Origin of the sequence: Micromonospora sp. LOL_021, from assembly GCF_048060215.1 — a bacterium.
Taxonomy (GTDB): Bacteria; Actinomycetota; Actinomycetes; order Mycobacteriales; family Micromonosporaceae; genus Micromonospora_E.
Genome location: NZ_JBHMIN010000016.1, coordinates 57,672 through 114,158, shown reverse-complemented (window position 1 = coordinate 114,158; position 56,487 = coordinate 57,672). Strand labels below are relative to the sequence as shown.

Genomic DNA, 56,487 nt, shown 5'->3' with positions numbered 1-56,487 from the left:
CGACCACCGGCAGCGCCACACACGCGCGTCGCCGTCCCAACAGGTCAGACGAGCGCATTGCCCACACTTGACGAAGGATACCGCTTCGCAGTGTGGGCAACCCGGGAAGCCTTCATCGAGACACAGAAGCGCGTTGATCACTGCGTTGCCATATTTCTCCCGACCGGCGCGATGCTGGTCGAGCGCGAAGGCCCATGTCGCATACCAGGCGTCGGACCGCTCTTCAATCCGGAGGCCATACAGATTCGCGCTGCGTTCGCAGCGGGCGAGCAACACATCGGCGTTCATAGGAGTTAGCGTACTTGAGGAAAGCTGACGGCCTCGTGACGTCTGTGGACGGATTGTCAGTCTTAGCTGAATGGTGAACAACCTTGACGAGATGATTTGTCACTTGTGTGCTGCGAAGCCGGCGTGCTGGAGCTGCAGATTGCTTACCGATGGCTGCGTTTGGGAGTGGGCGCGCGTTACGCTTGAAATCGTGCGTCGGGGATACGGGCAGGGTCATTGCGTAGTGGGGTAACTGCTGGTCACGGTCGTGATGAGGTCGTGGGGGCGGCGGTCGGCGCGGCGGGTGGCTCTGGCGATGTTGGTCTCGCCGTTGCCTCGGTGGAACCCGATCGCGGTGTTGCGCAGGACCGCCGCGACAGCGGGCCCGTTGCCGGTACGAGCCCGGTGGGCGTCCTCGCGGAAGGTCACGTCTCGGACCCAGTGCAGCCGGTTCTCGATGTGCCATTCCATTCGGGCCCATTGCCGCAGTTCAGCAGGTCGGGCGTCGGCTGCGGGCAGTGACGCCACCAGATAGACGGTCTCTCGTGTGCGTTTACCGGCGGTTGTGCGGGTACGGGTGATCCGGACGGCCTGCTGGGCATGCGGGAAGCCGATGCCACCGGGAGTCTGGAGGGTCAACGCTTTGACGGTACGGGTCTCCCGGCGGCCGTGCCCGACGTCGCGGTGTTGGTCCCCGACCGGCACCCGCGCCCACGGAAGGCGTTTGAGCTGGGCGAACAACGTCGGCTGGTTGGCCTTGACCGACACGTACAGGTGTCCGCCGGCAGCGGCGACGGCACGAGCGTGGGCCACCTGGGCGGGCAACGCGTCCGCGACGATCACCACACCCGCCAGGCTCCCCAGTCGAGCCTTGACCTGCTCCAGCAGCGGGGCGAACGCCGGGATCTCGTTCGACTTCGCCGCGACCTGGACCTGCGCCAGGACCACACCGGTCGACGTGTCGTAGGCCGACAGCAGATGGACCCGTCCTTCGGGCAGGACAACACCCCGCACCACCTTGCCGTCGACAGCGATGACACGCCGCGCCGGCGCGGGCGCTGGTAGTCGGGAGCACAGCCAGTCGGCCAGGACCGACGTCAACGTCTCGGCGTCGACGCGGACCAGCAACCGCCACACCGTGGTCAGGACCGGTACCCGGCCGGTGAACCCGAGCCGGCCCCACGCCGACGCGTCGAGATCATCGACCCAGTCGCCGATCGCCGCGAACGTGGATGCCCCGGCCACCACCGCACACACCGCAGCCGCGAGCACGCTCGCCAAGGGGTAGCGGACTCCTCGCGGGTCACGAGGATCGGGAACTCGGGCCAAGGCTTCCAACAGGCCATACGCCTCCCGGTCGGCGGGAATCGTGCCGGATGGGGCGGGGGCGTGCTGACGGATCACGTCGATCAGCGATGATGACATGCGCGGGTGTAGTCCTTGTCGGTGTCATGTTGTCTCAGCAACTCCATGATCACCTACGGGCCGCACCCGCCCTTTGTCACCCTCCAACCAGGTCGATGACAGCGCGTTCACGCAGGCCAGAAGGGCTTCCAGGCGACTACGCAAAGCCCCTGGGGATACGTGGCACCGGGGACGAACGACACTGCGGCCTCCTCGATGGCGCGGTTCGCCTCGGACACCATCCCAGCGTCCGCGACCACGGTGACGTCGGACAGCCGGTACGCGTGCAGGAACGCGCGCAGGAACGGCAGCATGGTGGTGGTCTCGGCCCGGTTGCCGTCGAACGCGTGCACCATCAACGGGAACCCGGCCCCGTCGGTGAGCAGGCCGACGGTAATTTGCCGCTCCAGACGGCGTTCCTTGGAGAAGCCGGGTTCGCGGAACCCGTCGCCTTCGTCGGCTTCGAAGGACAGCGTGGTGACGTCGTAGAGCAGCAGGGTCGCCGGCCCCAGCCGCACGTGCTCGGCGCAGGCGCGTGCCAACCGGGCCCGCCACGGGCCACCCGCCGCATCAGCTCCGGCCTCGGCGCCGGCCGGGTAGTGCGGCGTCGGAGGCACTGTCACCGCCGGCGTAGACCCGCAGCCGCTGTTTGATCGTCGCGTACGACGGCGCCCACGCGCCGGCCTCGTCCAGCACCCGCACCGAATCGAGCTTGCTGGTCGGCTCGATGATCCTGGCCAGCACCAACGCCTTGAACACCTCATCGCGGCCGCCGGCCCCGGCGAGTAGACGTTCGCACCGTCAGTGCTGAACGGCTAGCGCCGAATTCCGGTGGCGGGTCGGCGCTGGGGTCGGCAGGATCGGGGGAATGACCACCGAACCAGACCGGCAGGCGGTCGGCTCACTGCGGGCCGTGGCGATCGACGCGCCGGACATCGACCGCCTGGCCACCTTCTACGAACAGCTCGCCGGCTGGCGACGCCGGCCCACCGGCGACGATGACGACGACTGGATCACCCTTGTCACCGACGACGGCTGGCAGATCGGGCTGCAACAGGCCGTCGACCACGTACCGCCGGACTGGCCCGGCCAGGACCGGCCGCAGCAGGCCCACCTCGACTTCCAGGTCTCGGACATCGACGCGGCGGCCGACCACGCCCAGCAGCTCGGTGCCAGCCTGTTGCAACGCAACGAACGGTGGCACACCCTCGCCGACCCGGCCGGCCACCCGTTCTGCCTGTGTCTGAAAGCTGACGAGCCGCAGACCGCTCTGGCGGGCGTCATGCTCGACTGCCCCGACGCCAAGGAGCTGAGCCACTTCTACGCCGGACTGCTCGGCAAAGCGGTGACCTACGAGGGGGACGGAATCGCGATGATCGACGAACAGGGTGCACAGCCCGTCCTGTTTCAGCAGGTCGAGCAGTACGCCGCGCCCCGCTGGCCGGATCCGGCGTACCCGCAGCAGATCCACCTCGACGTGCAGGTCCAGGACGTGGACGCCGCCGAACGGGCCGCCCTCGCCATCGGCGCCACCCGGCTGGACGGTGCCGGCCCCGACTGGCGCGTCTACGCCGACCCGGCCGGCCACCCGTTCTGCCTAGTCTGGGCGGCCTGATCAGCCATGATCCGACGGTGGGCACAGCGCCGGTAATCACGCGAGGGAGCCTCTCCTCTGGCCAGACCTGGCCAGGCGGTCAGCGGAGCGCTGGCCTGGGCGCGAGAACCTGCACCGGGATCAGTTCAATACCGAAAGTGCCGTTGCCGATCTGGCCGAACTCGTTCCAGCCCCAGGCTGCCACGGTGTAGTCCGGCTGTAGCGCCAGGTTATGTTGGTAGCTGGCGGAGACAGCTCTGATCAAGGACAGGTACTTCGTGCAGGGTGCCACCTGCCCCACCGCACACACCCGTGCCGGAGTCAGCCGAGTGGTCCTGGTGCCATCACCGAGTTGGCCGACCTCGTTGTAGCCCCAGGCCACGACACCACCGCTACTGAGCTGCGCAATGCTGTAGAACTCGCCGCTCGCGATGTGGCGGATCCCGTACAGAAACCGGGCGCAGGGTGCGACCTCTCCCACGGCGCACACCCGCACCGGAGTCAGACGATTGGTCCTGGTGCCATCACCAAGTTGGCCGTACTCGTTGTAGCCCCAGGCCACCGGACTGCCGTTGCCCAGCAGGGCCATGCTGTTGCGTCCTCCAGCCCCCAATTCCTTCACCGCGTTCAGGAACCGAGAGCAGGGCGCGACCTCCCCAATCGCACACACCCGCACCGGAATGACGCGGGAGACGGTCGTGCCATCACCAAGCTGACCGTAGAAGTTGTTACCCCAGGCGATGGCCTGTGCGCTGTCCACCGCCGCCAAGGTGTGGTAATCGCCGGCATCGAGGGCTCTGACTCCGGTCAAGAACCGGGCGCAGGGCGCAACCTCCCCCACCGCACACACCCGCACCGGAATTACCCGGTCCACGGTCGTGCCATCACCCAGCTGACCGTAGGAGTTGCTACCCCAGGAAACGACGGTGCCGTCGGTCAACTGCGCAAGGCTGTGCAGACCACCTGCGGTCAGGGTCCGGACCCCGCGCAGCAACTCGAAACAGGGAAAGTTGATGCTCTCCACCGCGCACACCCGCCGCGGACTATATTCGTCGACATTGGAGCGGTTACCGACCTGGCCGTACCTGTTGTAGCCCCAGCCAACGACCGTACGATCCCTCAGCAGAGCGAGGCTGTGAAACGCGCCCGCAGCGATGGCGATCACGCCGGTAAGGAACTCGGTGCAGGGCGCCCGCTGGCCGACGGCGCACACCGGTGTCGGGGTCAAGCTCCCTCTTGTTGTGCCGATACCGAGCTGGCCCCAATCGTTCCGGGCACCCCAAGCGACGACGGTGCCATCCGAACGCAGGGCGATACTGTGCATGGTGCCGGCAGCGACAGCGGTCACGGAACCCAGCTCGGCCGAGACCTGTCGATTACCCGCGTCGCCAGCAGACACGGCGGCGATCGCACTCTCGACCTGTCCACTGTTCGCGTAGCCGGCAGAGGCGTCACCGATCACCAAGGCCATGGCCGTAGCCAGCACCGCCGCCACATAGCCGACCACCGACCACCGACGACGACCAGCCGTCACGGCAGAAGAAACGACTGACAATTCTTGAGGGGAGTGGCAACTCATCATTCTCCTAGCCTGTGATCGTGATCGACACTTGGTCGCCAATTTCACCTCCCCGCCCCATAGATAGGGCGTCAGGGATTTAGATAAGACCATAAGCCAAAACACCATGGTCAAGAAATAGGTTTCCCGAACGAGTACTTTACTCACAAGTAGGCGAGGACTGTTCTCATGTCGCCCCCAGCCCGCCGGGCTCGTCTGAGCCGCGTGGGGCGGCCGGACGAGGAGAAATGATCACGACAAGCTGGCGTACCGCTGTCACCATCGGGCCATGGCCCGGCATCGCCGACGCCAACATCCGTCGATCAGCGAGGAAGTCATGACCGACATGTCCGGCGACCGCAGCGACGCTGCCGGTCCGCGTACCGACGACACAGGTCAGCCCCGGCGTGGCCGGCAGCCGGTCACCCTGCCGGACTGGATCCGTGACCCGGAGCCGGTCCGGGGCACCTGGCGGCAGCGGGCGATGCTGGCCGCGTTGCGCCTGCCCGGCGGACCTGGGGTCCGCCGGGCCTGGTGGCGCTGGCAGCGGCGGCAACGGCTGCACCGCCGGTTTCCGATCCTGACCGCGTTGATCGCGGTGCCGCTGGCCTTCGTCGCGATCATGGCGCTGGTGTCGCTGGTCTACTGGCTGTGGGCCCGGATCTGGGTGGTCCCGTAGGCCGACCGGCCGGCGCTACTCGCAGGCAACGCCGTCGCCGTCGCGGTCCAGGCCGTAGACGTCCTGTCCGACGACCCGCACCGGCCCGCTGACGTACGCCGGACCGTTGCCGCTGCCGCCGGCACAGTCGACATCGCTGACGAACGGCACGCACGCACCGGTGTAGCTGGGGTGGCACTGCTGGGCGACCTTGGTGCCGACCAGCACCACTTTGGTGACCGGCTTCTTGGTCACCTTTTCGCTGACCAGCTCCTTGGCCGTCGGCACCCCGTCGGTGTAGGTCACCCGGTAGGTCAGCGTCTTCACCCCGGTGACGCCGGCGGTCTTCACCTTCGTCTTGCCCTTGGCGAGGTTCGGGTCGTCGACCCGCTTCTCCTTGAAGGGAATCTCGCGCGTCTCGGTCACCGTCTTCGTCTCCACCTTCGGCTGCGCAACGGTCGGAGACGGGCTTGGAGACGTGCTCGGGGACGGGGAGGCGGTCGGGCTGGCCGAGGTCGAACCGCGCGCCACGGCGGAGGTGGGCGGTGCCGACCGGTCACCGTCGGCACCGCCTCCGCTGAGCGCGGTGAGGCCGTCCCCGGTGGTCTGCGGCTCCGAGGAGACCAGACCCGCCAGGAACGAGCTGCCGCCACAGGCCAGGACGAAGACCGCCAGACCGGCGCCGAGATAGGCCGCTGCCTTCTGGCCGGGGCCGAGCCGCCCGGTACCGGTGGTGGGCAGCGGACGCTGGTTGATGTCGTGCGCTGGATAGGTCACCGGCGAAGTGTGCCGGCCGGCATCGATGGCTTACAGCAGTCGAAGAGGGACAGTTTCCTGCGGCTAGGGCAATCGGGGATGTCCGATCATCTTATCTCGGCGACCCTTTCGCTCGGTCCAGCTCGGATCCAACGGCGGCGGCGAATGTCTAGAACGGCTAGGTACCGGTTGGACAATCAGCCATCCTTCATGTTCAGGCCGGGACGGGCAGCGCGCCCAGGGCACGACCGGCCTCTCGGGCGGCCTGCAGCGCTCCGGCGTGCAACTGCGCGGCCTCGTCGGTGAAGGCGTCAAGCGCGGGGTTGACCCCGACCAGGGTGAACTCACGTTCGACCAAGGTGAGCTCGGCACCCCAGCAGTCGGCGATGACCCGCCGCAGGTACGGCGTGGAGTGGTCCCAGCCCTCCCGTGGGGTGCCCGGTCCGTACGCGCCGCCACGGACCGTGGCGAGCACGACCGGCTTCCCCGCTAGGAACGGGACCCCGGTCGCCCGTGGATCGGCCAGGACCACATCGAGGTACGTCTTGAAATGCTGGGAGACGCCGTAGTTGTACAGCGGTACGGCGAACAGGATCGCGTCGGCTGCGATCAGTTCGTCCACGAGTGTCGCGGCGAGGGCGACGGCGTCGCGCTGCTCGGCGGTCTGCTCCTGGGCCGGAGTCATGCCGGCAGTCACCGCGGCCGCCCAGACGGTGGACGGCAGGGTGTCGACGCCGATGTGGCGGGTCACCACCGAATCGCCGGAGTGGGCAACGCGCCACTCCTGTTCGACGATGTCGGCGATCTCGCGGCTTGCGGAACCGTGCGTACGGATGCTGGCGTCCAGCCGGAACAGGGTCACCACTACTCCAGTTGCTCGTAGGTTCAAGCTTGAAGCTCAACGGTAGCTGGTATTGGTTCAAGCTTGAACCGGTTGAGACATCCGTCACTTCAACGGTGAACCGCAGACGTACGCTTGGCCTTGTGCCAGACGAACCCCGGTGGCTGACCGACCGCGAGCGCGAAGCGTGGTTGGCCCTGGCCAAGCTCATGTTCAACCTGCCCAGCGCGCTCGACGCCCAACTGCTGCGGGACAACGACCTCACGCTGTTCGACTACTTCGTGCTCAGCGTCCTGTCCATGACACCCGGCCGCACCCTGCGCCTGAGCGACCTGGCCGGTCAGCTCTCCAGCTCGCTGTCCCGGCTGTCGAACGTCGTCAAACGCCTGGAACGACGCGGTCTGCTGCGCCGCGAGCCCGACGCCGACAATCCCCGCTACACCAACGCCGTCCTCACCGACGCCGGCTGGGAGCTGGTCGTCGCCGCCGCCCCCGGGCACGTCGCCGCCGTGCGCCGGTACGTCATCGACGGCCTCACCGACCACCAGATCGACGTGCTCCGCGCAGTCGCCTGCCACGTCACCCGCAACCTCGCCGTGGACTAGTCCCGGTCGACGAAACGGAACAGCGTCTCGTCGAGGCGCAGACGCAACGCCGCAGGCACCCCGGCGAAGCGGTGCACGCCGACCCCGTACCCCTCGGATTTGTCGGAAAGCCAGACCTGGACGAAGCCGGCGACGGCGAACCACTCCAGGATGCTGGGCACCAGGTCCGGCTCCCGACGGTGCCGGGTCCAGATCACCGTGCCGCCGGCAGCGGTCAGCTGCGGCGCGGCCGCGACCACCCGGGCGACGTCGACGTCAGTGATGTTGCCGAACACCCCGCAGAGCAGGACCAGATCGGCGGGTACGGCACCCGCGTAGTGGGCGGATCGGGCCGCATCGCCGGTGACCACTTCAAGGTCGATGCCGATCGCGGCCGCCCGGCGGCGGGCCCGGTCGGCAAGCTGCGGGTCCAGTTCGACGAGCCGGCCGTGCACGTCCGCCCGGCGCGGATGCCCATCCAGTACGCCGAGCACGTCCCGGCCCTCGCCGGCGCACATGCTCACCACCCGGACCGGGCCCGCCGCTGCCGCGTCCAACGTCTCCCGGATCCGAGCCTGCACCACCGCCAACCGCCGGGACAGCGCTGAGTTCGGATCCGCGTACGCCTCGTGCCAGGCACTCCAGTCCCGCCGACTCATATTTGCCGACTGTAGCCAGGTCGGTACCGGCTGCCGCCCCTGATGCCCGAGTCGGCTGACCCCCGGATCAATCCCCCACTCTGGAGCATCGCCATTCCGCCTGCGCCACCATGACGGAGCAGCAGGCTGCCCTTTGCAGCAACGCACAGACCCTCATTGCTCGATGCCGGATCATCGATCAAGGCGGCTATCCCGTTACCGTCAAGAGTGGAGATATCGCTGAAGCCCATCTGACGCCGACGCGCCGGATGACGCTGACACGTAGCCGACACGACCAGCGAGACCGGCGGCACCGGGGGGACGAAGTGAGACCGGTTCAGCACTCATGAACACGCCCACTGACTGGCGTGTTCGCGCTGGTCAGGGGACGTTCTTGCTGGCCGGTGAGCGGAGGGCGTGGGATTCGAACCCACGAAGACATTGCTGCCTTACCGGTTTTCAAGACCAGCGCCATCGGCCACTAGGCGAGCCCTCCCGGTGCGAGGCGAGCCGGAGACGGTCGGCCGCCGCGCCGCTGTGCCCTAGTGTGCCACGGGTTCGGAACCGGTGCCCGGCCCCGTGGTTAACGCGGCGGTAGCCGCCCGGCAACCGGCCCGACCGGGTAAGACTTATCCCATGTACGCGATCACCGTGCCGCAGCCCGGCGGACCCGACGCCCTGGTCTGGGCCGAGGTGCCCGACCCCACCCCCTGCCCGGACGAGGTGATCGTCGACGTCGCCGCGACCGCCGTCAACCGCGCCGACCTGCTACAACGGCAGGGGCACTATCCGCCGCCGCCGGGCGCGTCGCCGTACCCCGGGTTGGAATGCTCCGGGGTGATCAGCGCGGTCGGCGCGGACGTCTCCCACCACAAGGTCGGCGACCAGGTCTGCGCGCTGCTGGCCGGCGGCGGGTACGCCGAGCGGGTCGCCGTGCCCGCCGGGCAGCTGCTGCCGGTGCCGGCCGGGCTGAGCCTGGTCGACGCCGCCGCGCTGCCCGAGGTGTCCTGCACCGTCTGGTCGAACGTGGTCAAGCTCGCCGGGCTGCGGGCCGGCGAGTCGCTGCTGGTGCACGGCGGTGGCAGCGGCATCGGTACGTTCGCGATCCAGCTCGGTGCGGCGCTCGGCGCGACCGTGCTGACCACCGCCCGCGCGGCCAAGCACGAACAACTGCGGGCGCTCGGCGCCCACCACACGATCGACTACACCACGGAGGATTTCGTCGCCCGCGCCCGCGAGCTGACCGGCGACGGTGACGGCGGGGTCGACGTGATCCTCGACATCATCGGCGGCGCCTACCTGGAGCGCAACGTACGGACACTGGCCACTGGCGGCCGGTTGACGATCATCGGGTTGCAGGGTGGGCGCACCGCCGAGCTGAACCTGGGTGCGCTGCTGGCCAAGCGGGCCACGATCTTCGCGACCGCGTTGCGGTCCCGGCCGCTCGCCGAGAAAGCGGAGATCGTCCGCCGGGTGCACGACCAGGTCTGGCCGCTGGTCGCCTCGGGCGCGATCCGGCCGGTCATCGACCGCCGGATACCGATGGCGCAGGCGGCGCAGGCGCACGGCGTCGTCGAGAGCAGCGACCACCTGGGCAAGGTGCTGCTGGTGACCGGGGAGCGCTAGCCGCCGTCGAGCAGGATGCGCGGGCCGGGGCCGGCGGCGGCCAACTGGTCGGCCGGGTTGTACAGCGAGCACGACCGCAGCGACAGGCAGCCGCAGCCGATGCAGCCGGTCAGGTCGTCGCGCAGCCGGGTGAGCAGCGCGATCCGCTCGTCGAGCCGGGCCTGCCAGCGCTGGGACAGCCGTGCCCAGTCGGCCTTTGTCGGGGTACGCGACTCGGGCAGCTCGTCCAGCGCCTGGCGGATCTCGTCCAGCGGCACACCGATCTGCTGGGCAATCCGGATGAACGCCACCCGGCGCAGCTCGGTGCGGTCGTACCTGCGCTGGTTGCCGCCGGTACGACCGGCCCGGATCAGCCCGATCCGCTCGTAGTACCGCAGCGCGGACGGTGCCACCCCGGACCGGGCGGCCAGATCGCCGATGGTCAGTGTCCGCTCCATCACAACACCCTTGAGTTGAAGTCAACTTCAACTTACAGGGTAGGGGCATGTCAGCCTTCATAGCCAGCCCGGTCGCAGCGCCGCACCCGCCGCCGGCCCCCACCGGGTCCGCACCCCTTCCGCCGCAGACCGCCACCGGGTACGCGGCACTTCCGCCGCTGCTGCGCCGGATCACCGGCGACGAGAAGCATGAGCCGAGCGCCAACTCGACGTTGGACGTGCTGTGGGTCCTCTACGACCGGATCCTGCGGATCAGCCCGCAGACCGTCGACGCCGCCAACCGGGACCGGTTCCTGCTGTCCAAGGGGCACGGGCCGGCCGCCTACTACGCCGTACTCGCCGCGAAGGGGTTCATCCCCGACGCCTGGCTCGACGACCTGGCCGGGCCGGACAGCCCGCTCGGACACCACCCGGACCGGCTGCTGGTACCCGGGGTGGAGATCGGCTCCGGCTCGCTCGGGCACGGCCTCGGCCTCGGCGTCGGCATGCTGCTCGGCCTGCGCGCCCAGGGCCTGGCCTACCGGGCCGGCGGTGCCGGCGAAACCCGGGCCGGCGGGGCCGGTCGGGCCGGCGGAGCGCGGGTCTACGTCCTGGTCGGCGACGCCGAGCTCGACGAGGGGTCGAACCACGAGGCGATCGCGTACGCCGGCAGCCGGCAACTCGCCGAGCTGACCGCGATCGTCGTCGACAACGATTCGGCCACCCACGGCTGGCCGGGCGGACTGGCCAGCCGGTTCAGCGTCAACGGCTGGACCACGACCACCGTCGACGGCCGGGACCACGAGGCACTGACCGCAACGCTGACCGGGCACGACGGGGTACGCCCACATCTGGTGGTCGCCCGGACGCCGGCCAAGTACACCACCTCGGACGGCAAGGAGGACGGTCATGCGTGACGCCTTCACCCGCGCCACCACCGGCCTGCTGGACGACGACCCACGTACCGCGTTGGTGCTGGCCGACATCTCGGCCGAGGCGTTCGCCCCGGCCGCCCGCCGACACCCCGACCGGGTGCTCAATGTCGGCATCCGCGAGCAGTTGATGATCGGCGTGGCCGGCGGGCTGGCGATGACCGGGCTGCGGGCCATCGCCCACTCCTACGCGCCGTTCCTGGTCGACCGGGCGTACGAGCAGATCAAGCTCGACCTCGACCACCAGGGCGTCGGCGCGGTGCTGGTCAGCGTCGGCGGTTCGTACGACGCGGCGGCGGAGGGCCGCACCCACATGTCCCCCGGTGACGTGGCGCTACTCGACACGGCCGGGCCGTGGACGGTGCACGTACCAGGCCATCCGGACGAGGTCGCGCCGTTGCTGCGCGCGGCGGCCGGTCACGACGATGCCGTCTACCTGCGGCTGGCCGCACGCGGTAACCGCAGCCCGCACGGTGACGGGGTGTCGGGCCGGCTGGTGACGGTGCGTCGGGGCAGCGGGGGAGCCCCGGTCGTCGTCGCGGTCGGCCCGATGCTCGACCCGACGTTGGACGCGGTCACCGGGTTGGACGTGACGGTGGCGTACACGAACACGCCGCGCCCGTTCGACGTCACCGGCCTACGGATGCTCGTCGACTATGTCGATCCGGTGGTGGTGCTGGTCGAGCCGTACCTGGCCGGCACGTCCAGCCACCTGGTCGGCGCCGCGCTGGCGGACCGGCCGTACCGGCTGCTGTCGTTGGGGGTCGGCCGGGAGGACCTGCATCGGTACGGCAGCGCGGCGGACCACGACCGCTGGCACGGGCTGGACCCGGCCGGCCTGCGGCGCTCGGTCACCCGGTTCGTCACCGGCTGACCGGCATTCGTCAGCGGTTTATCGACAGAGACGGCAGGGCTCAGGCGCCGGGGAGGGCACGACCCTGGCGCCGGGTCCGCTCCCGACCCAGGATCCACAGTGCCTCGACCCCGTCCTTCCAGGTGATCTTCTTGCCTTCCTCGCGGCCCCGGGCCCGGTAGGAGATCGGCACCTCGTACGGGCGGATCCGGCGGCGCAGCAGCTTGCCGGTGACCTCCGCCTCCATGCCGAACCCGCGCGAGCGCACGTCGAGTGAGCGGTACAGCGACAGCGGCAGCAGCTTGAAGCAGGTCTCCAGGTCGCCGATGTAGGAGTTGAACATCACGTTCGCCGCCGTGGTCACGGCCTTGTTGCCCATCACGTACCAGAAGCTGTAGGCGCTGTGGCTACCGAAGGTCCGGTTGCCGTAGACCACCGTGGCACGGCCGTCCAGCACCGGCTCGAGCAGCTTCGGGATGTCCTGCGGGTCGTACTCGAGGTCCGCGTCGAGGATCACCATGTAGTCACCCTCGGCGGAATCCACTGCGGTCTTGATCGCCGCGCCCTTGCCGGCGTTGCGCGGATGGGTGATCACCCGCAGCCGTGCGTCGTCGACGCTCTCCAGGATCGCACCGGTGCCGTCCCGGCTGCCGTCGTCGACGACCAGGAACTCGATCTCGCAGGGATAGTCGACGGCGAGCGCCTGCTTGAGGGCATCGCCGACCCGCGCCTCCTCGTTGTAGACCGGCATGAGGATCGAGAGCTTCACGGTGGTCTCCGAATGCATACGGTGGCAGTGGACCTAGACTAGCCCAACCAGTCGGGGCGTACGGGCCCGGCGAGCCGCAGGTGCGCGCCTGGGTCGCCCGAAAGATTTTCGGCGGCGGTCGACTTCCACTCGGAGTATTGGGGGACGGTAATCTCGCCCCCATGGGCGAGAAAGATGATCTGCCGGGACCGAGGAGACGGCGGCCGAAGATCTGCCCGAAATGCCTCGGTGCCGGCAAGGCCTTTACCTTCGCCCTGATCAGTGGCCGCACCCGCGAGGTGTGGTTGAAGTGCTCCGCTTGTTCCGGGTCGATCCAGTCGCCGATCGCCGGTCCGTGACCGGCTGGCCGCCGGCCGCTACGACCAGGCCGCGTGCCGGCGGCCGGTTACCACCAGTCAGGCGGCGGCACCGCTGCGGGCGTCCAACGGGCGGGCCAGGAACGCGTAGCCGAACAGGGCTTCGATGTGGCTGGCCCGGGCCGGGTCGCCGGCCTTGATGAGGAACCGTTCCCGGATGCCGTCGACGGCGGTGACTGCCAGTTCGACGATGCCGGCCCGCGCATCGGTGGTCCAGGTGACGTGGTCGAGGTGACGCAGTTCGCTGTTGAGGTGCAGCCGTAGCCGGCGCCACAGCAGCGTCTCCTGGGTCACCACCAGTCGCCGCCGGGTCAACAGAAGCAGGTAGTCACCCTGCATCGGCTGGTCGGGGCGTTGGCACCGGGTGACGAGCACGGTGCGTTCGTTGGGCGAGACACAGCGGCGGAACACCGGCATGTGCCGGCTGGTGGTCGAGATCGGGACGGCGGTCTCAGCCGCCGCCGGCAGGAACGTGCGGGAGAAGACGTCCATGTCGTGTTAACGACACGTCAATGCACAATGACTCGGGGTAACGGCGAAATTTCAGCTACAGAATTTCCACGATGGTTGCGTTGGCCATCCCGCCGCCCTCACACATCGTCTGCAGCCCGTACCGGATGCCGTTGGAGCGCATGTGGTGCAGCATCGTGGTCATGATCCGGGCACCGCTGGCCCCGAGCGGATGGCCCAGCGCGATCGCGCCGCCACGCGGGTTCAGCCGGGCCGGGTCCGCACCGGTCTCAGCCAGCCAGGCGAGCGGAACCGGCGCGAACGCCTCGTTGACCTCGTACACCCCGATGTCGGTCAGGTCGAGCCCGGACCGGCGCAACGCCTTCGCCGTCGCCGGGATCGGAGCGGTCAGCATCATCACCGGATCGTCACCGGCCACCACCGCGGTGTGCACCCGGGCCAACGGCCGTACGCCGTGCGCCCGGGCCCACTCCGACGTGGTCACCGCGAGTGCCGCCGCGCCGTCGGAGATCTGTGAGGCGGATCCGGCGGTCACCACCCCGTCGGCCCGGAACGGAGTGGCCAGCTCACCGAGCTTCGCCAGTGAGGTGTCGCGGCGGATGCCCTCGTCAGCACCGAACTTGTCGGCGCCGAACTTGTCGCCGTCGGGCCCGGCGGCGTCGGTGACCGGCACCGGCGCGATCTCGGCGTCGAACTCGCCGGCGTCCTGGGCGGCCGCCGCCCGCTGATGGCTGGTCAGCGCGAACTCGTCCAACGCGGTACGCGACAACCCCCAGCGCCGGGCGATCAGCTCGGCGCCGACCCCCTGGTTGAACGGAACGGGATCGTCCGCGACGACGCCGTCGACCCCCCGGTACCGGTCCCGCACCTGGTCGCCGAACGGCCGCCCGGCACCGGTGCTGGCCCCCATCGGCACCCGGGTCATCGACTCCACGCCACCGGCCACCACCAGGTCGGCCTGCCCGGAGATCACCGTGGCGGCCGCGAAGTGCAGCGCCTGCTGGCTCGACCCGCACTGCCGGTCGACGGTGGTGCCGGGCACCGACTCCGGCCAACCCGCCGCGAGTACGGCGTTACGCCCGATGTTCCAGCTCTGGTCGCCCTCCTGGAACACGCAGCCCCAGACGACGTCGTCGACGTCGGCCGGTTCGAGACCGGTCCGCTCGGCGAGCGCCCGCAGCACGTGGCTGGACAGTTCGACCGGGTGCACCGACGCCAGGGCGCCCTTGCGCCGCCCGATCGGGGTCCGGACCGCTCCGACGATGACCGCGTCCCTCATGCCTACCTACTCCCGGGTAACCTCGTTTCCCGAATCGTACGCCGCGACCCGCGCGACTGGCAGCCTCGACCCGCGCGACTGGCAGCCTCGACCCGCGCGACTGGCGGCCTCGACCGGCGCACAGCCATCCTTGACCGGTGCACAGCGAACCCAGCGAACCCACGGAGCTGTCCTGGCGGGTCGCCGGCAAGGTCCCGGCCGGCAAGATCGCGGTCGCCGTACTGATCGGCACCGCCGGCCTGCTCCTCGGCGACGGGGATCCGGTCCGGCTGGTCCTCGCGCTGCTGGCCGCGACCGGCCTGGTCGGCTGGGCGGTACGCGACCTGGTGGTGCCGGTACGGCTGACCGCCGGGCCGGCCGGGGTCGGCGTCGTCACCGGTTTCGCCCGCCGGCACACCGTCGCCTGGGACCGGATCGAGTCGATCAGCGTGGACCGCCGCGGCCACCGGGGCATCCGCAGCGAGTTGTTGGAGATCGACGCGGGCGACTCGCTCCACCTGATCGGCGGCAACGAGCTGGGCGCCGCACCGGACGAGGTCGCGGCGGCACTGCAGCGGGCGGCGCCGCAGAGCCTGTGCCCGGCCGCGACCGGACCGTCGTCAACCGGCGTGCACCAGGGCTATCCGGGCCACCGTGACCAGGATCAGGAACAGCAGCACGGCACCGGCACCGACCGCCTGCACCACGGTTCGGTTCGTACGCGGAGCGTAGGCCAGGATCGCCCCGATCAACCCGCCGGTGATCAGACCGCCGAGGTGACCGGCGATCGACAGGCTGGACACGGTGAAGGTGAGGATCAGGTTGATCACCAGGATGCCGACCACCGCTGAGGTGTCCCGCTTCAGCCGGCGCAGCACGATGAAGAACGCGGCGAACAGGCCGAAGACCGCGGTGGACGCGCCGGCGGACAGCGCACCCGGGTCGACCAGGTAGGCCGCGACGTTGCCGCCGAGCCCGGCGATCAGGTACAGCGCCAGGAACCGGGCCGGCCCGAGCACCGCCTCCAGGTTGCGGCCGAGCACCCATAGTGCCCACATGTTGAACAGCAGGTGCAGCAGCCCGTAGTGGATGAACATCGCGGTGATCAGCCGGTAGACGCCGCCGCCGTCGATGCCGATGAAGACGTCGCCGTACCCGGGCAGCGCCCCGGAAAGGACAGTGCCGTTGGGCCGGACGGTGACATCCGGGCCGATCACTCCGCCGAACGCGTGCAGCCGCCCGGCGGCCGAGAAGAGCCCGGCACCGAGCAGTGAGCCACCGCCGGAGATCGCCACCCCGATCAGGGCGACGACCGCGTTGACGCCGATCAGGACCTTGGTGACGATGCCCTGTTGGCCGGCGGCACTGCCACCGAAGGCAGTGCGCGCCGACCGCTGGGTCCGTCGCCCCTCGGCGACGCACTCCGGGCACTGGTGCCCGACCGCGGCGTCCCGCATGCAGTCCGGGCAGATCGGCCGCTCGCACCGGGCGCACCGGACCCAGGTCTCCCGGGACGTGTGCCGGTAGCAGACCGGCACCGTCGGGGCCGGATCACTCATCACGCCACCTCACTGCGCCGGTGCCGACGACCCGCGCCGAGAGTCGGCAACCCCGGTGCTCGCTCATGAGCGCCAAGGTTACCCGGCGGGCTTTGCGGCGGCCGCCTCGTGACCGACCGGCTTCAGCCGACCCGCTCGATCTCCACGCGGTTGATCACCACGTCGCTCAGCGGACGGTCCGCCGGGTTGGTCGGCGTGGTCGCGATCGAGTCGACGACCTTCGCCGAGTCCTGGTCCGCCACCTGGCCGAAGATCGTGTGCCGGTTGTTCAGGTGGGTGGTCGCGCTGACCGTGATGAAGAACTGCGAACCGTTGGTGCCCGGCCCGGCGTTCGCCATCGCCAGCAGGTACGGTCGGTCGAAGCGCAGCTCCGGGTGGAACTCGTCGGCGAACGTGTAGCCGGGGCCACCCCGACCGGTGCCGGTCGGGTCGCCCATCTGGATCATGAACCCGCTGATCACGCGGTGCGAGATGGTGCCGTCGAAGTACGGACCGCTGCCCGGCTGACCGGTACGCGGGTCGGTGTATTCGCGGGTGCCCTCGGCGAGCTCGACGAAGTTGCGGACCGTCTTCGGTGCGTGGTTGGCGAACAGCTCCAACCGGATCGGTCCGTGATTGGTGTGCAAGGTGGCGTAGACAGCCTCAGCCACGGGTACTCCTCAGTTGTTGGTCAGTTCCATGCGGATCCTCCCATGTGCCCGATCCGGTCACACGGAGGCACCCGAAGGTGGAGGATGACGGCGTAACGACGGCACAGGAGGTAGGCAGCGGTGTTGAGGATCTCGAGGCGCGCCAGGCGGCGGGATCTCGTCCGAGCGGAGCTCGGCGAGAGCCTAGATCATTTCATGCAGGCGGCGACGCATGCGGCCGGGGGCGTGGGGGCCACCGTCGGACCCCGGTTCCACGCCGCCCGGGACGCGGTGGCACCCACCGCCGACCGGGTACGCGGCTCCGCGTCCCAGGGCATGACCGCGACCATGGCCACGCTGGCACCGCTGGCGGTGGCCGCCGCCGACGGGGCCCGCCAGGCCCGCCGGGCAACCAGAAAGGCGAAGACGAAGAACATGAAGAACATGAAGGCAGCGAAACGGACCGCGATGCCGGCGATGAAGGCGAAGCTCACCCCGTCGAAGCGTGCCAAGCACAGCCGACGCCGCTGGCCGATGATCGTCGGCGTGCTCGCGGCGGGAGCCGCGATCGGCACCATCGCGGCACGGCGTCGCCAGGCCGCGCAGTGGGAGGAGTACGACCCGGGTCAGGCGCTGGACACGATGCGGGCGGCCGGCATTGCCACCCACGAGTCGGTCATGCCGATGCCAGCCGACGGCGGCAAGCCGCACGGCGACCCGGTCTCGGCGATGGACAGCGACCCGACGACGACCGCCCGCAACGGGCGTGCCTGAGTACCGGCGGTCGGACCTGCCGCTGCGGGCGTCGGCGGACGCCCGCAGCGGCACGACGGCGTTCAGAGCCAGCCGTTGCGCCGGAACGACCGGTACAGCACCAGCGAGATACTCAGCATCAGGGCGAGCACGACCGGGTAGCCGAACTCCCAACCGGTCTCCGGCATGAACTCGAAGTTCATCCCGTAGATGCCGGCCAACGCGGTCCACACCGCGGCGATACCGGCCCAGGCGGCGATCTTGCGCATGTCGTTGTTCTGCGCCACGGTCACCTGCGCCAGCCGGGCCTGCAGAATCGAGTTCAGCAGATCGTCGTACGCGTTGACCTGCTCCACCACCCGGCTGAGGTGGTCCTGCACGTCCCGGAAGTAACGGCGGATCTCGGCCGGCACGTCCTCGTTGATCTCGGCGGTCAGGGTCATCATCGGCCGCTGCAGCGGGGCGACGGTGCGCTTGAACTCCACCAGCTCCCGCTTCAGCTGGTAGATCTCGTGCACCTTGTCGCTGGCCTCGGGCGAGAAGACGTCCGCCTCGACGGTGTCCAGATCGGTCTCCACCCGGTCCACCACCTCCAGGTAGAGGTCCACCACCCGGTCGGTGATCGCGTACGCCACCGCCCACGGCCCCTGCACCATCAGGTCCCGGTTGCGTTCCAGGTCGGCCCGCACCGGTGCCAGCCGGCAGGCGTCGCCGTGCCGGACGCTGATCACAAAGCCCTCGCCGATGAACAGCATCACCTGGCCGGTCTCCACCACCTCCGAGTCACCGGTCAGCTTCTCGTGGTCGACGTACCGGGCGGTCCGCAGCACCAGGAAGTTGACCTCGCCGAACTGCTCCAGCTTGGGCCGCTGCTCGGCCTTGACCGCGTCCTCCACAGCCAGCTCGTGCAGCCCGTACGTGTCGGCGATGCCGGCCATCTCGGCCAGGCTCGGCTCGTGCAGCCCCAGCCAGACGAACGCGTTGCGCTCCCGGCGGGCGGTGGCCAGCGCCTCGGGATGCTGCCACGAGCCCGGCTGGCGGATGCCGTCGATGTAGAGCGCGCAGTCGACCACCCCGCTGCGTTCCTCGACCGGCGCCGGGTCCGGCGCGAGCGGGGTCTCGGTCGAGGTGAGCATCCGGCTGACCGCCCGGACCGGGGCCGTCCAGGCCCGCGACAACGCCCGGCTGCTCCCGCCGTCCGGCCACCGCTGCTGCCCACGGTCCTGGTCCGCCATTCGCCCGTCTCCTTCCCGGCACCCTGGCACCACGGCACCCGTCCGGCCGAAGCCGGCAGAGACGCCGGCCGCTAGCCCGCGCGTACCTCGTCGATCGCGGCCGCCAACCGGCGGACGCCTTCGTCGATCTGATCGACGGTGACCGCCGAGTAGGCCAGCCGCAGCGCGTGTTCGCCGCCGTCGAGCAGGAAGTCACTGCCCTTGACCACCGCGACACCGCGCTGCGCGGCCACCGGCACCAGCGCGTCCACCGCCACGTCGTCCGGCAGGTCGACCCAGAGGAAGTACCCGCCGTCCGGCTCGGTGAACCGTACCCCTGGGATGTGCTTGCGCAACGACTCGGCTAGCAGTTGCGCGCGCTCGGCCAGCGCGGTGCGCACCGTGGTGATCGACCGGTCCAGGTCGCCGGAGACGCAGAACTGGTGCACGATCGCCTGGGCCACCATGCCCGGCGAGATGTACAGGTTGGTGGCGCGCGCCGCGATCGTCTTGATCAGCCCGGCCTCGGCGACCAGGTAGCCGACCCGGACCCCCGGGCAGACGGTCTTGGTGAAGCTGGAGGCGTGCACCACCACACCGTCGGTGTCCAGCGACAGCATCGACGGCAGCGCCTCGCCCCGGAACCGGATGTCGGCGTACGGGTCGTCCTCGAAGACGGTGAACCCGAACTCGGCCGCGAGCTCCAGCAACGCCCGCCGCTTCGGCAGCGACAGCGTCACCCCGGCCGGGTTCTGGTAGTTCGGGATGACGTGCGCCAGCCGCGGCCGGACCCCGGACTCCAGTAGCTTGCGCAACTCGTCGGTGTCCAGCCCGTCCGGCTGCAGCGTCACCGGGTGCACCTCGGCACCGAGCTGGCGCAGGTTGAGCAGCGTCCGGTCGTACGTCGGCCGCTCCACCACCACCGCGTCGCCCGGCTTCACCAGATGGTCGAAGAGAAACGCGTCGGCCTGCAGCGACCCGTTCGTCACCAGCACCTGCTCCGGCGCGACCCGGTGCTTGTCGGCGATCCAACGGCGCAACGGAAGGTAGCCGACGGAGGTGCCGTAGGCGGTCGCCCCGGCCGGGTCGGCGTCGAAGGCCCGCCCGGCGGCGGCCTTCAGCCCGTCGATGTCGACGATGTCCAGCGAGGGCGCCCCACGGGCGAACGAGATCAGCTGCTCGGCGCTCATGGGTGCCAGCGTACGACCTGCCCGACCGATCACCGCCGGCCGGTGCGCCAGCACACATGCTGGTCCTGGTTCTTCCCCCGGGGTGCTCGCTAGGGTCACAGGCGTGTCCGCCCCACCCCCCGACCGTGCGGCAGCCAGCGAACCGCTGCGCTGCGTCGCGGCGCTGATCGTCGACGACGACGGCCGGATCTTCTTCCAGCGCCGCTCGCCGCAGCGTCGACTGTTCCCCGACACCTGGGACATCGCCGGCGGCCACCTCGAAGCGGGCGAGACGCCGATCGAAGCCCTGCACCGGGAGGTACTCGAGGAGACCGGGTGGACCGTCTCGCACATTCTCGCCGAGGTGGGCGAGTACGCCTACGTCGGCAACGACGGCATCGCCCGGGTCGAGCTCGACTATCTGGTACGGGTCGACGGTGACCTGGCCAATCCGCAGCTCGAAGCCGGCAAGCACACCGAGTTCCGCTGGCTCACCGCCGACGCGCTCGACGTGCTCGACGAATCGGCTCACGTCAACGACGGGCTGATCCGGCGGATCGCCGAGAACGGCTTCGCCGTACTGCGTTCCCTGGGCCTGTGAGCGCCGGCGACCAGCTGTGGCTGCCCGGTCACCGGTGCGCGGCGCTGACCGCCCCCGTCGTCGACCGGGTGCACCGGGCCGCGATGGCCGCCGCCGACACCGCCGGGACCGAGCTGCGTCAGCGGTACGGCGGTCCGGCCGCGATCGGCTACCTGGTCGATCTGCGGACCAGGCTGGCCGCGCCGGCTGGCCTGGTCGACGCCGCCGGGTTCGCCGCCGTCACCCGCTACCAGGACCCGGCGAGCTGTCAGCGGGTGCTGGACAAGCAGGTCGCGTACGGGATGCTGGTGCGCCATCCGGACGGGGCGCTGCGGGCCACCGAACGCGGCGCCGCCTTCCTCACCGACCTGTACGGGCTGCACGCCACGGTCACCGGCCAGATCTGGGGTGCCGAACACGCGGCCCGGCTGGTCCGGCTGGTCGAACTGACCGGCCGGCTGCTGGCCGCCGCGCTGGCCGGTGGTGAGACCGGCGGGCAGGACGCGTTTCGCGCGGTCGCCCCGCCGTACGAGCCGGAGGGCACCCCGGCCGGGGTGCTGCTGCTCAACCGGCTCACCGTGCTGCGCAACCTCCGGGCCGACGCGCACGCCGCTGCCTGGGCCGCCGCCGGGCACACCGCCCGCAGCATCGTCGACCTGCCGCCCGGCCCGGCCCGGCTGGCCATCGAGCAGGAGACCGACCGTCGGGCGGCCGGCCCGTACCAGGCGCTGGAACCGGAGCAGCGGTTGACGCTGCTCGCCGACCTCGGCGCGCTTCCCGGCTGATGCCGCTATCCTCCACCGGTACCCCACCCACCCCTCACCAGGAGGACCGTCTGATGATCGGTCTCGTGCTCGCTGCCGGAGCGGGACGGCGACTACGGCCGTACACCGACACTCTGCCGAAAGCGCTGGTACCGGTCGACGGGGAGACCACGATCCTGGACATCGGGCTGCGCAACCTCGCCGCCGCCGGGCTCACCGACGTGGTCGTCGTCGTCGGCTACGCCGCGGACGCGGTCCGGACCCGGCAGGCCGACCTGCAGGACCGCCACGGCGTGAAACTGACCCTGGTCGACAACGACCGCGCCGAGGAATGGAACAACGCGTACTCGCTGTGGCTGGCGCGGGACCACTTCGCCGCCGGTGCGCTGCTGGTCAACGGCGACACCGTGCACCCGGCCAGCGTCGAGCAGACGCTGCTGGCCGGGCGCGGGCCGGGCATCCTGCTCGCGGTCGACACGGTCAAGAAGCTCGCCGACGAGGAGATGAAGGTCGTCTTCGACGACGCCGGGCAGCTGACCCGGATCACCAAGCTGATGGATCCGGCGCAGGCGCACGGCGAGTACATCGGCGCGACGCTGATCGAGGCGTCGGCCGCCGCCGGGCTCACCGAGGCGCTGGAGGCGACCTGGCGGCGCGACCCCAACCTCTACTACGAGGACGGCTACCAGGAGTACGCCGACCGTGGCGGTGAGGTACGGGCAGCGCCGATCGGCGACGTCGACTGGGTCGAGGTGGACAACCACGACGACCTGATCAAGGCTCGGGACATCGCATGCCGCTACTAGCCCGTACCGTGCACACCCCGCTCGCCATCGATGTGCGCCGGGGTGCCGTCGCCGGCCTGGGCGCGCTGCTCGCCGACCGCCGGATCTCCGCCGGCGGCGAGGTCGCCGTGGTGGTCGGCCCCGGCCAGGGCGAGCGGATCGCCGAGCTGATCGCTCCCGGGCTCGGCCGGGCCGACGTCTTCACCGTCGCCGGCGGCACCCTGGACGCCGCCCACGAGCTGGGCGAGAAGCTGCGGCAACGCTCCTACGACGCGGTTGTCGGCATCGGCGGCGGCAAGACCATCGACACCGCCAAGTACGCCGCCTCCCGGTACGCCGTACCGATGGTGAGCGTGGCGACCAGCCTGGCCAACGACGGGATCGCCTCCCCGGTGGCGTCGCTGGACCACGACGGCGGGCGCGGGTCGTACGGTGTGCACATCCCACTGGCGATCGTGGTCGACCTGGACTTCGTCTCCGACGGCCCGGACCGGCAGACCCGGGCCGGTGTCGGCGACGCGTTGAGCAACCTCAACGCGGTCGCCGACTGGGAGCTGGCGCACGCGGTCCGCGACGAGCCGATCGACGGTCTCGCCGTGACGCTGGCCCGCACCGGGGCGGAGGCGCTGATCAGCCATCCGGGAGGGCTCGGCGACGACGCGTTCATGACCACCCTCGCGGAGGCGTTGATCCTGGGCGGGATCGCGATGGCGGTGTGCGGGTCGAGCCGGCCGGCCAGCGGCGGCTGCCACGAGATCTCGCACGCCCTCGACCTGCTGCACCCCGGTGCCGGTTCGCACGGCGAGCAGGTCGGGCTGGGTGCGCTGTTCTGCACCTTCCTGCGCGGGGACCAGCTGCGGTTCGGGCAGTTGGCGGCGGCGCTGCGCCGGCACGGCCTGCCGGTGCGCCCGGCTGACCTGGGGCTGACCGACGACGACTTCGTCTCCGCCGTACTGCACGCCCCGCACACCCGGCCGGACCGGTACACCATCCTGGAGCACCTGCACCTCGGTGCGGATGCCGTCCAGGAGCGGCTGGCAGAATACCTCGGTGCCCTCAGCATGCCCTCAAGGTGAACAAACGGTGGCCTTTCCGTTCCTGAAAGACTTCTTTCAGGCGAACAGGGGGGGTGGGCTGTTCAGCGAGGCGGTCAGCCAGCGGCTGGGGGCGGTGTTCGCGTACGCCGCCGCCCGGCTGCGGTTGGCTCCGACCGTGCTGACCGTGGCGAACCTGCTGCTCGGGCTGGCCGCGTCGGTGGTAGTGATCGCGACCGCCGACGCGGTGGCCGACGGCTCCGTCCCGGCCTGGCTGATCGGGCTGGTCGCGCTGGTCGGCTGGCAGATCGCGTACGCGCTGGACTGCGCCGACGGGCAGTTGGCCCGGGTGACCGGGCAGACCAGCCCGGCCGGTGCCCGGGTCGACGTGCTCTGCGACGTGGCCGCGCAGATCGCGTTGGTCACGGCGCTGTCCGCGGTGGCGGTGGCGCAGCTGCCGGAGACCCCGGTGTGGCTGCTCGCGGCGTTCGCCGGCACCTGGATGGTGAACCTGGTGACCTCGGTGATGCAGGCCGGCCCGAACGCGGCCAGCATGGTCACCTCGACCTCGCTGCCGGTACGGCTGGTGAAGCTGATCCGCGACTACGGAGCGGTGGTCACCGTCGCCGGGCTGGTGCTGACCGCCGCCCCGGTGCTGACGGTCTGGCTGATCGCCGCGTTCACCGTAGTCAACGGCGGCTTCCTGCTGGCCAGCATCACCTTCTCGGCCCGCTCCGCCCTCCGCTGACCGACCCTCGCGGGCCGGAAGATCACATGATGGAAATTCGGGATGGCACCGGCGTGTCGGCCGGTTTTTCGTCAACTGATCTTGGTGGCGGTCAACTGATCTTGGTGGCGACCGCGTCGTAGACGGCCAGGTGCTGCTTCATCACCACGTCGGGGTGGAAGGTGGTCTCGTAGCGGGTACGGGCGACGCCGGCCAGTGCGGCGGCGCCGTCGCGGGCGACCGGCAGGGCGGCGGCGAGTGCGGCGGCCTCCGGCGGTACCACCCAGCCGGCAGCAGTGCCGGTGCCAGCATGGCCAGCGGTGTCGGCGCCGACCAGGTACGGGATGCCGCCGAGGGCGGTGCCGAGCACCGGCCGGCCGCTGGCCAACGCCTCGATCACCACGGTCGGCAGAACGTCGTGCCAGGTGGAGACGGCCAGCACCACGGCGCTGGCGCGCAGCGCGTCGCGTACCCCTGATCTGTCCAGCGGGCCGAGGAAGTCGATGTCGGAGCGTCCGGCGGCGGCGGTCTCGACCAGCGGCCGCAGCTCCCCGTCGCCACCGATACGCAGCGCGCCGAGCGATCTGTCCGGGTGCCGCTGCCAGGCGTCGAGCAGCAGACCGATGCCCTTCTCGGGAGTGAGCCGACCCAGGAACAGGAAACCGTCGCCGAGCGGAGCGGGCGGGCCGGGATCGGCGATCGCGTTCGGCTTGACCACGATCCGCTCGTCGGGGACGCCGTAGTCCCGCAGGTGCCCGGCGACCGCCGAGGTGAGCGCGATGAACCGGTCGACCGAGCGCCAAGTGGGCCGGTGCAGGGCCAGGGTCGCGGCCATCACCGCGCTCTGCGCGCGGGAGCCGCGGTAGCAGCGGTGCACCACTGCGGGCAGGCCGATCGCCCGGCCCCGGCAGTCGGTGCAGATTCGGCCGTCGCGGAAGTACAGCCCGGCAGAGCAGACCTGCCGGTAGTTGTGCACGGTGTGCACCACCGGCACCCGGTGCCGGTGCGCGGTGCGGATCACCCAGGGCGAGATGAGCGGGTACGGATTGTGCAGGTGCAGCACGTCAGGCCGGTGCTCGGTGAGCAACCGGTCCAGGTCGCGTTGGGCGGCCGGGGCGTAGCTGGGCGAGATCGGCAGCAGCGCCTTGCCGGTGGCCGGCAGCGCCGGGATGTCGTCGGAACTGCGCAGGAACGGGATCACCTCGACACCGGCGGCGGCCAACTGGTCGATCTCGCTGTCGACGATGACGTTCTCGCCGGACGGCTGGGCCTGCCGGTATCGGTTGTGCGCCACGACGACTCTCACCCGGTCAACCCCTCCTGCTCGACGCCGTCAGACGCTACCGTCTCCAGATGTGCCCGAGTTGCCGGAGGTACAGGCGCTCGCGGCCTACCTGCGCCAGCGCGCGGTCGGCCGCCGGGTCGAGCGTGTCGAGGTGTCGGCGATCAACGCGCTCAAGACGTACGATCCGCCGCCGTCGGCGGTCGCCGGCGGGACGGTGACCGGTGCCGGCCGGCACGGCAAGTTCCTCGATGTCGAGCTGGACGGCACCCTTCATCTGCTGGTGCATCTGGCGCGGGCCGGCTGGCTGCACTACCGGGAGTCGTTTCCCTCCGCCGCGCCGTTGAAGCCGGGCAAGGGGCCGATCGCCGTACGGGTCCGCCTCGACGACGGCTCGGGCTTCGACCTGACCGAGGCCGGTACGCAGAAGAAGCTGGCCGCGTACCTGGTGACCGATCCGGCGCAGGTGCCCGGGGTGGCCCGGCTGGGTCCGGACGCGCTCGCGGTGGACCTGGAAGCCTTCGTGCAGCGGCTGCGCGCTCGGCGGGGTCAGGTCAAGGGGGTGCTGACCGAGCAGGAGGTGCTGGCCGGCATCGGTAACGCGTACTCGGACGAGATCCTGCACACCGCGCGGTTGTCGCCGTTCGCGTTGACCAACCGGCTCACCGACGATCAGCTGGCGGGGTTGTACGAGGCGGTACGGCGGGTGCTGGCCGACGCGGTGGACCGGTCGGTGGGTCAGCGGGCGGCTGAGTTGAAGGGTGAGAAGCGCTCGGGGATGCGGGTGCACGGTCGAACCGGCCTGCCCTGCCCTGTTTGTGGCGATCTGGTGCGAGAAGTCTCTTTTGCAGATTCGAGCCTGCAGTACTGCCCCACCTGCCAGACCGGCGGCCGCCCACTCGCTGACCGACGGTTGTCCCGTCTTGTGCGTTAGGTGACCAAATAGGGCGCAGAAGCCCGTACGTCCCGCGCCACGGCGATCTGCACCACAACGGAGACTTCCTCAGAGACGATCCATCGGTATAGTGGCCCGGTCCCAATGCTTCAACACCGCCGGAACCGCCGGTCCCCACCGTTCGGCCGGGGGGCGTAAAGTCTTTCGGGTTACCGTCCGTGTACGGGCACCGTGAGAGACTGAGCTGGTGGGCGAGCCAAGCCTTCACGGAGAGTGGGCGGCACGTGTCACGCGGGAGGACGTGGGTGAGGTGACGACAAGCCTCCAGCGCCCGGTAACCAACACCAGCCGGAGCAACAGGGTGCGCCACGTCGACAGCTTCGAGATCCAACCGCCGACGCCGACACCGACCAACGGCGTACCCCGGTCCGCCTGGGCCCGGGCACGGCGTCGCGCGTCGCGCTGGCACCGTCCGTACACGGCGATCCTGCTCGCGCTGGACTTCGCGGCGGCGGTGCTGGCCAGCTACCTGTCGATCTCGTTGTTCGAGAAGGCCACCTCCGGGTTCTCCGACGCCGATGTGGACGCCACCTGGTTCCACACCGTCACCTACCTGCTGCTGCCGCTCGGCTGGGTGGTGGTGCTCTGGGGCACCGGCGCCTACGACCGGCGTTACCTCGGCCTCGGCACCGACGAGTTCAAGCGGGTACTGCGCGGTGGGGTGACGGTCGCCGCCAGCGTCTCCTTCCTCGCCTTCGCCACCAAGACCGACCTGTCCCGGCTCTCGGTGGCCACCGCGCTGCTCGGCGCGCTGGCGTTCATCCTGATGTTCCGCTTTCTCGCCCGGTACGCCCTGCACGTGCTGCGTCGGCGGATCGGGCAGGCCACGCATCGGATGGTGCTGGTCGGCACCCTGCCGGAAACCCTGGAGGTCTTCACGGCGGTGACCCGCAGTCCCGCCGCCGGGCTGATGCCGGTCGCGATCCACCTCACCGACGGCTACGCGGCGGCCCGGGGCCTCGAGACCCCGGTACCGGTGTACGCCGGCCGCAACGTCCTCGCCCTGGTCCGGGAGGTCGGCGCGGACACCATCGCGGTCTGCGGCTCGGCCAGCTCCGAGCCGGGCGAGCTGCGTCGGCTGGCCTGGCAGCTGGAGGGCAGCGGGATCGACCTGGTGGTCGCACCACAGCTGACCGACATCGCCGGTCCCCGGGTGCACATCCGGCCGATCGAAGGTCTGCCGCTGCTGCATGTCGAGGAGCCCACCCTCTCCGGCCTGGGCTGGCTGGCCAAGAACCTGCTGGACCGGTTGGCCGCCGGGCTGGGTCTGATCATGCTGGCACCACTGTTCCTGGCGGTGGCGATCGCGATCCGGTTCTCCGACCGGGGCCCGGTCTTCTTCCGGCAGCCCCGGGTCGGCCATGAGGGCCGGGTGTTCCGGGTCTGGAAGTTCCGGACCATGTACGTCGACGCCGAGGAGCGGCTCGCGTCGCTGGTCGACCAGAACGAGACCGACGGCATGCTGTTCAAGATCCGCAACGATCCGCGGGTCTTCCCGATCGGTCGGTTCCTGCGGGCCAGCTCGATCGACGAACTGCCCCAGCTGATCAACGTACTCAAGGGCGAGATGTCGCTGGTCGGGCCGCGGCCGTTGCCCGCCGACGACGGTGACTTCCTCGGCGACGTCCGGCGGCGGCTGCTGGTCCGGCCCGGGATGACCGGGCTGTGGCAGGTCTCCGGCCGGTCCGACCTGTCCTGGGACGAAGCGGTCCGGCTGGACCTCTACTACGTCGACAACTGGTCGCTGACCTACGACCTGAGCATCCTGTGGCGCACCATCGGCGTGGTGCTGGCCCGCAAGGGTGCCTACTGATCACCGGAAGTCCGTCGAAAGCGGGCAGCCGACCGCTGACCGACCGATCGTCGCCTTCCGCTTGGCAGCACCGCCGGTAGCGGACAAGATCTGTCCGTGGCGGCAAACCTATCCGCACCACTGGCGGTCCTGGCTCTGGTGACCGCGCTGGCCGCCGCGGTGTACGCGGTCGTCCGGCTGCGCGCCCGGCGCGGGATCGCCACCGCGACGCAGCGGGCGACGTACCAGGTCCTGCACACCGCGGGCCTGGCCGCCGAACCGCTGCGCAACGGGCTGGGGGCGACCGACGCGGCCAAGGCCGTCCGGCACCTGCGGGCGCTGGTCGGCGCCCCGGGCGCGGCGCTGACCGGCAGCGAGGCGGTGCTCGCGTTCGATGGCCGCGGCCAGCACCATGCCGAACAGTTCACCGCCGCCGCCCGGCGGGCGTTCGACGCCGGCCGCTCCCTCGTGCTGACCGCCCGGGACCTGCCCTGCGACCGGCCAGACTGTCTGGTGCGCGGGGCCGTCGTCGCCCCGCTCACCGGGCCGGACGGCGACGCCACCGTCGCGCTGGTCGCGGTGGTCGACGACGATCCGGCACCAGGGCTGGTACAGGCCACCCTGGAGACCGCCCGGTGGGCCGGCAGCCAACTGGCGCTGGCCGAGCTGGACTCGTCACGGGAACGGCTGGCCAGAGCCGAGGTACGGGCGTTGCGGGCGCAGATCAGCCCGCACTTCATTTACAACGCGCTGACCGCGATCGCGTCGTTCGTCCGGACCGACCCGGAACGGGCCCGGGATCTGATCCTGGAGTTCGCCGAGTTCACCCGCTATTCGTTCCGGGCGCACGGCGAGTTCACCACGCTCGCCGAGGAGCTGCGGTCGATCGACCGGTACCTGACCATCGAACGGGCCCGGTTCGGCGAACGGCTCCAGGTCCGGCTACAGATCGCCCCGGAGGTGCTGCCGGTCCATCTGCCCTTCCTCTGCCTGCAGCCACTGGTGGAAAATGCGGTACGGCACGGACTGTCGCGCAAGCCAGGGCTCGGCACGGTCAGCATCGAGGCGCGGGACGCCGGGACCGAGTGCCATATCACCGTCGAGGACGACGGGGTGGGGATGGACCCGGCGGTGCTGACCGCCGGCGCCGGCGCCGACCCGGTACGTCGCGGTGCCGACCCGGTCGACGACGCCGGTCAGCACGTCGGCCTGTCAAACGTCGACGAACGGCTGCGCTCGGTCTTCGGCGACGAGTTCGGGCTGGTGGTGGAGACGGCGGTGGGAGCGGGGACGAAGGTGAGCATGCGGGTGCCGAAGTTCCACCCCGACGTACGGCCGGGGGCGGGGGCGACCGGCCGGTGGGAGGTACTGTCGTGACCCCGTTCCTCCGGGTGCTCGCGGTGGACGACGAACCGCCCGCCCTCGACGAACTGGCCTACCTGCTGCGGGCCGACCCCCGGGTGGCCCGGCTGCACACCGCCGCCGACGCCACCGAGGCGCTGCGGGTGCTGCGCGACACCGACGTCGACGCCGTCTTCCTCGACATCCGGATGCCCGGGCTGGACGGCATGGAGCTGGCCCGGGTGCTGCGCCGGTTCGCTCGGCCACCGGCGATCGTCTTCGTCACCGCGTACGACGACGCTGCGGTCGACGCCTTCGACCTCGGTGTCACCGACTACGTCCGCAAGCCGGTACGCGCGGAGCGGCTGGCCGAGTCGGTCCGCCGGGTGCTGACCGCCCGGGTGGTGCCGACCCATCCGGCGGCCATCGCTCGCAACGAGGAGGACCCGGCGATCCCGGTGGAGCTGGCCGGGACCACCCGGATGCTGCCCCGGTCGGCGGTGCGCTGGGTGGAGGCGCAGGGTGATTACGCCCGGCTGCACACGGCCGACGGCTCGCACCTGGTCCGGGTGCCGCTGGCCACCCTCGGCGAGCGCTGGGCCGACGCCGGCTTCGTCCGCATCCACCGGTCGTTCCTGGTCCAGCTCCGGCTGATCACCGAGCTGCGGCTGGCCAGCTCCGGGTACGTGGTGGTGATCGACGGCACCGAGCTGCCGGTCTCCCGACGGCACACCCGGGAGTTGAAGGACAAGCTGGTCCGGGCGGCCAAGCACGACTGGAGCAGGTGACCGACGGCTCGGCGGGCTCTCACTAGGCGGCCCGGCGGCGACGCAGCGTGGCGACCGCCGACCCGGCCAGCGTGAGCAGGCACTCCGGCAGCTGCCCGTCGGCCAGCGCGGCACCGAACAGCGCCTCCCCGGTCGAGTCGTCCGAGTTGGCGTACGCGCTGATGAACCTGGCCACCCACCGCGCGTCGTAGCCCGCCTCGTCGATGCCGGGAAAGTCGAGGGCCCAGCCGCCGGCCGGTACGTCGTCGCCGACCATCGTCGCGGCCAGGCACCACGCGACGTCGTACGCCCCGGTGACACCGCTGCGGTCCACCACCGCGTCGAAGACATCCGCTACGCCGTCGCTGTCACCGGCCAGGGCGGAGCGCAGGATCTCCGCAGCGTCGGTGAACGCCTCGTCGGACCCATCGCGTCGGTCGGTCATGAGCCGAAGGGTAGGCGGCGAGGTCAAGGCGCCGGCAGGCCGGCTGACATCGCGTTCCAGCCGAGGAGGCGCTAAGGTGCCCTGCGGACCTTCGGCCGATGGAGGACGTCCCCATGCTCGTGTCACGCGGCTCCCGCACCGCCGCCCTGGCGTTCTGCGCAATCATGCTGGTCGGCGCGGCGGGCTGCGCCGAACCGGCGGCCACCGAGGAGTCCCAGGTCAACCCGGTGCGGCTGTACGGCACCGACGGCAACATGAGCAACTCGTTCGGAGCGGAGTTCGAGGGGCAGACCACGCTGCTGACCGGGATGAAGGGCACCAGCCCGCTCACCCCGCTGTCGGACGACTTCATCAGCCGGCTGCGCACGGTCGACCGGCAGCTCAACGACTTCCTGTACGCCGGGGAGGCGTACGACGCGGTGGTGATCAGCGCGCTCGCCACCCAGTTGGCCGGCAGTACCGACCCGACCGACATCGCCGCCCAGATCAACGGGGTGACCACCGGCGGCGAGCAGTGCGACGTCGTCGCACTCTGCCTGGAGCTGGCCCGGGACGGGACGGACATCGCCTACCGGGGGGTCTCCCTGAAACGGGGTGGCTTCACCGACGTCGGGGAGCCGTCCACCGCCAGCTACGCCACCCTGCACTTCGACGGCGACGGCCAGATCAACGACGGCAAGACCGAGTTCGTCGGTGCCGGGGACGAGTCGACGACCACCACGGCGGCACCGCCACCGGCCGAGCCGGAGACCTTCGCCACCCGCGCCGAGGCACCGCTGAAGCTGGGCGGCCTGCTGCCGCGCACCGGCGACCTGGCGTTGGCGTACCCGCCGTTGGCGGCCGGCGCGGCGCTCGCGGTCCGCGAGATCAACGAGGCCGGTGGGGTGCTCGGCGAGCCGGTCGAGTGGTTCGACGGCGACGACGGCACCAACCCGGACGTGGCCCGCCGGACGGTGGCCCGGCACGTCGACGAAGGGGTGCACGTCATCATCGGAGCCGGCGCGTCCGGGATCTCCCGCGAGGTGCTGCCGGACGTGGCGGCCGCCGGGCTGATCCTGTTCTCGCCCAGCAACACCGACGCCGGGCTCAGCGACGTCGACGACCGGGGGCTGTACTTCCGTACCGCGCCGTCGGACCTGCTGCAGGGACGGGCGCTCGCCGACGTGATTCTGCGGGACGGGTCGCAGCGGATCGTGTTGGTGGCCCGCAAGGACTCGTACGGCGAGGGCCTGCAGGAGAACGTCCGGGCGGAGCTGGACCGGGCCGGGGTCGGACCGGACCGGATCAAGCTGCTCAGCTACGAGCCGCCGGCCGGTGCGGACGCGCCGCCGGTGAACTTCGACAGTGAAGCCCAGGAAATCAAGGCGTTCGGCGCGGACGCGGTCCTGATCATCGGGTTCGCCGAGTCGGCCGAGGTCATCAAGTCGCTGGCCGCGGCCGGGCTGCCGATCGCCCGGTAGACCACGCCGGCGGTCGCCTGCCCCCCCGGCCGGTCCGCCCAGCTGGCACTTTCTCGGGATCACAGGCAGGTCGCCGCTGCGTACGGTTTCCCTTGTCAGCAGCTAGGACGATCTGCGGAAGAGGCGGCAGGGATGAGTGAGTGGGTCGATCCGGCCCTCGGTGACGAGGCGGCCGAAGCGGAACAGGGATTGGGCCCGATCGGCGACCCGGGCCACGACGATGCCGGCTACCAGCCGTACGGCGACGGCCCTTACGGCGCCGAGCCGTACGACGACGGCGGGTCCTACACGATCGTCCAGCACAACCTTGACGGCTCCACCGACGTGCTGGTCGACCGGGACGGGGACGGCCTCGCCGACGTGGTCCTGCACGACAGCGACGGCGACGGTCTGGCGGAGGCCGCGTACGTCGATGGCGACGGGGACGGTCGGCTGGAGAGCATGCTGCGCGACTTCGACGGCGACGGGCGGGTCGACGAGGTCAGCGCGGACACCAACGGCGACGGCTGGATCGACGTCGTCGCCACCGACACCGACGGTGACGGCCTGATCGACCGGGTGGCGGCCGACACCGATCACGACGGCCGGACGGACACCTGGGTCGAGGACACCGACTTCGACGGCCGGGCGGACCAGACGCTGCGCGACGCCGACCAGGACGGCGTGCCGGAGACGGTTACCTACCTGCATCCGACGGTCAACCCGTACGCGGCAAGGTGAGGCCGGGTCGCGCCCGGGTCGCGGCCGGCCGGATGGCACCCTACTGTCGACATCCGCAGCTGTTGTGACTGAGCGATGGAGGGACCTGGGATGACCGAGGCACAGGAGTCGGTGGAGACGCGCGGTGACGATCGCGTCGATCTACTCAAGGCCGACACCAACAACGACGGGCAGACCGACGTCTGGGTGGTCGACACCGACGGCGACGGCAAGGCCGACATGTACCAGTTCGACACCGACGGGGACGGCAAGGTGGACATCACCATGGTCGATCTGGACGAGGACGGCACCCCGGACGAGGTGGTCGACGGCGACGGCGGGCACCCGCCGACGAGCTGAGTACGGTACGCATCGTGACGACGGCGGCCCGGCGGATCTCCGCCGGGCCGCCGTCGACGCAGTGAACGTCGACGTCCATGAAACAAGGGGCGGTGACCCCGGACGAGCCGAGATCACCGCCCCTTGGCGTAGCCGATGTCAGCCACTTGGAGAGGCCAGTCAATCACCCTGCCGCTGCTGGGGAATCTGCCCCTGCAGCAGGGCACGTACTTCCGACTCCCGGTATCGGCGGTGGCCGCCCAACGTCCGTATGGCGCTGAGCTTGCCGGCCTTCGCCCACCGAGTGACGGTTTTCGGGTCGACTCGGAACATCGACGCCACCTCGGCCGGCGTGAGCAACGGCTCTGGTTCGTGCGTACGCGATGCCATCAGTCACTCCTCCACAGTGCTATAGACATCGGCCGGGGTCCCGCCGGCCGACGCGTCTCCCATGGTCCGGCTAGTCCCCGATGTCCGACATGGGCCGAACGGCCGAACGTCCTTGGATGGACGGATGAGCAATGACCGATTTTTATCCCTTTTTTGTGACAGAACATACCATAATCGGACTCTTGATCACCGGTCGTGAACGGGTGATTACGAATCTTATTCAGGATTCGCGGCAGAATCTGCGCCTAATACCCGGTGATTGAGAATGATTCGTCCTTTTCGACGACTACTAGTTGCAGCGCTCCAGTAGCTGAACGGCACGCCACCGGGCAACCAGCTTCTCGTACGCCTCGCCGGCCGCCTCGGCGTCGCCCCGGCCGAGCGCGGCCAGCCCGGCGCTCACCAGACCCGGCGAATCGTCGGCCTCCAGCGTCTCGTCCGGCAGCAGCCGCACCAACCCACCGTAGTCAAGCTCCACCACCGAGCGTGGATGGAACTCCTCGAGCCATCGGGCGCTCTCCTCCACCGCCTCGGTGATCGGCGCATCCCCCACCGACTTGCGCAACACCGACAGTCCGCGCGACGCCCGGCGACGGGCCTTGGAGATCTCGGTCCGATAGCGCAGCGCCCGGCGCGCCCCGGTGACGATCAGGTCACGCTCGGCCAGGTCCACGAAGACGAACCACCGCAGCGGCACCCCCCAGGTAGCGGCCTGCTCGTGCACCCGCGGCACCCCGTGCTCCAGTACCCGGGCACCGCTGCGCCAGTCGTCGATCACCGCCCTGGCCTGACCGGCCAGCACCGGCGGGACGAACGCGTCGGCCAGCACCGACGGAACACCGTCGCGCGCGCTCAACGCCGCCTCCGCCACCCGTACCCGCAGGTTCCACGGGCAGACCAGCAGCGTGTCGTCCGACTCCAGCACGTACGCCTCGTCCGGCAGGTCGGGCAGCCGGGTCCAGCCCGCGCCGAGCGCCTCGATCACCGCCGTCCGCTGCCGGCCCGGACCTTCCAGCGGGCCGACCGCGCGGCCTTCCCGCACGTATCGGCGCCAGTAGACCTGTCGCTCACGGTCGAACGCGGCCAGCGGCTCGTACACCCGCAGGTATGAGGCGAAGGAAGCGAAGAGGGACGGCACGGCGCGATCCTCCCACGAAACCGCACGACACCGCCCCCGCCGGGGTCAAACACCCGCAGCGGGCGGGTCCGTCGCGCTGCGGCCGATACTAGGCTCGGAGCCAGCAGGGCCCACCGGCCCGGCGCACCGGACGCACCTCACGAGGGTGCCGACACCGTCTCAGGAGCAGACATGGGCGTCTTCACCACCACCGCCGGACCCGGCACCGCCACCGGGCACGAACAGGTCGTCTTCTGCCAGGACCAGCCGACCGGGCTGCGAGCGATCATCGCCATCTACTCGACCGCGCTCGGGCCGGCGCTCGGCGGCACCCGGTTCTACCCGTACGCCTCCGAGGCCGACGCCCTGCACGACGTGCTGGAGCTGTCCCGGGGGATGGCCTACAAGAACGCGATGGCCGGACTGGACCTCGGGGGCGGCAAAGCAGTCATCTGGGGCGACCCGGAGCAGCTCAAGACCGAGCCGCTGCTGCGCGCGTACGGCCGGTTCGTCGAATCGCTCGGCGGGCGCTACTACACCGCCTGTGACGTCGGCACCTACGTCCCGGACATGGACGTCGTGGCCCGGGAGACCCGGTTCGCCACCGGGCGCAGCCGGGAGCAGGGCGGAGCCGGTGACTCCTCCGAACTCACCGCCTGGGGGGTCTTCCAGGGTATGCGCGCCGCCGCCGAGCACCGCTGGGGTTCGGCCAGCCTCGCCGGCCGGCGAATCGGTATCGCCGGGCTCGGCAAGGTGGGCCGCTACCTGACCGGTCATCTGCTCGACGACGGAGCCGCGGTGGTGGCCACCGACGTCAGCGAACGGGCGGTGGACTGGGCCCGGAGCACCTACCCGCAGGTCGACCTGGTGGACGACACCGACGTGCTGATCCGCCAGGAGATCGACGTCTACGCCCCCTGCGCGCTCGGTGGGGCGCTCGACGACGAAACCGTGCCGGCGCTGCGGGCCGAGATCGTCGCCGGAGCCGCCAACAACCAGTTGGCCCACCCCGGCGTCGAGAAGCTGCTCGCCGAGCGGGGCATCCTCTACGCCCCGGACTACGTGGTCAACGCCGGCGGGGTGATCCAGGTGGCCGACGAGGTGACCGGGGCCGCCACACCGTCGGCCAACGGCCGGTACGGGTTCGACCTCGACCGGGCCAAGGCCCGGGCGACCCGGATCTACCAGACCACCCGGGAGATCCTGCGCAGCGCCGACCGGGAGGGCGTACCGCCGGCGGTGGCGGCCGACCGGCTCGCCGAACGCCGGATGGCCGAGGTCGGTCGGCTGCGCGCGATCCATCTCCGGTAGCCGCCACCACCCGAGCGCCGCCGTTCTGGGCGCTGACCCGCCGGTCCGGCCGAGTGGTCATCACCGGGCGTGTGGAGAATCACCCGTACGGGTCACGAGCGGCGGGGATCGGGCTCCTTACCTCCCAGCTGCCCGTGACGGATCCTGCTGCTGCCCGTGACGATGTCGGCCGCCGATGACGCGCGGGAGCGACCCGATGCAACCCGAGGTGCCGAACCTGGGTCCGCCCATGTACCGTAAGAGCCACGAGAGATGCCTGACGTCATCGGGGCCCGCCTTCGGGCTGCCCCGAATTCTGTGCGAGGGGGTCGAGCCATGGGGCGCGGCCGTGCTAAGGCCAAGCAGACAAAGGTGGCCAGGGAGCTGAAATACCACTCCCCGAACACCGACCTCGCCGCCTTGCAGCGAGAGCTCGCCGGCAGCGGCAAGTCGGACCGTGATTTCGACGACGAGTACGATCCGTACCTCGACGACGATGACGAGGACGACCCAGCCGACGACGACCGGGGTAACTGGACACCCTCTTCGTCCCGCTGAGGGTCCGACTGATCAGAGCACGCGGTCAGTGTCCGCGTGCTGATTCATGTCGACGAGGACTCCGGCCCGACTGGTCGCCGTACGTGTGTCGGAATGCCACCATCCGGTGGTGCGTACCCCAGAACGGGGTAGGCACCACCGGATGTCCGTCGGCAGGCGGATGACTGGTGCGTCCGCCCTGTCCGCGTACGGGGGGGCCGATCAGGGCGGTCGACGAGACCGGTTGAAGCGGTCAACGGGGGCGGTTGTTCCAGTTGTAGAAGGTCGGGATGTTCTCGAAGTGGTTCCAGGCGCAGACCGCGCCGTCGGCACCGGCCGCCTCGGCGCGATGCCGCCGGGCCTGTTCCGCTTCGGCGAGCAGCAGTGCCAGATTGTCCCGGACGGCGTACACCCGGTCCGCCACCTGATCGTCGCCACCTGCCTCGGCGACGGTGGCTCCCGGGGCCGCACCGACCGGTTCAGGCCGCTGCCGGCTGGTCTCTGGCATGGGCCAACACTCCCTCCAGTAGATGGATCTTGCTGTTACGGCAGTGGTTGGTCTCCGTACCATCAAAACGCCCGTGTTCGAAGTAACGGTTGGCAGCGTGACCACCTCCGCAGAACCGGAAGTACGGGCAGGTGGTCCGGCACGCCTCGACGCCCGCCACGAACTCGCTGACCCAGGGTGTCCGTTCCGGCGTGGCGAGAATCTCGGCCAGCCCGCTGGTCAACACGTTTCCGCTGGTGAAGTCCCCGTACCGAGGGTCGGAGAAGCCGGCCAGCTCCGGCGAGAGCAGCACCACCGACCCGTCGTACCCGACGGTGGGGATCGGGTCGAGCTGGCGGGGCAGCACCTCGTCGGCCGTGCCGTCGAGCACGGCTGCCGCGTACCGCAGCGACCACTCCACCTCGCGCAGATGGATCCGCGGCGCTTGCCGCCAGGCTCCGACCAGTTCCGCCCAGAAGCCCGCGACGGCCCGGTCCGGCCAGCGGTTCGACCGGACGTTGACGCCCTCTGTCTCCTCGATGTTGACGCCCAGCACGTCACAGCCGAGGTCGAGGAAGAACCGGTACAGCTCGGTGGCCAGGCCAGGACTCGGGTCGCTGACCACGCAGAGCGCCGAGAATTCGATCCCGTGCCGGCGTAGCGCTCCGACACCGCTACGGATCTGGTCGTACGCGGGCCGACCGCCCCGGGTGTGCCGGCCGTCGTTCCGCGCCCGCGGGCCGTCGACGCTGACGCTGACCCGGATCCGGTGTTCCCGGAAGAACTCGCACCAGGGGTCGTCAATCAGGGTCGCGTTGGTCTGCACGTGGTGCTCCACGTCGGCGCTGAACGGGCTGATCAGCGCCGCGAGGTGGTCCCGCCCGGCGGCCAACGGCTCACCACCGTGCCAGACCACGGAAAACCGGCGTCCCTGCTGCGCGGCCCAGGTGTTCACCGGTCGGGCGACAGCGGCGGCCACCGGGACCGGCATCCGCCGGTTGGCCGCCCGCAGCGGCAGGTAGCAGTAGCTGCAGTCCAGGTTGCACAGCGTGGTGGGCTGCATGACGACGTAGCTCGGGACGGTCGCCACGCCGCGCATGCCGGTGGGGGCCGGCCGTCCCCCACCGGCCGGGTCCTGCCGGGTTCCGGCCCTGCTCATCCCCATCCTCCTGCCTGTGACGGATGTCGTTTCAGGCTAGGTGTCGGGGTCTGCCGAGGTGAATCGGCGGTACCGCCCGCCGGAGCGCGGCGGCGACGGCCCGCCAAGGTGACGCGGCAGCGGCCCGCTGTCAGCCCCGGGTGTGGTGGCCGACCATCTGTACGGTGCCGGAGCCCTCGATGATGTCGCCGGCCTGCCATGCCTCGATGCCGCTGCCGGTCAGGCAGGCGAGCGCCCGGTCGGCGTCCTGGGCGGAGACGATGGCAAACATGCCGACGCCCATGTTGAACGTCGACTCCATTTCGTTGTCCTCGATCCGCCCCTTCGCCTGCACCAGGTCGAAGATCGGCTGCGGCTTCCAGGTGGCGCGGTTGACCAGCGCGTCGACGTGCTCGGGGAGGATCCGTACCAGGTTTCCGGGGATGCCACCGCCGGTCACGTGGGCCAGGGCCCGGACCTCGCACTCCTCGATCAGCTTCAGGCAGTCCCGGGCGTAGATCTTGGTCGGGGTGAGCAGTTCCTCGCCCAGGGTCCGCTGCCGGCCGAAATCCTCGACCACCGTGTCCAGCCGCATCCGGCCGGCGCCGAGCAGTACGTGGCGGACCAGCGAGTAGCCGTTGGAGTGCAGACCCGAGGACCGCATCGCGATCACCACGTCGCCCACCTCGACGCGGTCCCGGCCGAGGATCTCGCTCTCCTCGACCACGCCGACGCCGGTCGCGGAGACGTCGTACTCGTCCGGCCGCAGCACCCCGGGATGCTCGGCGGTCTCGCCGCCGAGCAGTGCGCAACCGGCGTACCGACAGCCGTCGGAGATACCGGCGCCGATCTCGGCGACCTTGTCCGGCACGACCTCGCCGCAGGCGATGTAGTCGAGCAGGAACAGCGGCTCCGCCCCGCAGGCGACCAGGTCGTCGACCACCATCGCGACCAGGTCGATGCCGACCGTGTCGTGGATGTTCATCTGCTGGGCGATGACCAGCTTGGTGCCCACCCCGTCGGTCGACGAGGCCAGGATCGGGTGCCGGTACTTCTGCACGTCGAGCCGGAAAAGCCCGGCGAAGCCACCGATGTCGCCCATCACCTCGGGCCGGGTGGTCTTGTGCACCTTCGACTTGAGCAGCTCGACGGCGCACTCACCGGCGTGGATGGAGACGCCGGCGTCCGCGTACGTCACCGTGCGTTTGCGGCCGGACCGGCCGGCACTGGCCGTCCACGGCTGGCGGTTGACCGTCCGGGCGCCGGAGTCGTCGGCGGTCGGGCCGACGTCCGCGCTGCCGCGCTCAGTCACGTGCGTCACGGTTCTCCCCTTTGTGCTTCTCGCGGCGGGGCCGCGTCGGGTAGCTGTCGAGGATCGCTCGACTCGGGCTGCCGGTCGGACGACCGAGGCCGGTCCGGCCGGTGCTACGGGCGGTGCAGGGCCTCGGGGCCGCCAGTGCTGACAGCGAACCGTTGAGCGCCCGGGCCGGTCCGGTCGCCGCCGGCCTGATAGTCCTGCTCGGTGATGTCCCCCGGATGGCCGACCCCGCCAGCTACCCGGCGGTCCACACCTTCGAGCACGTGCTTGCCGATCAGATTGCCAGCTGGCAACTCGATCGGGTACTCCCCATCGAAACATGCCCGACACAATCGTGTCTTCGGCTGCTCGGTTGCCGCTATCAGGCCGGCAAGCGAGACATAACCGAGAGTATCCGCACCGATGGACCGGCGTATACCCTCAGTGTCCAGCCCGTTGGCCAGCAGTTCAGCCCGGGTGGCGAAGTCGATGCCGTAGAAGCACGGCCAGCTCACCGGCGGGGACGAGATGCGCACGTGCACCTCCAGGGCACCCGCCTCGCGCAGCATCCGCACAATCGCCCGCTGGGTGTTGCCCCGCACGATCGAATCGTCGACCACCACCAGGCGCTTGCCACGGACGTTCTCCCGCAGCGGGTTGAGCTTCAACCGGATGCCGAGCTGGCGCAGCGTCTGGGACGGCTGAATGAACGTTCGGCCGACGTACGAGTTCTTCATCAGGCCGGCGCCGTAGGTGATGCCGGACTGTTCGGCGTAGCCGATCGCGGCCGGCGTACCCGACTCCGGCACCGGGATCACCAGGTCCGCCTCGACCGGATGCTCCCGGGCCAGTCGGCGGCCGATCTGCACCCGGGCGGCATGCACGTTACGCCCGGCGATGGTGGTGTCCGGGCGGGCGATGTACACGTACTCGAACAGGCAGCCCTTGGGCTCCGGCGGGGCGAACCGGGCCGACCGCAGCCCGTGCTCGTCGATGGCGATCAGCTCGCCCGGCTCCACCTCGCGAACCACGGTGGCGCCGACGATGTCGAGCGCGGCGGTCTCGCTGGCGACCACCCAGCCCCGCTCCAACCGGCCGAGCACCAGGGGCCGGACGCCATGCGGGTCGCGCGCCGCGTACAGCGTGGTCTCGTCCATGAAGACGAAGCTGAACGCCCCCCGCAGGGTCGGCAGCACCTCCAGCGCCGCGGCTTCGACCGACAGGTCCGGGCGGCTGGCCAGCAGGCTGGTGACCAGGGCGGTGTCCGAGGTCGAGCCGTCGCCGGACAGCCCTCGGTCGACCACCTCGCGGGCCAGCTCAGCAGTGTTGACCAGGTTGCCGTTGTGCGCCAGGGCGATCGTCGTGCCGGCGCTGGTCGCCTTGATCGTCGGCTGGGCATTCTCCCAGGTAGAGCCGCCGGTGGTGGAGTAGCGGGCGTGCCCGATGGCGAGATGGCCACGCAGGCTGGCCAGGGTCGGCTCGTCGAAGACCTGGGCCACCAGGCCGAGATCCTTGTAGACCACCACGCCGGAGCCGTCACTCACCGCGATCCCGGCGGCCTCCTGGCCCCGGTGCTGCAGGGCGTAGAGACCGAAGTAGCTGAGCTTCGCGACCTCTTCCCCCGGTGCCCACACACCGAACACGCCACAGGCGTCCTGCGGACCGGGTCGTTGGGGATCAAGATCGTGACTCAACCGGCCGTCGCCTCGAGGCACCTGCCGCTCCCTCGTACTGGTCTGCACTGACGCCTGGCCTGCACGTGGCCTGCACGCCTCAGCGCGGGGTGTCACCGGACTACCGTCGCCGAACAGTGTACGCGAGGTTCCGGTTGGCCCAGAGTGCTCCGTTTGGCCCCACACCCGCCGGGTGACCACCGCAGCCGGCCGGGTGACCGCCGCAGCCGGCCGGCAGATCGCTAGCCCGCCTCACAGCGGTAGGTACGGGGATATATCGGACCTCGGACCACTTGCGGAGATTTGTCCGTTCGCCACGGCCGAGGCCCAGTCCAGATCGCCGGTCGCCAGCAGCACCCAGGTCACCGGGTCGATCTCCACCACGTTCGCGGGCGTGCCACGGGTGTGTCGCGGCCCGGCTACACACTGAATTGCACCGTAAGGTGGGACACGGACCTCCACCGATCGGCCCGGCGCTCGCTCGGCCAGCGCCGCCAACAGCATGCGGACCGCATCGCGTAGCTGCACACGGGTGGGAACGGCACCGGACGCCACGGCGTCCCGCACGGCGGCCACCGTAGTGGACTTACTGTACGGAGAGGACACATCGGGACGATACGACTAGCTCCGGTACCAGTTGCTCCCGCCCCTGGGTCGCGCACATCCGTCTCGGCAAGGCATAGTTGCCGACGGTGTACTCGTCACGGGTGACCCCTGCCCGAATCCTGGTGCGGGGGAAGGATCAAACCGGAAGGCGGTGGACGTGACAACACACCTACGAGCCTGGCTTTCGCGGGCCGGTGTTGTCGCAGCGCTGGCTGCCGTCGCACTAGTCGGCCTGCCCGCCGCGCCAGCGGCCGCCGAGGCACCCACAGTCACCATCCGCAGCCTCTCCAACGCCAACCTCAGCTCCGGTGGCCGGGCCACCCTCGAATTCGAGGTCCGCAACAACAACCCGGCGGGCGAAGAAGAGGTAGAGGGCGGGACCTCCTTCAACATCCGGGTCGCCACGAACATCAACGAGCTGCGGTGCGAAGGTTCGTGCGACTTCACTGACACGATCGACCGGGGCGCGAGCAAGACCTACACAGTCGAGCTGATCGCCGGCAACGTCGGGACCAACCAGAACCGCAACGGCCGGGTGGAGATCGTCGCCGTGGTCGACGGGGAGAACGGCCGGGTCCAGCGCGACGTCTCGGTCCGCGGGCCGCAGGAGGCGCCCCGGGTCAAGGAGGTCGCCGGCAAGGTCACCGACGTCTCCACCGGTGAACCTATCGAAGGCGCCGTGGTCGTGATGAGCGATTCGCAGAGCAACAGCTACGACACCACCACCAACGGCAACGGCAACTACCGGTTCACCTCTAGCAACGACCGCCCCATCGTCCCCGGCGACATCCGGATCGCGGCGACCGCCGACGAGTACGACGACAGCGATGTGAAGGTCGTCACCGCCGCCGCGGGGCAGTCGATCACCGTCGACCGGATCACTTTGAAGTCGAACGTGGAGCCGACCCCGTCGGCCACCCCGGAGGCGACCCCGTCGGCGACCGCCGAGGCGACGCCGAGCGGCGCGGCCACCGACACCCCGCCGGTCGACACCCAGAACCTGGCGAACGAGAGCAGCGGCGGCGGGATGGGCTCCTGGCTACTGATCATCATGGGCGGCCTGCTGGTCGCGCTCGGGGTCGGAGCCATCGTGCTGCTGCTGGTGCGGCGCAAGGACGGCGACGTCGACGACGGCCCGGAGCCGGCCGACGACGACCCACCTGGCGGACGGGCCGCCAGGCCGGGCAGCCGCGGCGCGTACCACGGTGCCGACGACGACGCGACCCGGGTGGCGATGCCGCCGATGCCGCCCGGCCCGGTCTCCGACGCCACGATGATCACCCGCCCGTCGCTGTCGGACGCGCCGACGATGCTGCACCAGATGCCACCGATCAAGGACGAGTTCCCCGACCCGTACGGTGCTCCACCGCCGCCCGGGCCGAACCCGCCGGCCGGGCCCGAGCCACGGTACGGCGCGGACCAGCGCCCCGGCTGGGGTGGACCGCCGACCCAGCCCGGCTACGGCTCCGGCCCTGCCGGTGCGACCAGCGTGTACGGCGCGGTTCCCGGCGCCGACCAGCCGGGTAGTGGGGCCGGTTCCGGCTACGGCGGACCGGGCGGCGCGGGCCGCCCCGGCGGCGCCTACGGCGGCAGTCAGTACGGCGGCAACGCTCCGTCCTCCGGGGCACCCGGCACCTACGGCACCCCGCCCTCGTCGGGCGGTCCGTACGGCGGCAACGCTCCGTCCTCCGGGGCACCCGGCACCTACGGCACCCCGCCGGTACCCGGTCAGTACGGCGAGCCGGCCGACGAGGCCGGCGGCTACCGCGGCGGCCGAGGCTACGGCGACTCCGGCGGCTCGGGCTACTCCCCTGGCGGGTACGGAGCGGACTCCCCAGCCGGTGGCTACGGCTCGGATCGCTACGACGAGCCGACCGGGCGTTACCAGCCAGGCGGCTACGGACAGTCCGGCCCGCCGTACGACTCCGGCGGCTACCCCGGCCCGGATCAGGGGCGCGGTGGCGACGTGCCGCCGCCACCGCGTGGTCCAGAGCCGCCGCAGCCCGGCTACCGGGGCGGCAGCCCCGGCTACGGGCCGGACGGCGGTGGTTACGGCGCAAGTTCCGGCTACGGCGGAAGCTACGGAGAAAGCCAACCCCAGGCCGGCGGCTACCCGGGCGGTGGCTACGGTGGCGACCGGGGCAGCGGGTACGGCTCCGACCAGGGCTACGGGTCGGCGGGCTACGAGTCCGGCCGGGAACCGGGCGGGTACGGTGCCCCGACCGGTGGCGGCTACGACCAGGGTGGCGGCTACCCACCTGCGGGCGGCGGTTACGACGACCGCCGCGTCCCGGACCAACGGGGTGGCTACGACCAGCAGATGCCGTACGGACAGCAGCCCTACGACCAGCAGCCGTACGGCGGTGAGCAGCCGCCCGGCGAGCAGCCGCGGCACGGTTCCGCGCCGCAGTCGGGCAACCGAGGTGAGCGACGTTCCCTCGACTGGCTCGACGACTGACGGCCAATCGACGCGACATCGACAAAATGAATGGGCCGGACCCGTGCGGGTCCGGCCCATTCATCGATCAGTCAGCCTGTCGTCCGCCCGGTCAGCTCTGGTTCTTCGGCTTGCCGGCGGACAGGTCGGGGCGATCCACCGGCTGAGCCGCGTCGCCGCCGGCCACCGTTTTCTCGGCCGCCGCTACATCGCCGCTGTCTGCCGTATCCTCCACCACCGCGTCGCTGTCGGTGACTGCTTCCGTTTCCTGCTCGGTCACCGCGGCGGGCTCGGTCACCGCATCAGCCGAATCCGACGACTCCCCGTCCGCCGGCTCGGTCACCGCCTCGGCCTCTTCGCTGTCCGAGTCAACATCCACTGTCGCCGTGGCCTCGTCCGGCGTACCGGCCGGGGCATCGACCGCGACCGAGTCGCTGGCCAGCACCCCGACGGCGTCCGGATCCTGCGGGTCCGCCGGCACGTTGCGCGGCCCCACCGCGCTGAACAGCGCAGGCAGGGTGCCGGTGTGGGCACTGCGCAGTTCGTCCAGACCAACGCTGAACTGGTCGCGGACCTCCAGCAGCCGGGCCGCCGGATCGGTCACTCCGATCATGGTCCAGGGCAGTCCGTGCTCCACGCAGAGCGCGGTGAACGCCTTCTCGTGCCCGCGCGGCACCGCGACCATGGCCCGCCCCGCCGACTCGCTGAACAGGAACACGAACGGCATCGAGCCGTCGGTGAACTCCGGCGGCAACGCGATCCGCGCCCCGATCGACCGGCGCAGACACGCCTCGACCAGTGCCTGGGCGAGCCCACCGTCGGAGAGGTCGTGGGCCGAGGTGATGTGCCCCACCCGGGCCGCCGCACCGATCACGGTGGCCAGCACCCGCTCCCGGTCCAGGTCGACCTTGGGCGGCGTACCACCGAGGTGCCGGTGGGTGACCCAGGCCCACTCCGATCCGGAGAGTTCCAGCTCGGTCTCGCCGAGCAGCATGATCAGGTCACCGTCGCTGTGTGACGGCGGGACGAAGCCCATCGGAACGCGCTGCGCCACGTCGTCGAGCACACCGAGCACACCGACGACCGGGGTGGGGTGGATCGCGGCGGCACCGGTCTGGTTGTAGAAGCTGACATTGCCGCCGGTCACCGGGATACCGAGCTCGGCGCAGCCGTCGGCAAGGCCGCGAACCGCCTCGGCGAACTGCCACATCACGCTCGGGTCCTCGGGGGAGCCGAAGTTCAGGCAGTTGGTGACCGCCACCGGGCGGGCACCGGTCACCGCCACGTTGCGGTATGACTCGGCAAGCGCGAGCTTCGCCCCCTGGTACGGATCGAGCCGGGCGTACCGGCCGTTGCCGTCGACCGACAGGGCGACACCGAGGCCGCTCCGCTCGTCGATCCGGATGACCCCGGCGTCCTCGGGCTGGGCCAGCACCGTGTTGCCCAGCACGTACCGGTCGTACTGCTCGGTCACCCAACTGCGGTCGCACAGGTTCGGCGAGGCGATCATCCGCAGCAGGGTTTCCCGCAGCTCGTCCGGGGTGCCGGGGCGGGGCAGCGTCTCTGCCCGGTCGGCCTGCAGCAGGATCAGGTCCGCCGGCTCGCGCATCGGTCGGGCGTAGACCGGGCCGTCGTCGGCCAGCGACCCCGGCGGTACGTCGACCACCACGTGGTCACGCCAGCTGATCACCAGCCGGCCGGGCCGACCGTCCGGCTCGGCCGGGGTGACCTCACCGATCGCGGTGGCCAGCACACCCCACTTCTCGGCGGTGGCGAGCACCGCGTCGAGCTGCGCCGGCTCGACGATCAGCAGCATCCGTTCCTGCGACTCGCTGGCCAGGATCTCGTGCGGCTCCATCGACGGCTCACGCAGCGGAACCCGTTCCAGCCAGACCCGCATGCCGGTGCCGGCCGCAGCGGCGGTCTCGGTGAGCGCGCAGGTCAGGCCGGCGCCGCCGAGGTCCTGGATGCCGACGACCAGCCCGGCGTCGTACAGCTCCAGGCAGGATTCGATCAGCAGCTTCTCCATGAACGGGTCGCCGACCTGCACCGACGGGCGGCGCTGCTGGCTGGCGTCGTCGAAGGTGGCGCTGGCCAGCACCGACACCCCGCCGATGCCGTCCCGACCGGTCTTGGCCCCCATCAGCACCACGACGTTGCCGGCCCCGGCTGCCGCCTTGTTCTGCAGCCGGTCCACCGGCAGTACGCCAAGGCAGAGCGCGTTGACCAGCGGGTTGCCCTGGTAGCAGGGATCGAACACGACCTCGCCACCGATGTTGGGCAGGCCCAGGCAGTTGCCGTAGCCGCCGACCCCGGCGACGACACCGGGCAGCACCCGGGCCGTGTCGGGGTGGTCGGCGGCGCCGAACCGCAGCGGGTCCATCACCGCGACCGGGCGGGCGCCCATGGCGAGGATGTCGCGGACGATGCCGCCGACGCCGGTGGCCGCCCCCTGGTACGGCTCGACGAAGCTGGGGTGGTTGTGCGATTCGACCTTGAAGGTGACGGCGAGGGTGTCGGAGACCCGGATGACGCCAGCGTTCTCCCCGATGCCGGCGAGCATCAGGTCGCTGGCCGGGGCCTTCTCGCTGAACTGCCGCAGATGCACCTTGCTCGACTTGTAGGAGCAGTGTTCGCTCCACATGATCGAGTACATGGCGAGCTCCGACTGGGTCGGCCGGCGGCCGAGAATCTGCTGGATCCGCTCGTACTCGTCGTCGCGCAGCCCCAGCTCGGTGTACGGCTGCAGCTCACCAGGGGTGTCGGTGGCGCGTTCGACGGTGTCCGGGCCACCGGCGTACCGGTCGACCGGTACGCCGAGGTCGGTCTCTGCCGGGCCGGCGGCGGCCGCCGCCTCCGACTGGGTGGTCATGCCGGCACTCCCGCGAGGTGCTTGAGGATGGAGGTGAAGAAGCCCAGTCCGTCCCGGGACGGGCCGGTCAGGTCCTCGACGGCGTGTTCCGGGTGGGGCATCAGCCCGACGACGTTGCCGGCGGGGTTGGTGATGCCAGCGATGTCCCGCAGCGAACCGTTGGGGTTGCCGCCGACGTAGCGCGCCACCACCCGGCCGGTCGACTCCAACTCGTCGAGGGTCTGTTCGTCGGCCACGTAGCAGCCTTCGCCGCTCTTGAGCGGGACGAGGACTTCCTGTTTCGGAGAGAAAGCGTTGGTGAACGCGGTCCCGGCGGTCTCGATGCGGAGCATCTGGTCCCGGTTGCGGAAGTGCAGGTGCTGGTTGCGGGTGAGCGCGCCGGGCAGCAGGTGGGCCTCGCAGAGGATCTGGAAGCCGTTGCAGATGCCGAGCACCGGCAGGCCGTCACCGGCTGCGGCGACGATCGACTGCATGACCGGGGCGAACCGGGCGATGGCTCCGCAGCGCAGATAGTCGCCGTACGAGAAGCCGCCGGGCAGCACCACCGCCTCGACGCCGCGCAGGTCGGCGTCGCCGTGCCACAGTCGGACCGGCTCCCCACCGGCGAGCCGCACCGCGCGGGCGGCGTCGCCATCGTCGAGCGAGCCTGGGAAGGTTACCACCCCGATCCGGGCACTCATGACGGATCACCGGCTGTCTCAGGCTGCTCAGCCAGCCGGACCTGGTAGTCCTCGATGACCGGGTTGGCCAGCAGCTTGTCCGCGATCTCACGAGCCCGATCCAGGTCGGGCTCGCCGGCGAACTCGATCTCGATCCGCCGGCCGATGCGCACCGCCGAGACGTCGCTGACACCGAGCCTCGGCAGCGCGTTCGCGACAGCCTGACCCTGAGGATCGAGAATTTCCGGCTTGAGCATGACGTCGACGACGACGCGAGCCACGTGGCACTCCTGACCGTGTACGCGTTGGGGGTGCCGGCCTCGAACGGGCCGCGCACCCCTCAGCCTACCTGGTGGCACCGGGTACGACGCACCGGCGGTCGAAGAGCCGAATCGGTGATCGGGCCACAAATCAGCCACGAACCGATAACGACGACATTCGCCACCGCCGACGGACCGGGTCACCGGGCGGACCGGGCAGCCACGGACGGCCTGCCGCACCCCGTTGGCGACCGCCACCGGACGCAGCGAGGGACCTCGAGGGGCGCGGGACGCCACTGCGGGACATCAATGCATCGTATGACTTCGATTTGATTCTTGTAGATGACCGTCGAAGCGCTTAACGTCTTTCGTCAAACGCCCGGTGACGACCGTCGGACGGGCGCTGTAACAACCTCCGCTGCCGGATACCCGTCCGGCGGCATGGCTCACCGACCCGTACCCCGGGTTGTCCCCCTCGGAAGGAGCCCCACCCATGCGCGTTCGCCTGGCTGCGGCAGCAGTAGCCACCACCCTGATCGGCCTGCTGGCCACGCCAACCGCGGCGACGGCCGCGCCGGAGGAGATCATCGGCGGTGGGACGGTGTCGTCCGCCCCGTGGGCCGCCGCGGTCTTCAGCAACGGCTCGTTCACCTGTTCCGGCACCATCATCGCCGCCAACTGGGTGCTCACCGCGCGGCACTGTGTCAGCGGCTCGATGTCGGTCCGGATCGGCAGCGTCTACCGCTCCTCCGGCGGCGTCACCCGTACGGTCAGCTCCGCGTACGGCCGCTACGACCTGGCGCTGCTCTACTTCTCCAGCCCGGTCAGCACCAGCTACGTGACGCTGTCCAGCAGCTACCCGCCGGTCGGCTCGACCAACAGCATCTACGGCTGGGGCATGACCTGCTACAGCGGCTGCGGCGCGTCGCCCCAGCTGAAGGCCGCCTCGGTCCGGGTGACCAGCACCAGCGTCACCGACGCGTACGGCGGCCGGGCGATCCGCAGCACCCGGATCAACGGCAACGCGTGGCGCGGCGACTCCGGCGGCCCGCAGTTCTACAACGGCCAGCAGGTCGGGGTGGCGTCGACCGCCAACGGCGTCAACATCCAGAACTACGGCAGTGTCGCGTACAACCGGTCCTGGATCCGGTCGGTGACCGGCGTCTGACCCGAGCTGAACCTGGTCTGGGACCGACTGGTTCTGGCGCGCGGCGCGGACCCCGTGGACTGATCACGGAGTCCGCGCCGCCCTGCTCCTACCGGCTGTGCGGCATCCGATCGCTACCGGCGGGTGCCGGCAAGCGCCGCCACCAGCGCTCGGGCGCTCTTGACCAGCTCGCTCGACCCACGACGCGCCGCCACGGTGGTCACCTGCGGAATCTCGCCGCTCGCCCCGCACCGCAGCACGCACTCCACCGCAAGGGTCAGCAACCTCCCTACCCCCCGCGCCACCGGTTCGCCTTCGAGCAGGCCGGGGAGCGCGCCTCGACACACCGACCACACCGTGGCGTACGCACCGGTAGCGGCCATCTCCCTCAGAGTCTCGATTGCCCGGCTGAGAGTCACAAACGAATACCCCTCGGGACCAAGCTTCACGATCTGCCGGCCGAGCAGTTCGCCGTTGAGATCACCGCGGGCAGCCAGGACCAGGATCGCGTCAATCGCCGCCGCGCGTTCCCGAGGACGGTCGGCGTCCATGGCCAGCGCAAGCCTGAGATGCAGGGCGAAATCGGCCGGGCCGCCCGACTCGGCCAGTTGCGGAAGCAGACGCATCCAGGCTCGCCTGTCCCGCTCCGTGTAGGGCTCACGAGCGCTGTAGTCGTAGTAGCAGTTCGCCACCCTGTCCCGGTGGTGCGGTAACGTGGCCACCCAGGCCGCCAACTGGTTGCGGCACTGCCGATCCCACCTCGTGCCGGTACGGAAGAGCCGCTCGGCGTCGGCCGGTAGTTGTAGATCGGTCACGGCCCCGGGCAGGTCGATCAAGTTGTGCACGATGTTGAAGGCACTGATTTTCTCCCAGTCGTCCGGTGTCGACGGCTGATGCGGGTAGCCGCCGGCCCGTAGCCAGCTGGACAGCTGGCGACCGGCGTCGCCCGGCAGCCTGTCGGCCGCACCAAGCACCCGGGCGTCGGTGGTAGGAATGACCCGCAGCAGGGCCTGACCAAGATCGGCCGATCGCGCGGCGATGCCACGCTCGGCATACCCCGTCAGGCGCTCCACGAGTACCGCCGCGTCGAGGGCTCCGGTGGCATCGGTCGGGACCGCCAGCAGGTACGGAAGGTCACCGGCACGTACCGCCCCGGCGGCCTCCCGAATACGTGCGGCGAGCAGCTGACCTGGAGGCGAGAACTCGCCGCGGCAACAGCAGCAGCGCGCAACGAGCCAGTCGTCGTCTGGCACCTCTCCGGTCACCGTCTGGACGACGACCCACAGGTGTACGGGTGTGCAGTCACTCGGCCGTCCCGGTACCCGCCGCACGACGGGGACCAGCGCCGCGGCGAGCCCGGCCCGGTTACGGGCCGAGTGGCGGACGAGTCCGTCGAGCGCCTGCTCGAACACCACGATGTCCTGACTGCCGGCCAGCACGGCCGCCACCTGTTCGGCGACCTCGGCGGGCGTGCCGAGCGGTTCGGGCACTGCGGCGGGTGCGCGGACCAGCGGCAGCGTCTCGACGTACGGCTCGTCGCGCCGCACCACTGATCCGAACAGGTCAGCGGCCTGCGCCGACAGTGCGGGTGTCAGCCGGTCCGCCGCCGCCTGCAGGACAGCCCTGATGGGTTCGTCGGCACCAACCTGCTTCGCCGCCGAGGCAGCATCCAAATGCCGGGCGACCATCTTGAGCGCCTGCTCCTGCACAGCGATGTCCGGATGTCCGAACGCCAGAGCTGCCGATCGCACCAGCTGGCCGGCTCGTGCCGGGTCTCGTCGCGCTGTCCGGTCGAGCCACGTCAGGTGCGCCCGGATGAGCTTCTTGTCCGCTCGGCGAAGGAGTCGTCGGGTCGTTTCGGTGACCAGCTCCGGCTCGATCAGGCCGGCCTCGTCAAGCTCGGCGAGGCGGACCCGGGCGTACTCGGCCACCGGAACCCACAGGTCCAGAAAGGTGAGATAGTCGCGGCCCACTGCGGCATGTTGCGCCAAGGTGGGTGGCATATCGTCGACCATCTCCAAACGACGGCGCAGTACGCTGCGTTCGCTCGTCTGCCGGACCTGCTCCAGCCACTCTTGCAGCCTTTCGGACCAGTACGCCGCCGCCAGCGCACGCCACCGCGGATCATCAGCGATCAACCGCACCAGCGCCTTGTCCCCCTGCGGCGAGCAGAGATCGCCGTTGTCGACTCGGCGGAAGATGAGGTCGACGACGTAGTCCCCGCTGATGAGGCCAGCTTCGATGAGTTCGGCCTGTGCCGAGTCCGACATAAAGTAATATGGTTTTGTCTCGACGATGGGCAGCAGGACCGGAGTGAGTGGGTCGTTTCGCATCCGCTCACCGAACGTCGCGCCGGGCGGGTTGGGGACCAGATCCGGGTCCCCGCCGTACCACCGGGCTGAGAGCCAGTTGAGCAGGAACGGGTGGGATGTCGGCGGGGGGCAGCCGGTGCGCCGGATCAGGTAGTCGGCAAGCGGGAAGAGTTTCCTTGCGCTGTCGATCGCGGCGACCAGCTCGGTCTGCTGCTCGGCCGTCCAGTGGTCGACCACCTCGACCACCCACCTGTGCGGCCCAGCGGTCTTGTTCTTGTCGTCCTCCCAACTGATGTCAGCCTTCTGGCAGTAGTGGTTCTCCATCCGGGTGAGCCATTTTCCGGCTCTGCTGGGGTCGGGTTGCGCGGCGAATTCGGCGGCGAGGCGCGCGAACCGCTCCGGCTGAGGCAGTTTCTCCCACTTGTGACACAGCAGTGCCGTCCGGAACTCGGCGAGCGTCTCGGCATGTCCGGCGCGCTGCGCCGGGGTGAGCTTTATCATCGCCCGGCCCACCCCGGCCACGTCACCAGCGACGATCCGGTCCACTATGTCCACTGTAGCCTCACATCGAGTTCGTGGTGATACGGGCGGCGAGCACGTGCTTGCACGGCCCCCGTCCGCCCTGGTACTTCGCCCACCAGAGGCAGGTGCAGCTCGCCCCGCCACTGGCACCGGCACCGGCACCGGCACCGGCACCGAACCGTACGGTGTGGATCTCCTTGCCCGTACCGACGGTCGCCAACCCGTCGGCGATCGTGACGGCACCGGCGGCGACCAGCTTGCGCGCTGCCCGCAGCCGCGGATTGAGCCTTTCGACCTGCTGCGGTCGGTACGGCAGGTCGCGGTGGAAGTGCGACTGCTCGGCGAGGTCATAGCCGACCTGACCTGCCGTGCCCAGGGTGGTCAGGGCTGCCCGGACCCGGTGTGACGGCAGGTCCGCCATCCGGGCCAGCTGGTCGACATCGATCGTCGGGTCCCAGGCCAGCAGTGCGGACACCAGGGCGGCGTCCTCGGTCGCCGTCGAAGTGGCCAGATCGTCGAGCACCCCGCCCTCGCCGGAGAAGCCCCGTGCCGCCGCCGGCGAGAGCATCAAGGTCAGCCGCATCCCCGGCAGCCGTGCCTCCCACGCGACGGGCCCGAGGGTTCCGTCGGCTGGGGCGTAGATCCGGACGGCGTCCGCGTACGGCAGGACCGGCCACAGCGTGGTAAGCCGCTCGACGCCGGGTAGGCCGATCGTGCCCGGTCCGGTGCGGGTGGCCGGGCGCAGGCCGCGGCCGGTCGCGCTCACCCAGTGCGTGGTGCCGATGACTGACCGGGTGGTAGGGCGTGGCGCTGCCCGCAGGACCGCCTCCGCGTCCGCCGGCGTCACCTCCGCCCGCAGGCTCAGCCCGGTGGCCAGCACCTGCGCCTCGGCGAAGCCGCGCACCCACCGCGACGGCAGGGGTACCTGCTTTTCCACGTACCGCCCGTCGAGCGTCGTGACGGCAACCTCGTCCGCCCCGACGAGCAGGTGCAGCGGCGTGGCAGCACCGACCCGGTTGAGCGCTCGGCGGAAATCCGAGTTGACGTCGACGTTGGTGGTGCCGTGCCGGATCACCTCGCCGTCTAGGCCGTCGTCGAGGATGTCGAGGCGGGCGTAGACCCCACAGCATCCGGAGAAGGACTCGATTCGCAGCCGGTCGCCGTTGGCCGTGACCACCGGGTCCAGCGAGGCGGCGAGCTGTGGCCGGTAGTAACGCGTCGCCGCCACGTCGGCGACGACGAGGAACGCGGTCGCGGCAGCGACGGGGGCGGTAAGGAAACCGGTGAACAGCTGCGGATGCGTCACCGGGCCCTCGGGGGTCACCCCGCCGGATGTCTCCAGCAGCATGGTCAGCCTGCCTGCATCTGCCTGGAGGCGGGAGAGCCCGCGGTACGCGTAGTCGTAGTCGGACACGGCGGCAATCCTGGCAGGAGTGCCCAAGAACCGCCCAGTAGCCCCAACCAGCTAAGAAACGGATGAACTGCCGTTTCGTTGGCGAGGAGGGCCGTCCCTCCGCGGCCGTGGATCCTCTATTCCCGGCAGTTGCCTAGTGCCTGCCCAGCGGGTGTCCGCTGACCGTTAGCGGGCGCGGGCTCCGCTGAGGTACCAAGTGGCCGCGCTGTGCCGTTTGACGGATGGCGCAGGCCCCACCAATGCCCGCGAGCAGGGCACACCATCACTCATAGCATCGGTTCCGTGCTGATCGTGACGACGAACGATCTACCGGGATACGAAATCCGGATCGTGCTGGGTGAGGTGGTCACCTCGGTGGTCCGTTCGATCAACCCCTTCAAGGAAGGCGTCAAGGCGCTGCGGGGCGGCAAGTCCGACCCGGGCGGACCGGCCAGCCTCACCAAGTACCGGACCGAGATCATCGGCAAGCTGGGCGAGGCCGCCAAGAAGAAGGGCGCGAACGCCGTCATCGGGATGCGGTTCGACACCCGGCAGGTGGGCAGCACCCACATGGAGCTCTGTGCGTACGGGACGGCCGCCGTGGTGCTGCAGATCCGGCCGGACGCCGGCGACGACTCGAAGCAGTCGAAGGTCGACGCGAGTCACGCCGACGCCAGCGCCGGCAACGAGACCGGCGGCTCGGCCGGCTCCGGCGGCAGATAGGTCCACCGAATCGGGGCCGGCAGCAGCTAGCTCTACAGGATCGGGGCCGGCTGGTAGGCGGCGGCCACCGGGTGGTCGGCGACCACCGCGGCCACCCGGTCCGCCACCGCCCGCACCTGCGACGGCGCGGCGCCGACGAAGCCAGCCCGGTCGGCGACCACCATGGCAATCTCGTCCCGGCTCAACCCGAGCCGCCCGTCGGCGGCGAGCCGGTCGAACAGGTCGTTGTCGGCGGCACCCTGCTCCCGCATGGCCAGCGCCACCGCGACCGCGTGCTCCTTGATCACCTCGTGCGCTACCTCCCGGCCGACGCCGCCGCGCACCGCCGCGACGAGAATCCGGGTGGTGGCCAGGAACGGCAGGTAACGGTCGAGTTCCCGGGCGACCACCGCCGGGTACGCGCCAAACTCGTCGAGCACGGTGAGGAAGGTCTGGAACAGCCCGTCCGCGGCGAAGAACGCGTCCGGCAGCGCCACCCGGCGCACGACGGAGCAGGAGACGTCGCCCTCGTTCCACTGGTCGCCGGCGAGCTCGCCGACCATCGACAGGTAGCCACGGATCACCACGGCCAGCCCGTTCACCCGCTCGCTGGAGCGGGTGTTCATCTTGTGCGGCATGGCGCTGGAGCCGACCTGCCCGGGACGAAAGCCCTCGGTGACCAGCTCATGGCCGACCATCAGCCGAATGGTGGTGGCCAGCGAGGACGGGGCGGCGGCGACCTGGGCCAGGGCGGAGAGCACGTCCAGGTCGAGGGAGCGCGGATAGACCTGGCCGACGCTGTCCAGCACCCGCCGGAAGCCTAGGTGACCGGCGACCCGGCGCTCCAGCTCAGCGACCTTGGCGGCGTCACCGTCGAAGAGGTCCAGCTGGTCGGCGGCGGTGCCGACCGGGCCCTTGACGCCGCGCAGCGGGTAACGGTCGATCAGGTCGGTCAACCGTTCGTACGCGATGAGCAGCTCCTCGGCCGCCGACGCGAACCGCTTGCCCAGCGTGGTGGCCTGGGCGGCGACGTTGTGCGAGCGGCCGGCGAGGACCAGCTCGGTGTGCTCGACGGCGAGCCGGGCCAGCCGGGCCAGGGTGCTGACGACCCGGTCGCGGATGAGCTCCAGTGAGGCCCGGATCTGCAGCTGCTCGACGTTCTCGGTCAGGTCCCGGGAGGTCATCCCCTTGTGGATGTGTTCGTGACCGGCGAGCGCGCTGAACTCCTCGATCCGGGCCTTGACGTCGTGCCGGGTGACCCGTTCGCGCTCGGCGATAGCGGCCAGGTCGACCCGGTCGACGACCCGCTCGTACGCGTCGATCACCCCGTCCGGCACCGCGATGCCGAGGTCGCGCTGGGCGCGCAGGACGGCGATCCAGAGTCTCCGTTCCAGCCGGGTCTTCTCCTGCGGGGACCAGAGAGCGGCAAGCTCGACGGAGGCGTACCGGGCGGCGAGCACGTTGGGAAGCTGCGGACGCGATGTCACGTACGGCAGTCTGACACGCCGACCTGCCGGCACCGCCGGGCAGCCGGTCGCAATCTGACCGATCTGGCGGATCTAGGGACAATTGCGTAACTGATCGCATTTTCCGTCGTTCAGCCTGTCGTTGCCGGATTCTTCCGGCCACGCCGCTCCTGCTCCTGCCCGACGGTGCGAGTCGCATCCCCACCTGGGTCGGTGTGAGGCCGAAGTCCGAGACGAGGAACTGTGCGTACCACCACACGCCGCTATACATCCATGCTCGCCGTCGCAGCCCTGGCCGGAGCACTGGCCGGCCTGTCTGCGTCCGGGCCGGTCACGGCGGCGGAAGGTGACGGGCATGTCGTCACCGCCGCCACGGCGACCGTTGCCGAGGCGGCGAATGCGCGGCGAGCACAGCCGTCCGACCCGACACCACCGAGACCTGCAGACATCAAAGCGCTCACTGACTCCAGGTATCGCAGCGATGCCATGCCCTGGATCGACTCGGTGAACCCCGGTGAGGGAACCGCCGCCGGCGGCACAACGGCGACGGTCAGCGGTACCAGCTTCGTCCCCGGGCAGACCCGGGTGACAGTCTGCGGCCGGACGCTCGGGCCGGCGGTCGTCACGGTCGGTGGCGCGTTAAACGTGTTGACCTTCCCAGTTCCCTTCTGCGAGGGCGGCGCGACGACGATTTCCGTCAGCACCCCGGCCGGTACCTCCAACGAGATGGCTTTCCGGTACCTCGGGGAAGGGCCACTGGTAACCGGCGGACCAGGCTACGGGGCATCGGATCACGGTCTTCCGGTCACTGGGCGCACGCTGGGCCCGCTCGTTGTCAGCGGCCTTCTGGCGATCCTGGTTGGTGCCGCCCTGCGGTTCGCCGCCGGCGGACAACTCGACCCAGAGA

At 70.4% G+C, this 56,487-nt stretch carries 54 protein-coding genes, 1 tRNA gene and 2 pseudogenes (2 of these 57 running past the window's edge); 26 read left to right on the top strand and 31 right to left on the bottom strand.

The window, feature by feature from the left end:
• The 3 genes and pseudogenes from ACFHWT_RS13575 to ACFHWT_RS13565 form a co-directional block, all read right to left on the bottom strand.
• Positions 1-288: the 5' portion of a hypothetical protein gene (locus tag ACFHWT_RS13575; RefSeq protein WP_416594953.1), read on the bottom strand. Its footprint begins 66 nt before the window's first position; the window shows 288 of its 354 coding nt (coding positions 1-288); it begins with the start codon at positions 286-288; its stop codon lies beyond the left edge, outside the window.
• A 213-nt stretch (positions 289-501) separates the two neighbouring features.
• Positions 502-1,692 carry an ISAs1 family transposase gene (locus ACFHWT_RS13570; protein ID WP_416594952.1) on the bottom strand — a complete coding sequence of 397 codons (1,191 nt, stop codon included), beginning with the start codon at positions 1,690-1,692 and terminating at the stop codon, positions 502-504.
• 152 nt (positions 1,693-1,844) lie between these two features.
• Positions 1,845-2,436, bottom strand: a pseudogene (locus ACFHWT_RS13565) (transposase); the annotation flags it as partial.
• Between the two features lie 103 nt (positions 2,437-2,539).
• On the opposite strand from ACFHWT_RS13565, the gene ACFHWT_RS13560 reads away from it, so the two are divergent.
• A complete protein-coding gene (locus tag ACFHWT_RS13560) occupies positions 2,540-3,286 on the top strand; it encodes a VOC family protein (RefSeq protein WP_416594951.1) in 747 nt (248 codons plus the stop codon).
• 79 nt (positions 3,287-3,365) lie between these two features.
• On the opposite strand, the gene ACFHWT_RS13555 is transcribed toward ACFHWT_RS13560, so the two are convergent.
• Complete coding sequence (locus ACFHWT_RS13555) at positions 3,366-4,772, bottom strand: RCC1 domain-containing protein (protein ID WP_416594950.1); 1,407 nt, start codon at positions 4,770-4,772, stop codon at positions 3,366-3,368.
• A 388-nt stretch (positions 4,773-5,160) separates the two neighbouring features.
• Here ACFHWT_RS13555 and ACFHWT_RS13550 point away from each other — a divergent pair, with 388 nt between their 5' ends.
• Positions 5,161-5,502 (top strand): hypothetical protein, encoded by a 342-nt coding sequence (locus ACFHWT_RS13550; RefSeq protein WP_416594949.1) that lies wholly within the window; start codon positions 5,161-5,163, stop codon positions 5,500-5,502.
• 15 nt (positions 5,503-5,517) lie between these two features.
• Here ACFHWT_RS13550 and ACFHWT_RS13545 read toward each other — a convergent pair whose 3' ends face one another.
• Together ACFHWT_RS13545 and ACFHWT_RS13540 are read right to left on the bottom strand one after the other, a co-directional pair.
• Complete coding sequence (locus ACFHWT_RS13545; RefSeq protein ID WP_416594948.1) at positions 5,518-6,258, bottom strand: G5 domain-containing protein; 741 nt, start codon at positions 6,256-6,258, stop codon at positions 5,518-5,520.
• Between the two features lie 193 nt (positions 6,259-6,451).
• A complete protein-coding gene (locus tag ACFHWT_RS13540; protein WP_416594947.1) occupies positions 6,452-7,099 on the bottom strand; it encodes an FMN-dependent NADH-azoreductase in 648 nt (215 codons plus the stop codon).
• Between the two features lie 122 nt (positions 7,100-7,221).
• On the opposite strand from ACFHWT_RS13540, the gene ACFHWT_RS13535 reads away from it, so the two are divergent.
• Positions 7,222-7,683, top strand: a complete 462-nt coding sequence (locus ACFHWT_RS13535; RefSeq protein WP_416594946.1) for a MarR family transcriptional regulator — start codon at positions 7,222-7,224, stop codon at positions 7,681-7,683.
• On the opposite strand, the gene ACFHWT_RS13530 is transcribed toward ACFHWT_RS13535, so the two are convergent.
• Together ACFHWT_RS13530 and ACFHWT_RS13525 are read right to left on the bottom strand one after the other, a co-directional pair.
• Entirely contained in the window at positions 7,680-8,321 is a 642-nt protein-coding gene (locus ACFHWT_RS13530) for an SAM-dependent methyltransferase (RefSeq protein ID WP_416594945.1), read from the bottom strand. The two genes, ACFHWT_RS13535 and ACFHWT_RS13530, sit on opposite strands and share 4 nt — an antisense overlap.
• Before the next feature lie 388 nt (positions 8,322-8,709).
• Positions 8,710-8,796 (bottom strand) — tRNA-Ser (locus tag ACFHWT_RS13525).
• Between the two features lie 140 nt (positions 8,797-8,936).
• On the opposite strand from ACFHWT_RS13525, the gene ACFHWT_RS13520 reads away from it, so the two are divergent.
• Positions 8,937-9,926: an NAD(P)H-quinone oxidoreductase gene (locus ACFHWT_RS13520; RefSeq protein WP_416594944.1), complete on the top strand. Its 990-nt coding sequence runs from the start codon at positions 8,937-8,939 to the stop codon at positions 9,924-9,926.
• On the opposite strand, the gene soxR is transcribed toward ACFHWT_RS13520, so the two are convergent.
• Positions 9,923-10,363 carry a redox-sensitive transcriptional activator SoxR gene (soxR, locus tag ACFHWT_RS13515; RefSeq protein ID WP_416594943.1) on the bottom strand — a complete coding sequence of 147 codons (441 nt, stop codon included), beginning with the start codon at positions 10,361-10,363 and terminating at the stop codon, positions 9,923-9,925. The two genes, ACFHWT_RS13520 and soxR, sit on opposite strands and share 4 nt — an antisense overlap.
• A 47-nt stretch (positions 10,364-10,410) precedes the next feature.
• Between soxR and ACFHWT_RS13510 the strand changes: the two genes are divergently transcribed.
• On the top strand, positions 10,411-11,259 hold the full coding sequence (locus ACFHWT_RS13510; protein ID WP_416594942.1) for a transketolase: 849 nt from the start codon (positions 10,411-10,413) through the stop codon (positions 11,257-11,259).
• A complete protein-coding gene (locus ACFHWT_RS13505) occupies positions 11,252-12,148 on the top strand; it encodes a transketolase family protein (RefSeq protein ID WP_416594941.1) in 897 nt (298 codons plus the stop codon). Before ACFHWT_RS13510 ends, ACFHWT_RS13505 begins: the two co-directional genes overlap by 8 nt.
• A gap of 40 nt (positions 12,149-12,188) precedes the next feature.
• On the opposite strand, the gene ACFHWT_RS13500 is transcribed toward ACFHWT_RS13505, so the two are convergent.
• From ACFHWT_RS13500 to ACFHWT_RS13490, 3 genes are all read right to left on the bottom strand, one after another.
• Positions 12,189-12,896: a glycosyltransferase family 2 protein gene (locus tag ACFHWT_RS13500; protein WP_416594940.1), complete on the bottom strand. Its 708-nt coding sequence runs from the start codon at positions 12,894-12,896 to the stop codon at positions 12,189-12,191.
• A gap of 395 nt (positions 12,897-13,291) precedes the next feature.
• Positions 13,292-13,744, bottom strand: a complete 453-nt coding sequence (locus tag ACFHWT_RS13495) for a hypothetical protein (RefSeq protein WP_123606423.1) — start codon at positions 13,742-13,744, stop codon at positions 13,292-13,294.
• A 55-nt stretch (positions 13,745-13,799) separates the two neighbouring features.
• Entirely contained in the window at positions 13,800-15,002 is a 1,203-nt protein-coding gene (locus ACFHWT_RS13490; protein WP_416594939.1) for a thiolase family protein, read from the bottom strand.
• Positions 15,003-15,139: 137 nt separating this feature from the next.
• Here ACFHWT_RS13490 and ACFHWT_RS13485 point away from each other — a divergent pair.
• Positions 15,140-15,505 (top strand): annotated as a pseudogene (locus tag ACFHWT_RS13485) (PH domain-containing protein); the annotation flags it as partial.
• 96 nt (positions 15,506-15,601) lie between these two features.
• Here the strand turns inward: ACFHWT_RS13485 and ACFHWT_RS13480 are convergent.
• Both ACFHWT_RS13480 and ACFHWT_RS13475 read right to left on the bottom strand, forming a co-directional pair.
• Positions 15,602-16,540: a rhomboid family intramembrane serine protease gene (locus tag ACFHWT_RS13480; RefSeq protein WP_416594938.1), complete on the bottom strand. Its 939-nt coding sequence runs from the start codon at positions 16,538-16,540 to the stop codon at positions 15,602-15,604.
• Positions 16,541-16,662: 122 nt separating this feature from the next.
• Positions 16,663-17,190: a peptidylprolyl isomerase gene (locus ACFHWT_RS13475; RefSeq protein ID WP_123606426.1), complete on the bottom strand. Its 528-nt coding sequence runs from the start codon at positions 17,188-17,190 to the stop codon at positions 16,663-16,665.
• Between the two features lie 225 nt (positions 17,191-17,415).
• On the opposite strand from ACFHWT_RS13475, the gene ACFHWT_RS13470 reads away from it, so the two are divergent.
• Positions 17,416-17,943: a hypothetical protein gene (locus tag ACFHWT_RS13470; protein ID WP_416594937.1), complete on the top strand. Its 528-nt coding sequence runs from the start codon at positions 17,416-17,418 to the stop codon at positions 17,941-17,943.
• Between the two features lie 62 nt (positions 17,944-18,005).
• On the opposite strand, the gene corA is transcribed toward ACFHWT_RS13470, so the two are convergent.
• Complete coding sequence (gene corA, locus ACFHWT_RS13465) at positions 18,006-19,157, bottom strand: magnesium/cobalt transporter CorA (RefSeq protein WP_416594936.1); 1,152 nt, start codon at positions 19,155-19,157, stop codon at positions 18,006-18,008.
• A 71-nt stretch (positions 19,158-19,228) separates the two neighbouring features.
• Positions 19,229-20,326, bottom strand: a complete 1,098-nt coding sequence (locus tag ACFHWT_RS13460) for a PLP-dependent aminotransferase family protein (RefSeq protein ID WP_416594935.1) — start codon at positions 20,324-20,326, stop codon at positions 19,229-19,231.
• Positions 20,327-20,429: 103 nt separating this feature from the next.
• Between ACFHWT_RS13460 and ACFHWT_RS13455 the strand changes: the two genes are divergently transcribed.
• The 5 genes from ACFHWT_RS13455 to ACFHWT_RS13435 are packed head-to-tail and all read left to right on the top strand — an operon-like array spanning position 20,430 to position 24,216.
• On the top strand, positions 20,430-20,906 hold the full coding sequence (locus ACFHWT_RS13455; RefSeq protein WP_416594934.1) for an NUDIX hydrolase: 477 nt from the start codon (positions 20,430-20,432) through the stop codon (positions 20,904-20,906).
• A complete protein-coding gene (locus ACFHWT_RS13450) occupies positions 20,903-21,670 on the top strand; it encodes a hypothetical protein (protein ID WP_416594933.1) in 768 nt (255 codons plus the stop codon). Before ACFHWT_RS13455 ends, ACFHWT_RS13450 begins: the two co-directional genes overlap by 4 nt.
• Positions 21,671-21,723: 53 nt before the next feature.
• The gene (locus ACFHWT_RS13445; RefSeq protein ID WP_416594932.1) at positions 21,724-22,455 is read left to right on the top strand and encodes a sugar phosphate nucleotidyltransferase; all 732 of its coding nucleotides are present in this window, start codon (positions 21,724-21,726) and stop codon (positions 22,453-22,455) included.
• Entirely contained in the window at positions 22,443-23,510 is a 1,068-nt protein-coding gene (locus ACFHWT_RS13440; RefSeq protein WP_416594931.1) for an iron-containing alcohol dehydrogenase family protein, read from the top strand. The genes ACFHWT_RS13445 and ACFHWT_RS13440 overlap by 13 nt, the downstream gene beginning before the upstream one ends.
• A 7-nt stretch (positions 23,511-23,517) precedes the next feature.
• The gene (locus ACFHWT_RS13435; protein WP_416594930.1) at positions 23,518-24,216 is read left to right on the top strand and encodes a CDP-alcohol phosphatidyltransferase family protein; all 699 of its coding nucleotides are present in this window, start codon (positions 23,518-23,520) and stop codon (positions 24,214-24,216) included.
• A gap of 91 nt (positions 24,217-24,307) precedes the next feature.
• On the opposite strand, the gene ACFHWT_RS13430 is transcribed toward ACFHWT_RS13435, so the two are convergent.
• Positions 24,308-25,501: a glycosyltransferase family 4 protein gene (locus ACFHWT_RS13430; protein WP_416594929.1), complete on the bottom strand. Its 1,194-nt coding sequence runs from the start codon at positions 25,499-25,501 to the stop codon at positions 24,308-24,310.
• Positions 25,502-25,550: 49 nt separating this feature from the next.
• Between ACFHWT_RS13430 and ACFHWT_RS13425 the strand changes: the two genes are divergently transcribed.
• From ACFHWT_RS13425 to ACFHWT_RS13410, 4 genes are all read left to right on the top strand, one after another.
• Positions 25,551-26,411, top strand: a complete 861-nt coding sequence (locus tag ACFHWT_RS13425) for an Fpg/Nei family DNA glycosylase (protein ID WP_416594928.1) — start codon at positions 25,551-25,553, stop codon at positions 26,409-26,411.
• A gap of 322 nt (positions 26,412-26,733) precedes the next feature.
• Positions 26,734-28,245, top strand: a complete 1,512-nt coding sequence (locus ACFHWT_RS13420) for a sugar transferase (RefSeq protein ID WP_416594927.1) — start codon at positions 26,734-26,736, stop codon at positions 28,243-28,245.
• A gap of 96 nt (positions 28,246-28,341) precedes the next feature.
• Positions 28,342-29,601 (top strand): sensor histidine kinase, encoded by a 1,260-nt coding sequence (locus ACFHWT_RS13415; RefSeq protein ID WP_416594926.1) that lies wholly within the window; start codon positions 28,342-28,344, stop codon positions 29,599-29,601.
• Positions 29,598-30,353: a LytR/AlgR family response regulator transcription factor gene (locus ACFHWT_RS13410; RefSeq protein WP_123606438.1), complete on the top strand. Its 756-nt coding sequence runs from the start codon at positions 29,598-29,600 to the stop codon at positions 30,351-30,353. The genes ACFHWT_RS13415 and ACFHWT_RS13410 overlap by 4 nt, the downstream gene beginning before the upstream one ends.
• A 22-nt stretch (positions 30,354-30,375) precedes the next feature.
• On the opposite strand, the gene ACFHWT_RS13405 is transcribed toward ACFHWT_RS13410, so the two are convergent.
• A complete protein-coding gene (locus ACFHWT_RS13405) occupies positions 30,376-30,777 on the bottom strand; it encodes a hypothetical protein (protein ID WP_278172505.1) in 402 nt (133 codons plus the stop codon).
• Positions 30,778-30,890: 113 nt separating this feature from the next.
• On the opposite strand from ACFHWT_RS13405, the gene ACFHWT_RS13400 reads away from it, so the two are divergent.
• The 3 genes from ACFHWT_RS13400 to ACFHWT_RS13390 all read left to right on the top strand — a co-directional run bounded on the left by ACFHWT_RS13400 (position 30,891) and on the right by ACFHWT_RS13390 (position 33,296).
• Positions 30,891-32,237: an ABC transporter substrate-binding protein gene (locus ACFHWT_RS13400; RefSeq protein WP_416594925.1), complete on the top strand. Its 1,347-nt coding sequence runs from the start codon at positions 30,891-30,893 to the stop codon at positions 32,235-32,237.
• Positions 32,238-32,369: 132 nt separating this feature from the next.
• Positions 32,370-32,957 (top strand): hypothetical protein, encoded by a 588-nt coding sequence (locus ACFHWT_RS13395; RefSeq protein WP_416594924.1) that lies wholly within the window; start codon positions 32,370-32,372, stop codon positions 32,955-32,957.
• A 90-nt stretch (positions 32,958-33,047) separates the two neighbouring features.
• A complete protein-coding gene (locus tag ACFHWT_RS13390) occupies positions 33,048-33,296 on the top strand; it encodes a hypothetical protein (RefSeq protein WP_416594923.1) in 249 nt (82 codons plus the stop codon).
• Between the two features lie 159 nt (positions 33,297-33,455).
• Here the strand turns inward: ACFHWT_RS13390 and ACFHWT_RS13385 are convergent, their stop codons facing one another.
• Together ACFHWT_RS13385 and ACFHWT_RS13380 are read right to left on the bottom strand one after the other, a co-directional pair.
• The gene (locus tag ACFHWT_RS13385; protein ID WP_007073996.1) at positions 33,456-33,665 is read right to left on the bottom strand and encodes a BldC family transcriptional regulator; all 210 of its coding nucleotides are present in this window, start codon (positions 33,663-33,665) and stop codon (positions 33,456-33,458) included.
• 289 nt (positions 33,666-33,954) lie between these two features.
• On the bottom strand, positions 33,955-34,803 hold the full coding sequence (locus tag ACFHWT_RS13380; RefSeq protein ID WP_123606442.1) for a hypothetical protein: 849 nt from the start codon (positions 34,801-34,803) through the stop codon (positions 33,955-33,957).
• A gap of 171 nt (positions 34,804-34,974) precedes the next feature.
• Here ACFHWT_RS13380 and ACFHWT_RS13375 point away from each other — a divergent pair, with 171 nt between their 5' ends.
• A complete protein-coding gene (locus tag ACFHWT_RS13375; RefSeq protein WP_416594922.1) occupies positions 34,975-36,093 on the top strand; it encodes a Glu/Leu/Phe/Val family dehydrogenase in 1,119 nt (372 codons plus the stop codon).
• 315 nt (positions 36,094-36,408) lie between these two features.
• Complete coding sequence (locus ACFHWT_RS13370) at positions 36,409-36,630, top strand: DUF3073 domain-containing protein (RefSeq protein WP_123606444.1); 222 nt, start codon at positions 36,409-36,411, stop codon at positions 36,628-36,630.
• Between the two features lie 232 nt (positions 36,631-36,862).
• Here the strand turns inward: ACFHWT_RS13370 and amcA are convergent, their stop codons facing one another.
• The 5 genes from amcA to ACFHWT_RS13345 all read right to left on the bottom strand — a co-directional run bounded on the left by amcA (position 36,863) and on the right by ACFHWT_RS13345 (position 41,810).
• A complete protein-coding gene (gene amcA, locus ACFHWT_RS13365; protein WP_416594921.1) occupies positions 36,863-37,117 on the bottom strand; it encodes a multiple cyclophane-containing RiPP AmcA in 255 nt (84 codons plus the stop codon).
• On the bottom strand, positions 37,089-38,195 hold the full coding sequence (gene amcB, locus ACFHWT_RS13360; RefSeq protein ID WP_416594963.1) for a cyclophane-forming radical SAM peptide maturase AmcB: 1,107 nt from the start codon (positions 38,193-38,195) through the stop codon (positions 37,089-37,091). Before amcB ends, amcA begins: the two co-directional genes overlap by 29 nt.
• A gap of 190 nt (positions 38,196-38,385) precedes the next feature.
• Positions 38,386-39,555 (bottom strand): phosphoribosylformylglycinamidine cyclo-ligase, encoded by a 1,170-nt coding sequence (purM, locus tag ACFHWT_RS13355; RefSeq protein ID WP_416594920.1) that lies wholly within the window; start codon positions 39,553-39,555, stop codon positions 38,386-38,388.
• Positions 39,556-39,659: 104 nt separating this feature from the next.
• On the bottom strand, positions 39,660-41,246 hold the full coding sequence (gene purF, locus ACFHWT_RS13350) for an amidophosphoribosyltransferase (protein ID WP_233606602.1): 1,587 nt from the start codon (positions 41,244-41,246) through the stop codon (positions 39,660-39,662).
• Positions 41,247-41,456: 210 nt separating this feature from the next.
• Positions 41,457-41,810, bottom strand: a complete 354-nt coding sequence (locus tag ACFHWT_RS13345; protein ID WP_416594919.1) for a sterol carrier family protein — start codon at positions 41,808-41,810, stop codon at positions 41,457-41,459.
• 157 nt (positions 41,811-41,967) lie between these two features.
• Here ACFHWT_RS13345 and ACFHWT_RS13340 point away from each other — a divergent pair, with 157 nt between their 5' ends.
• On the top strand, positions 41,968-44,268 hold the full coding sequence (locus ACFHWT_RS13340; RefSeq protein ID WP_416594918.1) for a carboxypeptidase regulatory-like domain-containing protein: 2,301 nt from the start codon (positions 41,968-41,970) through the stop codon (positions 44,266-44,268).
• 91 nt (positions 44,269-44,359) lie between these two features.
• Here ACFHWT_RS13340 and purL read toward each other — a convergent pair whose 3' ends face one another.
• From purL to purS, 3 genes are read right to left on the bottom strand one after another with little or no spacing between them, the layout of a single operon-like run.
• Entirely contained in the window at positions 44,360-47,119 is a 2,760-nt protein-coding gene (gene purL, locus ACFHWT_RS13335) for a phosphoribosylformylglycinamidine synthase subunit PurL (protein ID WP_416594917.1), read from the bottom strand.
• Positions 47,116-47,799: a phosphoribosylformylglycinamidine synthase subunit PurQ gene (purQ, locus tag ACFHWT_RS13330; RefSeq protein WP_123606450.1), complete on the bottom strand. Its 684-nt coding sequence runs from the start codon at positions 47,797-47,799 to the stop codon at positions 47,116-47,118. Before purQ ends, purL begins: the two co-directional genes overlap by 4 nt.
• Complete coding sequence (gene purS, locus ACFHWT_RS13325) at positions 47,796-48,059, bottom strand: phosphoribosylformylglycinamidine synthase subunit PurS (RefSeq protein ID WP_278172523.1); 264 nt, start codon at positions 48,057-48,059, stop codon at positions 47,796-47,798. The genes purQ and purS overlap by 4 nt, the downstream gene beginning before the upstream one ends.
• Before the next feature lie 472 nt (positions 48,060-48,531).
• Here purS and ACFHWT_RS13320 point away from each other — a divergent pair, with 472 nt between their 5' ends.
• Positions 48,532-49,206 carry a S1 family peptidase gene (locus ACFHWT_RS13320; RefSeq protein ID WP_416594916.1) on the top strand — a complete coding sequence of 225 codons (675 nt, stop codon included), beginning with the start codon at positions 48,532-48,534 and terminating at the stop codon, positions 49,204-49,206.
• A gap of 113 nt (positions 49,207-49,319) precedes the next feature.
• On the opposite strand, the gene ACFHWT_RS13315 is transcribed toward ACFHWT_RS13320, so the two are convergent.
• Together ACFHWT_RS13315 and ACFHWT_RS13310 are read right to left on the bottom strand one after the other, a co-directional pair.
• Complete coding sequence (locus ACFHWT_RS13315; protein ID WP_416594915.1) at positions 49,320-52,043, bottom strand: hypothetical protein; 2,724 nt, start codon at positions 52,041-52,043, stop codon at positions 49,320-49,322.
• Positions 52,044-52,059: 16 nt separating this feature from the next.
• Entirely contained in the window at positions 52,060-53,433 is a 1,374-nt protein-coding gene (locus tag ACFHWT_RS13310; RefSeq protein WP_416594914.1) for an SWIM zinc finger family protein, read from the bottom strand.
• Between the two features lie 282 nt (positions 53,434-53,715).
• Between ACFHWT_RS13310 and ACFHWT_RS13305 the strand changes: the two genes are divergently transcribed.
• The gene (locus tag ACFHWT_RS13305) at positions 53,716-54,135 is read left to right on the top strand and encodes a YbjQ family protein (protein ID WP_416594913.1); all 420 of its coding nucleotides are present in this window, start codon (positions 53,716-53,718) and stop codon (positions 54,133-54,135) included.
• 32 nt (positions 54,136-54,167) lie between these two features.
• Here ACFHWT_RS13305 and purB read toward each other — a convergent pair whose 3' ends face one another.
• Positions 54,168-55,601, bottom strand: a complete 1,434-nt coding sequence (gene purB, locus ACFHWT_RS13300) for an adenylosuccinate lyase (RefSeq protein WP_416594912.1) — start codon at positions 55,599-55,601, stop codon at positions 54,168-54,170.
• Between the two features lie 222 nt (positions 55,602-55,823).
• Here purB and ACFHWT_RS13295 point away from each other — a divergent pair, with 222 nt between their 5' ends.
• Positions 55,824-56,487, top strand: the 5' portion of a protein-coding gene (locus ACFHWT_RS13295; RefSeq protein ID WP_416594911.1) for an IPT/TIG domain-containing protein. Its footprint extends 62 nt past the window's final position; the window shows 664 of its 726 coding nt (coding positions 1-664); its start codon is at positions 55,824-55,826; the stop codon falls past the right edge of the window.

Excerpts from the sequence above, each read along its gene's own strand:
- corA (WP_416594936.1), bottom strand. The coding sequence starts at position 19,157 with ATGGCGGACCAGGACCGTGGGCAGCAGCGGTGGCCGGACGGCGGGAGC.
- ACFHWT_RS13320 (WP_416594916.1), top strand. The coding sequence starts at position 48,532 with ATGCGCGTTCGCCTGGCTGCGGCAGCAGTAGCCACCACCCTGATCGGC.
- purL (WP_416594917.1), bottom strand. The coding sequence starts at position 47,119 with ATGACCACCCAGTCGGAGGCGGCGGCCGCCGCCGGCCCGGCAGAGACC.
- ACFHWT_RS13510 (WP_416594942.1), top strand. The coding sequence starts at position 10,411 with ATGTCAGCCTTCATAGCCAGCCCGGTCGCAGCGCCGCACCCGCCGCCG.
- ACFHWT_RS13550 (WP_416594949.1), top strand. The coding sequence starts at position 5,161 with ATGACCGACATGTCCGGCGACCGCAGCGACGCTGCCGGTCCGCGTACC.
- ACFHWT_RS13385 (WP_007073996.1), bottom strand. The coding sequence starts at position 33,665 with ATGGCATCGCGTACGCACGAACCAGAGCCGTTGCTCACGCCGGCCGAG.
- soxR (WP_416594943.1), bottom strand. The coding sequence starts at position 10,363 with ATGGAGCGGACACTGACCATCGGCGATCTGGCCGCCCGGTCCGGGGTG.
- ACFHWT_RS13400 (WP_416594925.1), top strand. The coding sequence starts at position 30,891 with ATGCTCGTGTCACGCGGCTCCCGCACCGCCGCCCTGGCGTTCTGCGCA.
- amcB (WP_416594963.1), bottom strand. The coding sequence starts at position 38,195 with ATGCGCGGCGTGGCGACCGTCCCGAGCTACGTCGTCATGCAGCCCACC.
- ACFHWT_RS13440 (WP_416594931.1), top strand. The coding sequence starts at position 22,443 with ATGCCGCTACTAGCCCGTACCGTGCACACCCCGCTCGCCATCGATGTG.
- ACFHWT_RS13460 (WP_416594935.1), bottom strand. The coding sequence starts at position 20,326 with ATGAGCGCCGAGCAGCTGATCTCGTTCGCCCGTGGGGCGCCCTCGCTG.
- ACFHWT_RS13505 (WP_416594941.1), top strand. The coding sequence starts at position 11,252 with ATGCGTGACGCCTTCACCCGCGCCACCACCGGCCTGCTGGACGACGAC.
- ACFHWT_RS13570 (WP_416594952.1), bottom strand. The coding sequence starts at position 1,692 with ATGTCATCATCGCTGATCGACGTGATCCGTCAGCACGCCCCCGCCCCA.
- ACFHWT_RS13560 (WP_416594951.1), top strand. The coding sequence starts at position 2,540 with ATGACCACCGAACCAGACCGGCAGGCGGTCGGCTCACTGCGGGCCGTG.
- ACFHWT_RS13480 (WP_416594938.1), bottom strand. The coding sequence starts at position 16,540 with ATGAGTGATCCGGCCCCGACGGTGCCGGTCTGCTACCGGCACACGTCC.
- ACFHWT_RS13375 (WP_416594922.1), top strand. The coding sequence starts at position 34,975 with ATGGGCGTCTTCACCACCACCGCCGGACCCGGCACCGCCACCGGGCAC.
- ACFHWT_RS13520 (WP_416594944.1), top strand. The coding sequence starts at position 8,937 with ATGTACGCGATCACCGTGCCGCAGCCCGGCGGACCCGACGCCCTGGTC.
- ACFHWT_RS13395 (WP_416594924.1), top strand. The coding sequence starts at position 32,370 with ATGAGTGAGTGGGTCGATCCGGCCCTCGGTGACGAGGCGGCCGAAGCG.
- amcA (WP_416594921.1), bottom strand. The coding sequence starts at position 37,117 with ATGCCAGAGACCAGCCGGCAGCGGCCTGAACCGGTCGGTGCGGCCCCG.
- ACFHWT_RS13405 (WP_278172505.1), bottom strand. The coding sequence starts at position 30,777 with ATGACCGACCGACGCGATGGGTCCGACGAGGCGTTCACCGACGCTGCG.
- ACFHWT_RS13530 (WP_416594945.1), bottom strand. The coding sequence starts at position 8,321 with ATGAGTCGGCGGGACTGGAGTGCCTGGCACGAGGCGTACGCGGATCCG.
- ACFHWT_RS13445 (WP_416594932.1), top strand. The coding sequence starts at position 21,724 with ATGATCGGTCTCGTGCTCGCTGCCGGAGCGGGACGGCGACTACGGCCG.
- ACFHWT_RS13490 (WP_416594939.1), bottom strand. The coding sequence starts at position 15,002 with ATGAGGGACGCGGTCATCGTCGGAGCGGTCCGGACCCCGATCGGGCGG.
- ACFHWT_RS13370 (WP_123606444.1), top strand. The coding sequence starts at position 36,409 with ATGGGGCGCGGCCGTGCTAAGGCCAAGCAGACAAAGGTGGCCAGGGAG.
- ACFHWT_RS13495 (WP_123606423.1), bottom strand. The coding sequence starts at position 13,744 with ATGGACGTCTTCTCCCGCACGTTCCTGCCGGCGGCGGCTGAGACCGCC.
- purQ (WP_123606450.1), bottom strand. The coding sequence starts at position 47,799 with ATGAGTGCCCGGATCGGGGTGGTAACCTTCCCAGGCTCGCTCGACGAT.
- ACFHWT_RS13390 (WP_416594923.1), top strand. The coding sequence starts at position 33,048 with ATGACCGAGGCACAGGAGTCGGTGGAGACGCGCGGTGACGATCGCGTC.